This window comes from Shewanella sp. SP1S1-7, from assembly GCF_031932105.1.
In the GTDB taxonomy this organism is placed as follows: domain Bacteria; phylum Pseudomonadota; class Gammaproteobacteria; order Enterobacterales; family Shewanellaceae; genus Shewanella; species Shewanella baltica.
In genome coordinates this window covers 230686-281236 of the sequence record NZ_JAUOEU010000003.1, presented here as the reverse complement: position 1 = coordinate 281236, position 50551 = coordinate 230686, and the positions used below count along the sequence as shown (strand labels likewise).

General features: G+C 47.1%; 40 protein-coding genes and 1 pseudogene (1 of these 41 cut by a window edge). 17 read left to right on the top strand and 24 right to left on the bottom strand.

The genetic code is table 11. From position 1 onward, the window contains the following. Positions 1–324 (bottom strand): annotated as a pseudogene (locus tag Q4Q49_RS04530) (AraC family transcriptional regulator); the annotation flags it as partial. A gap of 84 nt (positions 325–408) precedes the next feature. Between Q4Q49_RS04530 and Q4Q49_RS04525 the strand changes: the two are divergent. Then, the gene (locus Q4Q49_RS04525) at positions 409–1125 is read left to right on the top strand and encodes a type 1 glutamine amidotransferase (protein WP_311998727.1); all 717 of its coding nucleotides are present in this window, start codon (positions 409–411) and stop codon (positions 1123–1125) included. Between the two features lie 97 nt (positions 1126–1222). Here Q4Q49_RS04525 and Q4Q49_RS04520 read toward each other — a convergent pair whose 3' ends face one another. The 6 genes from Q4Q49_RS04520 to prfB form a co-directional block, all read right to left on the bottom strand. After that, on the bottom strand, positions 1223–2911 hold the full coding sequence (locus tag Q4Q49_RS04520) for a glucan biosynthesis protein (RefSeq protein WP_259576061.1): 1689 nt from the start codon (positions 2909–2911) through the stop codon (positions 1223–1225). Positions 2912–3336: 425 nt separating this feature from the next. Then, positions 3337–3771: a PaaI family thioesterase gene (locus tag Q4Q49_RS04515; RefSeq protein ID WP_012090074.1), complete on the bottom strand. Its 435-nt coding sequence runs from the start codon at positions 3769–3771 to the stop codon at positions 3337–3339. Between the two features lie 184 nt (positions 3772–3955). Then, positions 3956–6121, bottom strand: coding sequence for a catalase/peroxidase HPI (gene katG / locus Q4Q49_RS04510; RefSeq protein ID WP_259515241.1), 2166 nt, complete (start codon positions 6119–6121; stop codon positions 3956–3958). A 310-nt stretch (positions 6122–6431) separates the two neighbouring features. After that, the gene (locus tag Q4Q49_RS04505) at positions 6432–7904 is read right to left on the bottom strand and encodes a carbon starvation protein A (protein WP_006080390.1); all 1473 of its coding nucleotides are present in this window, start codon (positions 7902–7904) and stop codon (positions 6432–6434) included. A 692-nt stretch (positions 7905–8596) separates the two neighbouring features. After that, positions 8597–10099, bottom strand: coding sequence for a lysine--tRNA ligase (gene lysS / locus Q4Q49_RS04500; protein WP_006080389.1), 1503 nt, complete (start codon positions 10097–10099; stop codon positions 8597–8599). 28 nt (positions 10100–10127) lie between these two features. After that, positions 10128–11226 (bottom strand): peptide chain release factor 2 gene (gene prfB / locus Q4Q49_RS04495; protein WP_006080387.1). Its coding sequence is split into 2 segments (ribosomal slippage): positions 10128–11150 and positions 11152–11226, totalling 1098 coding nucleotides; the frame shifts between segments, so codons are not numbered across the junction. A gap of 538 nt (positions 11227–11764) precedes the next feature. On the opposite strand from prfB, the gene fdhF reads away from it, so the two are divergent. Next, positions 11765–16042 carry a formate dehydrogenase subunit alpha gene (gene fdhF / locus Q4Q49_RS04490; protein ID WP_311998726.1) on the top strand — a complete coding sequence of 1426 codons (4278 nt, stop codon included), beginning with the start codon at positions 11765–11767 and terminating at the stop codon, positions 16040–16042. A gap of 106 nt (positions 16043–16148) precedes the next feature. On the opposite strand, the gene Q4Q49_RS04485 is transcribed toward fdhF, so the two are convergent. From Q4Q49_RS04485 to ohrR, 5 genes are all read right to left on the bottom strand, one after another. Further along, a complete protein-coding gene (locus Q4Q49_RS04485) occupies positions 16149–17813 on the bottom strand; it encodes a methyl-accepting chemotaxis protein (RefSeq protein WP_259524386.1) in 1665 nt (554 codons plus the stop codon). 126 nt (positions 17814–17939) lie between these two features. Then, complete coding sequence (chrA, locus tag Q4Q49_RS04480) at positions 17940–19088, bottom strand: chromate efflux transporter (RefSeq protein WP_311998725.1); 1149 nt, start codon at positions 19086–19088, stop codon at positions 17940–17942. 201 nt (positions 19089–19289) lie between these two features. Next, positions 19290–20462: a 23S rRNA (uracil(747)-C(5))-methyltransferase RlmC gene (gene rlmC, locus Q4Q49_RS04475; RefSeq protein WP_311998724.1), complete on the bottom strand. Its 1173-nt coding sequence runs from the start codon at positions 20460–20462 to the stop codon at positions 19290–19292. A 108-nt stretch (positions 20463–20570) separates the two neighbouring features. Continuing rightward, the gene (locus Q4Q49_RS04470; protein ID WP_311987230.1) at positions 20571–21746 is read right to left on the bottom strand and encodes an FAD-dependent oxidoreductase; all 1176 of its coding nucleotides are present in this window, start codon (positions 21744–21746) and stop codon (positions 20571–20573) included. A 133-nt stretch (positions 21747–21879) separates the two neighbouring features. Then, a complete protein-coding gene (gene ohrR / locus Q4Q49_RS04465) occupies positions 21880–22377 on the bottom strand; it encodes a hydroperoxide resistance transcriptional regulator OhrR (RefSeq protein ID WP_261272200.1) in 498 nt (165 codons plus the stop codon). Between the two features lie 138 nt (positions 22378–22515). Between ohrR and Q4Q49_RS04460 the strand changes: the two genes are divergently transcribed. The 3 genes from Q4Q49_RS04460 (at position 22516) to Q4Q49_RS04450 (ending at position 24970) form a co-directional block, all read left to right on the top strand. Further along, positions 22516–22941, top strand: coding sequence for an organic hydroperoxide resistance protein (locus Q4Q49_RS04460; protein WP_006080380.1), 426 nt, complete (start codon positions 22516–22518; stop codon positions 22939–22941). A gap of 275 nt (positions 22942–23216) precedes the next feature. Then, a complete protein-coding gene (locus Q4Q49_RS04455; protein WP_311998723.1) occupies positions 23217–24662 on the top strand; it encodes a cytochrome C biosynthesis protein in 1446 nt (481 codons plus the stop codon). A gap of 122 nt (positions 24663–24784) precedes the next feature. Then, positions 24785–24970: a cytoplasmic protein gene (locus Q4Q49_RS04450; protein ID WP_106651481.1), complete on the top strand. Its 186-nt coding sequence runs from the start codon at positions 24785–24787 to the stop codon at positions 24968–24970. An 85-nt stretch (positions 24971–25055) separates the two neighbouring features. Here the strand turns inward: Q4Q49_RS04450 and Q4Q49_RS04445 are convergent, their stop codons facing one another. Genes Q4Q49_RS04445 through Q4Q49_RS04435 form a run of 3 tightly spaced genes read right to left on the bottom strand, consistent with a single transcriptional unit; the run spans position 25056 to position 26339 of the window. After that, positions 25056–25346, bottom strand: a complete 291-nt coding sequence (locus Q4Q49_RS04445) for a hypothetical protein (protein ID WP_012090084.1) — start codon at positions 25344–25346, stop codon at positions 25056–25058. Between the two features lie 31 nt (positions 25347–25377). After that, complete coding sequence (locus Q4Q49_RS04440) at positions 25378–25923, bottom strand: methyltransferase domain-containing protein (protein ID WP_311998722.1); 546 nt, start codon at positions 25921–25923, stop codon at positions 25378–25380. A gap of 5 nt (positions 25924–25928) precedes the next feature. Next, positions 25929–26339, bottom strand: coding sequence for a hypothetical protein (locus Q4Q49_RS04435; protein WP_311991273.1), 411 nt, complete (start codon positions 26337–26339; stop codon positions 25929–25931). A 498-nt stretch (positions 26340–26837) separates the two neighbouring features. On the opposite strand from Q4Q49_RS04435, the gene fccA reads away from it, so the two are divergent. The 3 genes from fccA to Q4Q49_RS04420 all read left to right on the top strand — a co-directional run bounded on the left by fccA (position 26838) and on the right by Q4Q49_RS04420 (position 30691). Continuing rightward, entirely contained in the window at positions 26838–28628 is a 1791-nt protein-coding gene (gene fccA / locus Q4Q49_RS04430) for a fumarate reductase flavoprotein subunit FccA (protein WP_261272204.1), read from the top strand. Between the two features lie 266 nt (positions 28629–28894). Then, positions 28895–29884 (top strand): 2-hydroxyacid dehydrogenase, encoded by a 990-nt coding sequence (locus Q4Q49_RS04425; RefSeq protein ID WP_259483104.1) that lies wholly within the window; start codon positions 28895–28897, stop codon positions 29882–29884. Positions 29885–29953: 69 nt separating this feature from the next. Then, a complete protein-coding gene (locus Q4Q49_RS04420; protein ID WP_311991271.1) occupies positions 29954–30691 on the top strand; it encodes a dienelactone hydrolase family protein in 738 nt (245 codons plus the stop codon). Positions 30692–30909: 218 nt separating this feature from the next. Here the strand turns inward: Q4Q49_RS04420 and Q4Q49_RS04415 are convergent, their stop codons facing one another. Beyond that, a complete protein-coding gene (locus Q4Q49_RS04415) occupies positions 30910–31314 on the bottom strand; it encodes a DUF1801 domain-containing protein (RefSeq protein ID WP_311998721.1) in 405 nt (134 codons plus the stop codon). A 242-nt stretch (positions 31315–31556) separates the two neighbouring features. Between Q4Q49_RS04415 and Q4Q49_RS04410 the strand changes: the two genes are divergently transcribed. The 3 genes from Q4Q49_RS04410 to Q4Q49_RS04400 all read left to right on the top strand — a co-directional run bounded on the left by Q4Q49_RS04410 (position 31557) and on the right by Q4Q49_RS04400 (position 35842). Further along, positions 31557–34265 (top strand): TonB-dependent receptor, encoded by a 2709-nt coding sequence (locus Q4Q49_RS04410; protein ID WP_311998720.1) that lies wholly within the window; start codon positions 31557–31559, stop codon positions 34263–34265. A gap of 138 nt (positions 34266–34403) precedes the next feature. Beyond that, positions 34404–35069 carry a peptidase gene (locus tag Q4Q49_RS04405; RefSeq protein ID WP_311998732.1) on the top strand — a complete coding sequence of 222 codons (666 nt, stop codon included), beginning with the start codon at positions 34404–34406 and terminating at the stop codon, positions 35067–35069. Further along, positions 35066–35842 carry a PepSY domain-containing protein gene (locus Q4Q49_RS04400; protein ID WP_311998719.1) on the top strand — a complete coding sequence of 259 codons (777 nt, stop codon included), beginning with the start codon at positions 35066–35068 and terminating at the stop codon, positions 35840–35842. Before Q4Q49_RS04405 ends, Q4Q49_RS04400 begins: the two co-directional genes overlap by 4 nt. Positions 35843–35955: 113 nt before the next feature. Here Q4Q49_RS04400 and Q4Q49_RS04395 read toward each other — a convergent pair whose 3' ends face one another. Together Q4Q49_RS04395 and Q4Q49_RS04390 are read right to left on the bottom strand one after the other, a co-directional pair. After that, positions 35956–36504: a DUF3332 domain-containing protein gene (locus Q4Q49_RS04395; RefSeq protein WP_261272210.1), complete on the bottom strand. Its 549-nt coding sequence runs from the start codon at positions 36502–36504 to the stop codon at positions 35956–35958. 233 nt (positions 36505–36737) lie between these two features. Beyond that, entirely contained in the window at positions 36738–37283 is a 546-nt protein-coding gene (locus Q4Q49_RS04390) for a mechanosensitive ion channel family protein (protein ID WP_006080363.1), read from the bottom strand. 106 nt (positions 37284–37389) lie between these two features. Here Q4Q49_RS04390 and Q4Q49_RS04385 point away from each other — a divergent pair, with 106 nt between their 5' ends. From Q4Q49_RS04385 to ahpF, 4 genes are all read left to right on the top strand, one after another. Continuing rightward, positions 37390–38133 carry a spermidine synthase gene (locus Q4Q49_RS04385; RefSeq protein ID WP_107950309.1) on the top strand — a complete coding sequence of 248 codons (744 nt, stop codon included), beginning with the start codon at positions 37390–37392 and terminating at the stop codon, positions 38131–38133. Between the two features lie 89 nt (positions 38134–38222). Continuing rightward, entirely contained in the window at positions 38223–39755 is a 1533-nt protein-coding gene (locus Q4Q49_RS04380; RefSeq protein WP_220777448.1) for a leucyl aminopeptidase, read from the top strand. A gap of 596 nt (positions 39756–40351) precedes the next feature. Continuing rightward, entirely contained in the window at positions 40352–40921 is a 570-nt protein-coding gene (gene ahpC / locus Q4Q49_RS04375; protein WP_006080359.1) for an alkyl hydroperoxide reductase subunit C, read from the top strand. Between the two features lie 161 nt (positions 40922–41082). Next, positions 41083–42669, top strand: coding sequence for an alkyl hydroperoxide reductase subunit F (gene ahpF / locus Q4Q49_RS04370; protein ID WP_311998718.1), 1587 nt, complete (start codon positions 41083–41085; stop codon positions 42667–42669). A gap of 262 nt (positions 42670–42931) precedes the next feature. Here ahpF and Q4Q49_RS04365 read toward each other — a convergent pair whose 3' ends face one another. The 6 genes from Q4Q49_RS04365 to brnQ all read right to left on the bottom strand — a co-directional run bounded on the left by Q4Q49_RS04365 (position 42932) and on the right by brnQ (position 48851). After that, entirely contained in the window at positions 42932–43174 is a 243-nt protein-coding gene (locus tag Q4Q49_RS04365) for a DUF4287 domain-containing protein (RefSeq protein WP_126492665.1), read from the bottom strand. Positions 43175–43226: 52 nt separating this feature from the next. Next, positions 43227–43649: a GNAT family N-acetyltransferase gene (locus Q4Q49_RS04360; RefSeq protein ID WP_311998717.1), complete on the bottom strand. Its 423-nt coding sequence runs from the start codon at positions 43647–43649 to the stop codon at positions 43227–43229. Between the two features lie 84 nt (positions 43650–43733). Further along, positions 43734–45458 (bottom strand): single-stranded-DNA-specific exonuclease RecJ, encoded by a 1725-nt coding sequence (gene recJ, locus Q4Q49_RS04355; protein ID WP_311998716.1) that lies wholly within the window; start codon positions 45456–45458, stop codon positions 43734–43736. A 94-nt stretch (positions 45459–45552) separates the two neighbouring features. Then, complete coding sequence (gene dsbC, locus Q4Q49_RS04350) at positions 45553–46278, bottom strand: bifunctional protein-disulfide isomerase/oxidoreductase DsbC (protein WP_311998715.1); 726 nt, start codon at positions 46276–46278, stop codon at positions 45553–45555. A gap of 140 nt (positions 46279–46418) precedes the next feature. Continuing rightward, the gene (gene xerD / locus Q4Q49_RS04345) at positions 46419–47321 is read right to left on the bottom strand and encodes a site-specific tyrosine recombinase XerD (protein ID WP_311998714.1); all 903 of its coding nucleotides are present in this window, start codon (positions 47319–47321) and stop codon (positions 46419–46421) included. Positions 47322–47435: 114 nt separating this feature from the next. After that, positions 47436–48851 carry a branched-chain amino acid transport system II carrier protein gene (brnQ, locus tag Q4Q49_RS04340; protein ID WP_311998713.1) on the bottom strand — a complete coding sequence of 472 codons (1416 nt, stop codon included), beginning with the start codon at positions 48849–48851 and terminating at the stop codon, positions 47436–47438. 528 nt (positions 48852–49379) lie between these two features. On the opposite strand from brnQ, the gene Q4Q49_RS04335 reads away from it, so the two are divergent. Both Q4Q49_RS04335 and srmB read left to right on the top strand, forming a co-directional pair. After that, positions 49380–50096, top strand: coding sequence for a tRNA1(Val) (adenine(37)-N6)-methyltransferase (locus tag Q4Q49_RS04335; RefSeq protein WP_259585568.1), 717 nt, complete (start codon positions 49380–49382; stop codon positions 50094–50096). A 236-nt stretch (positions 50097–50332) separates the two neighbouring features. After that, positions 50333–50551, top strand: partial view of an ATP-dependent RNA helicase SrmB gene (srmB, locus tag Q4Q49_RS04330; protein WP_006080348.1) — the 5' end (the start) only. Its footprint extends 1041 nt past the window's final position; only the first 219 of its 1260 coding nucleotides appear in the window; its start codon is at positions 50333–50335; its stop codon lies beyond the right edge, outside the window.

Genomic DNA, 50551 nt, shown 5'->3' with positions numbered 1-50551 from the left:
AGTGACGGGTTTAATCATGGCACCATAATCTCGACCATACATAGGATTCAGATAGACGCCAATAAAGCAGGTATCTGTAATCGCAACAGACTCATGTATCACCCCTGCTGGCACAAAAAGCGCTGTGGTATGGGGAACTAAAAACAGTGCGCCATCTGCCTCTGTCTGTAACAGGCCTTGAAGTGGGAAAATAAGCTGATGCCAACAGTGCTGGTGTAAAACATCCACATAACCCTTCTGCATCTCAATCGTTTTTACAAAGGAAGGCATATTAGGCGCTTGCTCAATAATGGTGTTAATCGAATCGAGTTGGCGACTTAGCATTATTACTTGTCCATATGACGTTATTCAGCCAAATAAAAAGGATTGTAGCATAGCGTTATCCCATAAAAGACACAGGAAAACTCAATGCAGATTCATTGCATTATTCATGAAAGCTATGAAGGTCCAGGCTATTTTAGCGATTGGGCCGCAAGTAAAAACTACAAAATGAGCTTTAGTAGAGTCTATCTAGGTGAAGCTTTACCCGAAAATAGTGATGGTTTTGATCTGTTAATTATCCTCGGTGGCCCCCAGTCTCCCGCGACATGCCAAAGTGATTGTCCATATTTTGATAGCCAAGCAGAACAAAGACTTATCAGGCAAGCTATCCAGACAAATAAAGCCGTTGTGGGGGTTTGTCTTGGGGCACAGTTAATCGGCGAAGCATTAGGTGCCCGTTATCAAAAGAGTCCACATGCCGAGATTGGTTACTTCCCCATTGAACTAACTGCGGCAGGAAGAGGTGATATTAGCCTTAAGTCATTTTCGACAACTGAAGTGGTCGGCCACTGGCATAACGACATGCCAGGCCTCACTCCCGATTGCGAAGTGCTCGCCACAAGTGAAGCTTGCCCACGGCAAATTATACGTTACACACATTTAGTTTTTGGATTTCAATGCCATCTTGAATTTATCAGTAGCCAATTAACACCATTAATTGCCCAAGAAAGTGCTTTTTCTAGCACACAGAAAATACCCTATATTCAAAGCCCTGAGTTCATACTGGGGCAATCAACGACTCGAATGAATCAGTTGCTGGGGCATTTTTTAGATAATCTAGTCTTAGCCTATCAAGCCGTATAAACCCAAAAACCTGCAGAGGCAGGATTAAGTGAGCTAAGCCATAACAAAAACGCCAGCTAAGTTAGCTGGCGTTTTAGATTAATAACTCACAAATCGCTTATTGCAGATGACCCGCATTATGCAATTCACGATCATCCTTTGCAGGCGGATTCCACTGATACATCCAAGTTTCAGACAATGGCTGGCCATCGACTTCTAAATAGACTCTCAGGTTAATCGGCTCAGTGCCGTCTCCGGGTGGCACTACGTCAAACATAGCGCGGTAACCATTAATGGACGCTAGAGGACGGGCAGATTCAATTTCGACTTTGCCTTCAGATGCAGTGATCACAGCTTTTACTTGGGTGTCTTTGCCTATCATAGGCAAAGTGCCGCCCGCGAAATCCACCACAAAACGCTTACTGTAGTATTTGCGTTTCTGGCCAACTACGCCGCCAATCCCGGTGAAGGTATCAACAACGCGAGCACGGGGTGATTGAACCGGTGGAATGCCGCCCCAATACATGTTGTAGCTATACAGCAGCTCTTGACCCGGAACAATCGGCTCTGCAGGATTCCAGAAAGCCACTATGTTATCGAAGGTTTCATCCAGTGTTGGGATTTCAACTAACTGCACTGAACCTTTGCCCCAACTGCTTGTTGGTTCAATCCACAGGCTTGGGCGTTTATCGTAAAACACGCCGTCATCCTGATAGTGATCGAAGTTACGGTCACGTTGCAGTAAGCCAAAACCTTTTGGATTTTCATCGCTATAGGCGTTGAATCGTAGGTTTTCTGGGTTACCTAGTGGACGCCAAATCCATTCACCATTACCCGTGTGCATGGCTAAGCCATCGGTATCATGGATTTCTGGACGCCAGTCGTAACCGGTGCGGCGATCGTTCTCACCCACCATAAACATACTGGTCAGTGGCGCTACGCCTAAACGTTCAATCGCTTTACGTGGATAAACAGCCACATCCACTTTCATTTTTAAACGCTCACCCGGCTCGATATCGAAACGGTAAGCACCTGTCACACTCGGAGAGTCTAACAAGGCATACACAGTCGTGATGTTCGATCCTGGTTTAGGTTTTTCTAACCAGAAGTCGGTGAACATTGGAAACTCTTCAGGTTTTGGCAGCGCAGTATCCACCGCTAAACCACGAGCCGACAGGCCGTATTGCATCTCATGACCCACAGCGCGGAAATAACTGGCGCCAAGGAAAGCGACAACGTCACGTTCCCAATCGGTATTGAACTGCATACGGAAACCCGCAAAGCCAAGATCCTTAGGCAACTGACTGCCTTTCACCTTTGACTTGCCGTAATCGAACATAGAAGGCGAATAGTCGATTAACTTAGCCTTGCCTTCATTCAACTCATAGATGTGAATTGGCGTGTCGAAATACAGCCCTAGGTGGAACAGCTCGGCACGAAATTCCGAGTCCTGATCGCGCCACAGTGCGGCTTTCTTCTTGAAGTGGAATTGTTGGTAATCATCCCAGCTCATGCCCTGAAGGCTTTTAGGCAATTCGCCTTTATGGCTTTCATAGGGTTGTGCAGCCATAGTACGGGCGTAGCCCTTAAGCCAAGCGTAACTAAACTCTTCACCTTCTTGTGGTGACGCCTGCTTACCCGCTGCACACGCCGAAAGACTCAGCAATACGCTACAGGTTAACAATACGCTGCCAACCATGCGCTGCAAACGGCCGCGACGAGAGGAGGATTGGGCTTCAATCGAAGGTACTGTCACCATCGATTGTTGGTAAATGTTTCTTTGTTCGGGAAATAAATTGGGTTGCATAAGCAGACTCTGAATTGGTGTAACTTCCTGACACTTCCCTGCAAATCTAACCAAATTGCAGTGATGGCCCTGTGGAGAACTGTTGATGACAGAGGTAACAATACAGCGATCAGCAACAATTCGCCAGAATCTAGCATACTTTCTGTCGAATGGAATATCGCATGCTAGCTATTTTCAATCTTGAAGCCTATTTATGAAAATATGATGAAAAAATTCCGTTATTTACTGAATTAACATCTATATAAATCCTTACCGCTAACAAGGCAATTGTCGATTTGATTGCAGATGCTAGTGCTCAGATTCGGCATGAGTTAACTCATCAATCCATGGCTTAAACTCGAAGAGGCCGTATCGCCGCAGCACGCGATGGAAAAGCCAAGGCAAAGTGCAGCACAGATAAGATTGCATGAGCGCATTGAATCGGTTTACGGCCTTAAAATCATGCAAGTCGCCGTGGCGGTAGCCAGTAATTTTCCATCCTGCGTTTTTAGCGTGCCTTCCGAAATCCCTAAGGACTTAGACAGATTAATCACTCTGCCCTCGGCTACTAACACTTGGTGCTTAGGCACAGGTCGAATCATTTTAATATTCAAATCGATAGTACCGTAACCCACACCCGCTTCGAGCAAAGTGTGCACAGCGCAGCCAGTAACAGAATCCAGTACAGTGGCAGCGAAACCACCATGAACGCCGCCCAGCGGATTCAAATGCTTATCATCAGCTGTCGCATGAAACAGCACTGAACCTTCTTCGGCTTGAACCAAGGACATAGGCATAGTCTGGGTGATCGAAGGTGCGGGCAGTTCGCCCTTTGCCATTGCCTGTAAAATAGCTAAACCCGACATTTGCTGAATGTTCATATTCCTACCCTAAATTGATAAACACCATTACAGACTAATAAAAATGACCGCTTAACCACAGAGGATTAGGCGATCATTTGACTGACAATCCACTTAAGCGCTAAGCCAACCTTCAACACTACAAGGCTTAAATTGGATCCATTAACCACTAAAATAAGACTAATAATATCAGTTAAAGCTAGGCTCAGCGCAGATCAAACCTGTCTAAGTTCATCACCTTAGTCCAAGCCGCGATAAAGTCATCGATAAATCGCAGCTGCGCATCGCTGCTCGCGTACACTTCTGCAAGCGCACGCAGCTGCGAATTAGAACCAAAGATCAAATCAACCCGCGACGCCGTCCATTTTGGCTCTCCGCTAACGCGATCCACGCCCTCAAACCTATCTTCCGCTTTTGAGGTGGGTTTCCACGTCGTGCCCATATCCAGCAAGTTAACGAAAAAGTCATTAGTCAAAAACTCAGGACGCGCGGTCAATACACCCGTTTTAGATTGATCAGCGTTAGTATCTAACACCCGCAATCCACCGATGAGTACCGTCATTTCCGGTGCAGTTAAGGTCAGTAATTGTGCCCTATCGACCAATAACTCCTCCGCAGATACCGAAAATTGAGTGGGATGATAATTTCTAAAGCCATCGGCGACCGGTTCCAACACCGCAAAAGATTCCACATCCGTTTGCGCTTGCGTGGCATCCATACGACCCGGTGTAAATGGAATCGTCACTTCAACCCCCGCATTTCTGGCCGCTTGGTCAATACCGACACAACCTGCCAGCACAATCAAATCAGCAAGGGAGATTTTTTTACCGCTTTTGTTGAACTCAGACTGAATACTCTCAAGTACTTTCAGCACCTTAGCAAGTTGTTCAGGCTGGTTCACTGGCCAATCTTTTTGCGGCGCGAGACGAATTCGGGCACCGTTCGCACCACCGCGCATATCAGAACCACGGTAGGTCGAAGCAGAGGCCCAAGCGGTTGATACTACTTCTGAAATCGTTAATCCAGAGCCAATAATCTTAAGTTTAAGATCCGTTACATCCTGCTCATCAACCAAGGGATGATCAACCGCTGGGATGGGATCTTGCCAAAGAAACGCTTCTGCTGGCACTTCAGGACCCAAATAGCGTGTACATGGCCCCATATCCCTGTGCGTCAGCTTGTACCAAGCCTTTGCAAAGATCTCAGCAAACTCATCAGGATTTTCAAAAAGTCGACGCGATATTTTCTCGTAATCAGGGTCGAAGATCAGTGCAAGGTCAGTGGTTAACATGGCCGGCACATGGCGTTTTGAGGCGTCGTGCGCATCGGGAATCACCCCTTTACCCGCACCATTTTTAGGTATCCACTGATGGGCGCCCGCTGGGCTCTTAGTCAGTTCCCATTCATAACCGAATAGATTTTCAAAGAAATTATTACTCCATTGGGTTGGCGTTGAGGTCCAAGTCACTTCAAGACCACTGGAAATAGCATCGCCACCTTTACCGCTTTTGTAGCTACTCTTCCAGCCTAGCCCTTGCTGCTCAATACTAGCGGCTTCAGGCTCAGGCCCGACTAATGCAGCATCACCAGCCCCATGGGTTTTACCGAAAGTATGGCCACCGGCAATCAGCGCCACAGTTTCTTCATCATTCATCGCCATGCGGGCAAAGGTTTCGCGAATATCAACGGCGGCAGCGAAGGGATCGGGATCGCCATTGGGTCCTTCTGGATTGACGTAAATCAGCCCCATTTGCACTGCGGCGAGGGGATCTTCAAGATCCCGTTCACCAGAATAACGCTTATCGTCTAACCACTTATCTTCGGCTCCCCAGTAAATATCGGCTTCGGGTTCCCAAATATCCACCCGCCCACCGGCAAAACCTAAGGTTTTAAATCCCATAGATTCCAGCGCGACATTGCCCGTGAGGATTATCAAATCGGCCCAGGAGATTTTATTGCCATATTTTTGCTTTATCGGCCAGATAAGCCTGCGGGCTTTATCGAGGCTGACGTTGTCAGGCCAGCTATTTAACGGCGCGAAACGTTGATTACCACTGCCCGCTCCGCCGCGCCCATCACCAGTGCGATAGGTGCCAGCGCTGTGCCAAGCCATACGAATAAATAGTGGTCCATAGTGGCCAAAGTCCGCTGGCCACCAGTCCTGTGAATCAGTCATTAATGCGAGGAGGTCTTGCTTTACCGCGGCCAAATCGAGGGATTTAAAGGCTTCAGCATAATTGAAGTCATCACCCATAGGATTCGACAAGGAAGAGTGCTGGTGCAGAATATCGAGCCGCAGCTGTTTAGGCCACCAATCTCGATTCGTGGTGCCACCAGCAGAATGATGCATAGGACATTTGTTCTCAGACATAACGTGCTCTCCTTCTGTTCGCAAAAAATATTCAAGTAAATAAAAACTAAATGACTTTTGCTGCATGTTTGTACTGCATAACGTTCTCTATCACCGACTAATCGTTTCAATAGAGAAACAAAAACCAGTCTAACGACCTTACCTTACCTCTAGATGAAACGCGATGAATCATCCCATTAAATAATGTTCAGCAAACATTCCCCTTTATAAATTAAGATATTAAAGGATAGTCAAGTTACTGCTGATCATAAAAAACAAGGGCTGCAAAATGCAGCCCTTGTGTCTATACGGTCAAACTTTGCATAACGGACTATTTCACGTCTGCCACAGGTTTGCGGCGGTTGTGCGCAATGATCAGCGCAACTAAACAGATAACCCCGACTGCAATACCCACAGGCTGGCTCAAAGGTTGTGGTAAACCCAGACCAATACCCGCAGTCATAATGTAAGAAACCGTGACGCTGGTGCCACCAATGGCTGGCAGGCTGACAATCCAATGGAAGGTCCCGCGATCGAACAAATACTTAGTCGCTAACCACAATACACTGGTTGATAGCAGCATATTTGAGAAGGCAAAGTAGCGCCAAATCAAAGAGAAATCGATCTTCGTCATAAAGTACGCAATCGTAAGGATAGGTACCGCGACAAGTAAACGATTACGCATACTTTGCGGGATATGGAAGGCGTCGATAATCGTCAGTCGCAGCGAACGGAACGCGGTATCACCAGAGGTGATCGGGAAGATGGCCACGGCAACAATCGCCATAATGCCGCCCACCACACCGAGATAAGTCGTCGCCACTTGGTTCACCACTAAACCTGGGCCACCTTGGTCGAGCAGACTCTTAAGCTCAACATAACCACCAGGGAAAGCCGCAATACCGGCCGTTGCCCATACACAAGCAACAATACCTTCAGCAACCATAGCGCCATAGTACACGGGACGCACATACTTCTCGTTGGTCAAACAACGGGCCATGATAGGCGCTTGGGTCGAATGGAAACCACTAATCGCACCACAGGTAATAGTCACAAACAACAGTGGCCATACTGGTAATCCGTCTGGATTTGGCTCAAGTAACTCGTTGTTGTAGTGGCTGTGATCAAAATAAGCAAACACATCACCCATTTCAGGTAACTGCGGCGCATTGAGCATCAGGGCAACTGCGATAGAAACCGTCATCACTATCATCAACAAACCAAATGCGGGATACAGTTTAGTGATGATTTTATCAATCGGCAGCATAGTCGCCAAAAAGTAATAGGCTAAAATCACTAACACCCAGAAGGTGTTATTGCCAAAGATGGTGTCTTTGAAATAATCGAGATTACTCAGCAAACCTGCTGGGCTCATGATAAAGACCACGCCCACAAAAAACAGCAGCATGGCAGTAAACAGCAACATCACGCCTTTAAAGTAGATATTAAAGTAGTGACCAGCGATCTCAGGCAAACTCTTACCGTCTTCTTTAATGCTGAGCACGCCAGAAAAATAATCGTGCACCGCGCCGCCAATAATGTTCCCCAGCACAATCCACACTAAGGCAATGGGACCGTACAAGGCACCGAGGATCGGACCAAATATCGGTCCCACACCTGCGACATTGAGGAATTGGATCAGAAACGCTTTAGCCGGATGAACCGGAACATAATCGACGCCATCTTCGAATCTCGCCTGCGGCGTCTTAGCTTTAGGATCTATACCCGCTTGACGTTCCACAAAGGGGCTATAGAACTTGTACGCAAGCACTAAGAGTGCGATACAAATAAAGAAAATTAACATTATTTAATTATCCATACTTTAGTAGGAGGTGATTTAATGGAGAGTTTCATTGAGTTAGCTACTGAGGTCAAGCAACACACTATTAGACTAATGTCGGGTTGATTATCTGAAATTGCCACAGGAGTGGGTATAGGTGAATAAATGCGTTTAAAAATAGTTCATCGTACTGTTTATAACGTCAGTGATGCAGCCTGCTATTTTGGCGTTCACTGATTGCCGCGTCTTAACCCCTTCATCCTAGGTCTTCCCGTAAATATTCTCTACCAATAATGAAATGAACACAGCCAATATCGTGTGTAACTGGCGACGGGATGCCTGCAACGTGGCTGAGTATTTCCTGACATACAATATGAAACCCCAAGTTAAAGCCACAATCGACACTCACAAACTAAACCCGCAATCTACACTACAATCGATAGCAACACCTGAAACTCACATGCCACTTGATGATGTTCATCTAACCTATTTTTAGGTCGCTAATAGCTCGACTCTAGCACGCATCATTTTTAGCTATTTTAGAAAACAAAAAACCAGCCAAATGGCTGGTTCTTTTAGAGGGCATTCATCACTGTGATGGTTTGGTTATACCTAAATCAATCACTGCAAACTTAACCAAAAGCGACTCACTAGCAGTCGCGTGGCTAAGCTAATACAACAAAATGTACAACGACGAAATGCCTTGTTCGACTGCATTACGCCTGTGGGCGCATCGCTGGGAACAGGATCACGTCACGGATAGTATGAGTGTTAGTGAACAACATCACTAAACGGTCGATACCAATACCTTGACCTGCCGTTGGTGGCAAACCGTGCTCTAGTGCAGTGATATAGTCTGCATCGTAAAACATAGCTTCATCGTCGCCAGCATCTTTCGCGTCAACCTGCGCTTTAAAGCGGTTGTCTTGATCTTCAGCATCGTTCAGCTCGCTAAAGCCGTTAGCCACTTCGCGGCCACCGATGAAGAATTCGAAACGGTCAGTGATGAAATGGTTGTCATCGTTACGACGTGCCAGAGGTGAAATGTCCGCTGGGTAGCCAGTGATGAACGTCGGTTGCATCAATTGCCATTCAGCAGTTTCACCGAAGATTTCTTCAAGCAGCTGACCACAAGTCCAGAACTTCTCAATCTTCATGCCTAAGCTTTTCGCTAGATCGCGCATGAATTCAACATCTTTCACTTGCTCATAGGTCATAGCTTGGATAGTGGCGTTATCAGGATTGTACTTCTGAATCGCTTCTAACATGCTTAAACGTGCGTATGGGCCACCGAAATCAACAGTGTGCTCGCCGTATGGCATTTGCGCACTGCCAAGCAGTTCGATAGCAATCGAGCTGAGCATTTCTTCGGTTAAGTCCATCAGATCTTTGTAGTCTGCATAAGCCATATAGAATTCCATCATAGTGAATTCTGGGTTATGACGTGGCGACAGACCTTCGTTACGGAAGTTACGGTTGATTTCGAACACACGCTCAAAACCACCAACCACTAAACGCTTCAGATATAATTCTGGCGCGATACGCAGGTACATTGGCATGTCTAAGGCGTTGTGATGAGTGATGAAAGGACGGGCCGAAGCACCACCTGGGATCACGTGCATCATAGGGGTTTCAACTTCCATGAACTCTTTTTTGATCATAAAGTTACGGATTGCAGAAACCACTTTAGAACGCATGATGAAGGCATTGCGCGAATCTTCGTTAACGATCAGATCCACGTAACGTTGACGGTAGCGCATTTCTTGATCGGCGAGACCATAATAGTCCGCAGGCAATGGACGCAGCGCCTTGGTCAGTAGCTCATACTGTTCCATGTTGACGTATAAGTCGCCTTTGCCAGACAAGTGCAGTTGACCGGTTACACCGATAATGTCACCGATATCCAGACCTTGAAAACGCTCTTTCAAATCAGCTTGTACGCTTTTTTCAGCATAGGCTTGAATACGGCCAGACACGTCTTGGATCACTAAGAAAGGACCACGTTTTGCCATGATGCGGCCAGCAATGCTGGTCTTAAAACCTAAGGCTTCGAGTTCTTCTTTAGTGTTTTGACCATACTGTGCTTGCAGTTCAGCCGCTTTATGGGTGCGACGGAAGGTATTTGGATGCGCATTAGCACTACAGTTTGGGCGAATGCTTTCTAGCTTGGCACGGCGCTCGGCGATCAGTTTGTTCTCATCAATTACTTGTTCAGTCATCTTATTTCTCGTCTATACCTTGAATTAATTACAGCCCAGATTTCAAACTGGCTTCGATAAACTTATCCAGATCGCCATCGAGTACCGCTTGAGTGCTACGGTTTTCAACGCCTGTGCGTAAGTCTTTAATGCGGGCATCGTCTAATACATAAGAGCGAATTTGACTGCCCCAGCCGATATCAGACTTAGCGTCTTCAGCGGCCTGTTTGTCGGCATTTTGCTTGAGCATTTCTAACTCAAACAGTTTTGCTTTCAGCTGCTTCATCGCAGCGTCTTTGTTCTTGTGCTGTGAACGGTCGTTCTGACACTGCACGACTGTGTTAGTCGGTAAGTGGGTAATACGAATCGCCGATTCTGTTTTGTTAACGTGCTGACCACCCGCGCCCGATGCGCGGTAAGTGTCGATACGCAGATCCGATGGGTTGATATCGATAGTGATATCGTCGTCGATTTCTGGATAAACGAACACAGAGCAGAATGACGTATGGCGACGACCCGATGAGTCGAATGGCGACTTACGCACTAAGCGGTGCACGCCCGTTTCGGTACGTAACCAACCAAACGCATATTCGCCAGTGAACTTAATGGTCGCGCCTTTAATACCGGCCACGTCACCATCGGTCACTTCCATCAACTCTGGGCTAAAACCATGGGCTTCGCCCCAACGCAGGTACATACGCAGCACCATGTTGGCCCAATCTTGGGCTTCGGTACCACCACTGCCAGACTGAATGTCTAAATAACAGTTTGACGCATCTTGCGGGCCGGAGAACATACGGCGGAATTCGAGATCGGCAAGGCGGCTTTCGAGATAATCCAGCTCTTTACTGGTTTCGTTGAACGTGTCTTCGTCTTCCTCTTCAATAGCCAGCTCGAGTAAGCCTTCAACATCTTCAAGACCTGAGTCCATATCGTCTATGGTTTTGACCACAGCTTCTAGGCTGGCGCGCTCTTTGCCTAAGGCTTGGGCGCGCTCTGGGTCATTCCACACTTCTGAACTTTCAAGCTCACGGGTAACTTCTTCTAGACGCTCATTTTTGGCATCGTAGTCAAAGATACCCCCTAAGAAGCTGCGTGCGTTCGGCAAGCTCCTTAATTTTGAATTTTACTGGATTAACTTCAAACATGAATTTTCAACTTTCTTTATTTGGCCGCTTTAATTGATCTTCCACTAAAAGAGGCGATGATTAACAGTATTTGCAACCGCGCATTTTAACCTAACCAGGCTGGTAAACCTAGGGGGGCACTGTTCATTAAATGGGATAACAAGGATTATTTTCCGGCCAAAAAGACCACATTGCCACAGCCGAGACTAACAAAAAGCGCTGAGTTAAGACTGTGATCTTATTTAAATTTAGCCAAGCTAAGTGATTCAGTAGGCCAAACGCGCCCCAAAGTACCACTTACCTGCCAAGAAAACATTCGTAATATCAATGAAATTACCGCTAAAAAGCCCAAATACCGCCAATCTAATCACAGCTCGATTCGAACAAACATTCATCAGCGCACAGTCTGCACTAGGTTTGTGATTCAAGCTGCAATTCTGCTGCAAACTTCCCTCGCCCATAAGCGTCTTCTAAAGCTGTCTAGGTATACTCGAGACAACCTAAGCCGCAGCCCCGCGCTATAGCAGCTAAGCACCCTACATATAAAAAAGGCCATGGGATGATAGAACTTCGAATTGATGACCAAGTGTTGTCGGTTAACCCGACCGATAACCTACTGCAAGTGGCACATGCCGCGGGCATAGCCATACCCAGCTTATGTGATCCCAGCGCGGCCTCGCAGCAATTAGGCACTCATGCACACACTCACGCACAAGCAGACAAGCAAGCCTGCAATTTGTGTGTCGTCCAAATTGAAAATGCCGATGCCAGTTTGCGCTGCGTACGCGCCTGCGAAACGCCTATCACAGCGGGCATGCGGGTGATAACTCAGTCCGAATGGTTAAGTCAACAGCGCAAACAAGCACTGACAGCGATCTTGAGTGATCATTTCGCCGATTGCGAAGCCCCCTGCCAACAGGCATGCCCTGCGGGCGTCGATGTGCAGAGTTACCTTTATCACATCGCCCAAGGCAACCATACTGAAGCCGTTAAAGTCATTAAACAAACCTTGCCACTGCCGCTATCTATTGGCCGAGTTTGCCCCGCTTTTTGTGAGGCACAATGTCGCCGTGGGCTAGTCGATGAGCCCATCGCTATTCGTCAATTAAAACGCCACGCCGCTGATCTCGATCTCGCCGATGGCGAAAAGGGCGGCACGAGTTATGTGCCGCCACGCCAAGCCGACACGGGCAAAAAAGTCGCGATTATTGGAGCGGGCCCAGCAGGATTAAGTGCAGGATATTACTTATCAAACCAAGGCCATAGTGTTGAGATATTCGAATCTATGCCACAGGCTGGTGGCTGGCTGCGCTATGGCATTCCTGAATATCGTTTACCTAAGGCGATACTCAATAAAGAAATCGAACTCTTGTGCCATAACGGCTTAACCATACACACAGAAATGCGCCTCGGCCATGAGGTGCATTTAAATCAATTAGTTGAAGATTTCGATGCCGTCTGTCTTGCGATCGGCGCCCAAAAAGCCGTGCCTATGGATTATCCCGGCAGCACACTCAAAGGTTGCTACTTAGGTGTCGATTACTTGAAAGATCATTGCCTCGACCAGACACTCGTACTGGGCAAAAAAGTCGCCGTCATTGGTGGCGGCAATACAGCTATCGATTGCGCCCGCACTGCGGTGCGTGAAGGTTGCGATGTCACCTTAATTTACCGCCGCACCCGCGCAGAAATGCCCGCCGAAGCTTACGAAGTACATGAGGCCGAAGTCGAAGGGGTGAAATTTCATTTCTTAACCAATCCGCTTGAAAACCATAGCGATGCGCAAGGCAGAGTCAATTCAGTCACCTTCGCAAAGATGGCGCTCGGCGAAGCCGATGCCTCGGGCAGACGCGCTCCCGTTGATACCGGTGAAACCTTTACCCAAGATTTTGATACTGTGATAGCCGCAGTATCACAAACTCCCGACCTGAGTTTCATGCACGATCCCGCCAGTCCTTTAAGCCAAGGCACACTTGCCCTTAGCCGCTGGAATACCTTTATTGGCTGCGAGCACACTATGTCATCTGGGGTTGAAAAACTCTTTGTGATGGGTGATGCGCGCCGCGGCCCTGCCACCGCAGTTGCCGCCATAGGTGATGGCCATAAAGCCGCCATCGCCATAGATAAATTACTCAAACAAGGCCTAAGTTGCGAGCTGCATGCCAATGCATTTAATTCCGCTAAAGCCATCAGCAAAGCGGTAACACAAGACTTGCCCGCAACCAATCTTTATCCCGCCGTACCGCGTAAAGCCCGTTTAACCATGCCCGAACTGAGTGCGGTGCAGCGTTTACTGAACTACGGCGAAGTCGAGCTAGGCTTTGTCCCCGATGCCGCGATGCAAGAAGCGGCGCGTTGCCTCGAATGCGCCTGCCAAGCCAATACGGATTGTAAGTTAAGGGACTATGCGACCGACTACCATGTCGAGCCTAAGTCACTCAGCACTCAAAGCGCGCGTAAGTTTTCGGTCGATAAATCGAGTCCTTTCATTCAATTTGATGCGAATCGCTGTATTAGCTGCGGTAAGTGCGTTGATGTGTGCCAGCTACAAAGTGGCCATTGTGCGATTCAATTTGCCCATGATTCCTATCAAGCACTGCCGCAGGACCTAAGCGAAACCATCGAACGCCGCGCACCGAGAGTCGGCTTTAGCGCCAGCATGGCCGATAGCAAATGTGTGCAATGCGGTAACTGTGTGCAGGTTTGCCCAACAGGCGCACTCGTCGATGCGCGGGATAAACGCCAAGGCGATGAAACGCCACTCAAAACCGCCTCAACGATTTGTACTTATTGCGGTGTTGGCTGTCGGCTCGACCTTAAAATCGATGCCAGCACTAATCAGATCCGTCATATCGAAGGCAACAAAGAGTCTGTGGTTAACCAAGGCATGCTCTGTGTCAAAGGGCGATTTGGCTTCGATTTTATTCACAGTGAAAAACGCCTCACCACGCCACTCATTCGTAAAAATGGCCAGCTCACGCCAAGTAGTTGGCCTGAAGCCATCACCTATGTGGCCGAACATTTACAGCAAATAAAACAGCAATATGGCAGTAATGCACTGGCAAGCTTGGCCTCGGCAAAAGCCACCAATGAAGAAAACTTCCTGCTGCAAAAATTTGTCAGAAGCATACTCGGCACCAATAACATCGACCACTGCGCTCGTCTGTGTCATTCATCCACTGTCACAGGCCTGCAGCAGAGTATTGGTAGTGGCGCTATGACCAATGACATTCCGAGCATTCAAGCATCGGATGTGATTTTTATCATAGGCTCAGACACCAGCAGCGCCCACCCGATCATCGCCTCGAAAATTAAGCAAGCCGTGGCTTTGCATGGCGCGAGACTAATGGTGGCCGACCCTAAACGTGTCGCCATTGCCGACAGTGCACAGCTCTATGTCGCCCACAGACCCGGCACTGACGTCATGCTACTCAATGCGATTATGGCGGAAATCATCCGCAACGACTGGCAGGATAAAAGCTACATTGCCGCACGCACCGAAGGCGTGGATGCCCTCTACGCTGAACTCGCAAAAGCAGATTACAGTCTAAAAAACGCGGCCTTGATAACTGGCGTTACAGCCGAAGATATAGCCTGTATCGCCCGCACCATAGGCACGGCCGATAAAACCGCAATCTACTATGCCATGGGCATTACTCAGCACACGACGGGACACGATAATGTCACCGCCATATCCAATCTACAACTTCTGTGCGGCAATATTGGGGTTGAGGGTGCGGGGATTAACCCACTTCGTGGACAAAGTAATGTGCAAGGTGCCTGCGACATGGGCGCTCTGCCCAACTTCTTTAGTGGTTACCAAAAAGTCACCGACATTCATGCAAGAATGCGTTTCGAGGCACATTGGCAAACGCCGTTATCGGGGGAGATTGGCGTAACTGCAACCCACATGATGCATGATATTTCCAAAGGGAAAATCAAAGCTTTGTATGTGATGGGCGAAAACCCCGTATTAAGCGATCCTGACCAAGCCCATGTGCTTAGGGCCCTTAACGCTATCGACTTTTTAGTGGTGCAGGACATCTTCCTCACCGAAACTGCCGAGCTTGCCGATGTGGTTCTGCCCGCCGCCGCGTTTGTCGAAAAACGCGGTCATTTCACTAACACAGAACGGCGAGTGCAGCGACTCGAACAGGCCCTGTTACCGCCAGGCGAAGCCCTGCCCGATTGGCAAATTGTCCAAGCCATTGCCAATGCGATGGGCGCCGCTTGGGATTACCCCAATGAAGAAGCGATTTGGCAGGAAATCAATGAGCTGACACCACAATATCGTGGCATTACTTGGCAGCGATTAAACACTGGAGATGACGGCAAAATTCCCCAAGGCATTCAATGGCCTTGTCCAGATGCAACCCATCCGGGAACGCCTATCATGCACCAAAATCAATTCACCCGCGGCTTAGGTAAGTTCACGCCTGTGAGTTATCGCTTACCCGCAGAAATGCCCTGCAGTGAGTACCCGCTCACCCTCTCAACCGGACGTTTACTGGAACAGTTCCACACAGGCACCTTAACCCGTAAAACAGCGGGGCTCGACTTACTCGGCTCGCCTAAAGTGATGATTTCAGTCTATGACGCTGAGCAACTCGGGATAGGCAATGGCGATAAAATCAAACTCACTACCCGTCGCGGCGAAATTGAAATCGACGCCTTTGTGACGAAAAGAGCCCAAGCAGGCGTGCTATTCCTGCCCTTCCATTTTGTTGAGGCTGCTGCGAATAAACTCACCATCAATGCGCTCGATCCTGTGGCCTTTATCCCAGAATATAAGGTCTGCTCTGTGAGGGTAGAACGGGTTGCCGAGAAGATTGATTAAGGCGAAAGAGCTAAGCTGAATTAACGATTAACGCTTTAAAAAATAAACGAGCCAAATAAAAACGGGAGACCTTAAGTCTCCCGTTTTTTTATTTAGATTGATGTAATTAAATCCTAAACTGTCCCACTAATTTACCTAAGTTAATACCTTCCTCTGATACCGTCAGACTCACTCTGGCCGCATCTTCACTGGAGTGCAGTAGCTCATTCACAATCTCTTGGATGGCATACACGTTACGGTTAATTTCTTCGGTCACTGAGCTTTGCTCTGTCGCCGCTGCCGCAATTTGGGTACTCATGTCGTTAATCGCAGTCACAGCCGAAGTCACTGAACCCAGACTGTCGGAAATCGTGCGAGAAGAATCCACCGAACGCACGCAGCTTTGTTGACTCTCTTCCATCGCTTTCACGGCTTGGGTCACTAGCTTATGTAATGCCGATAACATCTCATTGATTTCTAACGTACTGGCTTGAGTGCGGCTGGCTAAGTTACGCACCTCATCGGCGACCACAGCAAAACCTCGGCCCTGTTCACCGGCACGGGCCGCTTCGATGGCGGCGTTTAATGCCAATAGGTTGGTCTGCTCGGCAATACCACCAATCACTGACAGTACGCTGTTGATTTTCTGGGATTGCTCGCTGAGTGATTTGATACTGCCCGCCGCATTATTGATTTGCGACATTAAAGAGGCAATTTCTTCAAGCGAAGCATCAACACAGCGCTGGGCATTAGCCACATCGCCCGTTGCTGCGTGGGTCGCCTCAGCCACTTGAGTGGTATTTTTTGCCACTTCGTTAGCGGTGGACGACATCTCAGTAATCGCCGTCACCACCTGATCGGTTTCATTGTTATGACTGACTAACTGACTCGACATGACTTTAGTTTGCGCATGAATCGCATTGGCCGCGGTTTTCACTTTAGCGGTCGCCGTCGCCACATCGCCGATGATATTTTGCAGCTTATCGACAAAGAGGTTAAAGGAACGTCCAAGTTGAGCAATTTCGTCCTCCCCTTTTACGGCGAGTCGTTTGGTTAAATCCCCTTCACCCTTAGCGATATCATTCAAGTTATCGGCCATATTCTTGATTGGCACGACCATACGGTGGGCGGCGATCATGATGATAAAGCCAGTAATACCCGTAAGGAACAGTGCTATTAGTAAAATGGCGAAGGATTTATCTGCCATTTGTTCTGTCACTGTGGCGCGGTATTCCTCAACAACGGCATCGATATCATCAATATAGGCGCCCGTACCTAACATCCAGTCTGTACCCGGGATCATCATGGCGTAGCTGATCTTCTCAATCTGCTCATTGGTATTAGGTTTTTGATAGTAGTAGGAGAAACTACCATCGCCACGTTTAGCGGCGTCGAGCAGGCCGACGATAATTTTAGTGCCGCGGGGATCTGTCATATCAATCTTATTTTGCCCTTCTAAACTTGGGATTAGGGCATGAAAGATATTTTTACCTTGAGAGTCATACATGAAAAAGTAACCTGCGCTACCGAAACGTATGTCTCTGAGTGCTTGATTCACATTGCCTTGCTCTTTTAGCGATAATTGATAATTCACTATGCCTGCGGCAATTTCGGTGGCTTCTTTAATTTGTTGTTTACGCTCACCGACGAGCTTAGTTTTAAAAGTGACCACTTCAGCGGCAAGTGCATCTTGTTCGACATAATAGGAAACCGACATCAATATGAGTAATGCGAGGATCAAAGGGAACAGCGATAGCAATAGTAATTTATTGCGTAAACTCAACTTAGACATGCTTGAATGCTCCAAAGGAATACAACTTGTATCTTTGGAGTATAGCTAACATTGTTATTTCTCTATGCGCTTAAAGTAACAAAATCTTAATCTTGCTCAAGAAACCTGCAATTAATCGCCCTCAGTTCAAAATACATTTAGCAAGATCCCACACAAGCTAAAGCCTAAAACCAGCACCAGCATGGGTGGTTTAAATAACTTCAATGCACCAAAACCGAGCAATACCAAGGCCATATCTGTGCCCGAGAATACCGCCTGAGAAAAAACCGGTTGGTAAAGCGCTGCCGCGAGTAAGCCAACAACGCAGGCATTGACGCCCGCTATCGCACCAGCAATTTTCGGTCTTGCCGCAATCGCATGCCAACTCTTCATCCCCACCAGCATAAGGAGAAATCCGGGTAAAAAAATGGCCGCAGTCGCGATGCAAGCCCCCATGAAGGGCTTATCTAGCATAACTTCGGCGCCTAAAAAGGTCGCGAATGTGAACATAGGCCCAGGCACAGCTTGGGCAAAGGCATAACCCGTCAGAAAACGATCGCCGCCTATGGTATCGCCCACTGCTGTTTCTAGCAGAGGTAGCACCACATGACCGCCACCGAACACTAAACTCCCTACGCGGTAAAACTCGCTGAAAATCCAAGCCTCAGGTCCGAAATCCACCATAAAAAAACTGCCGATGAGCAGCACGAAAAAGAGCAGTAAATAGAGATAATTCAAGCGGATCGGTGCAAGCGGCACAGTGTCATCTTGCGTCGCACTCAATTTATAAATACCGATAGTCGCAGCGCCGAGTAACAGGATGATTTGCGTCCACATAAATGGCGCAATCAAAATCGCCGCAGCACTGACTAACATCAGCAAACGGGCGGATTTGCGTTGGCAGAATTGTTTAAACATAGCAAGAACGGTATCGGCAACCACAACGACGGCCATTAACTTAAGCCCATAAATCATCCCTTGAACATAATGATTAGCGAGCCACGCCGACGTTGTTACCGCCAGTAAGTACATCAAAATAAAGGAAGGTAGCGTAAAACCGGCAAAGGCAGCAAGCGCACCCACCAGCCCGCCTCTTTGGTAACCAATGGCAAAGCCCACTTGGCTCGACCCTGGCCCCGGCATAAATTGGCTTAAGGCGACGAGACTGGCGTAACGCTTATCATCGAGCCAACCGAGTTCATTAACAAAGGTCTGGCGAAAATAACCAATGTGCGCCGCAGGTCCGCCAAAACTCATCAAGCCTAAGGTAAAAAAGCGTAGGAAAATCTGTAGCATAAATCGCCGCCCATCAATGCATAAAGTGCTGAAGATTATGCCACTAAAAAGACATTTTGATGAAGTTTCACGCGAGCAACGCAGATAAAAGCATAACAAGGGCCCCACACAGCAGAGCCCTTAAGATAGTTTGAGCGGATTTGCAAGAATCATAAAGCGAGTGAGTACAGATGCTTAGAGATACATTGATGAGCTAAAAGATTAATCCTTCACCAACATAGCTAAGACTTCAAAATGATCCGTATGGGGGAATAAATCAAATAGCTGCACCTTGGTTAAGTGATAACCTTGAATATGCTCAAGATCTTTCGCTAAGGTTTTGGGATTACAGCTGGAATAAAGAATCGCCTTAGGCGCAAACTCGCTTAATGACTGGCATAAAGCCTCGCCAATACCACGCCTCGGTGGATTAACAATGATCAAATCCGGCTTATCGGCAGCGCTTTTACCCTTAGCAAAGTCGGTGGAATCGAGCGCCATAAAGCTCACATTCTCAAGCCCCATAATTTGCGCAGACATTTGCGCGCAGGCAATCGCCTCGGTTTCAATTTCAATCCCTGTGAGTGCAATGTCTTTGGATGCGCAGTGCAGTCCGAAACCGCCGACGCCACAAAACAGATCCCATAACGAGCGAGGAGAAAACTCGGCAACCCACTCACGGGCGGTTTGATATAACTGAGCCGCAACCTGTGGATTGGTCTGGAAAAAACTCTTAGGCCGAATGAACAAAGGCACATGATTAAAACGTTCTTCAAGCCTAGTATTCTCAGTTAAGAAAATCTCCTCATCGCCCTCAAGGATTGCCATATGAACTGGTTGGATATTGACTGACACTACTTTTATCTGCGGATATTCCGCCAATAATGCTGGTAATTCGCGTTCGATACGTTCAATGCCATTGTGGGATCGCAGCACAAAACGCAGTAGATACTCGCCGCGCACTTGGCTGCGGGTCAGCAGAATAAACTTAAGCTCGCCCTTGGCTTTATCAACCCGATAGGGAGGAAGCCCCGCCTGCTGCACAAAGCGGGTTAAACGGTGCAACAAGGCTTGCATATCAGCGGGATATAACAGGCAGTCGCAAAGATCCACCGCCTCGCCACTTGGGCTCACAATCCCCAAAATGGGTTCATGGGCGGCACCGAGCACCACCATTTTGGCTTTATTACGAAAGCCGCTGTCATCGCCAGTGATGGGTGGCAGAAAAAGTTCTGCCGAATTTGCGGGAATAAAAGGCGCGAGTAATTGCTGTAACGTTTGGGTTTTAACCGCTACTTGCTGCACTAGAGGCTGCTGAATATGCCGGCAAGAAAGGCACTGACCTTGATTAAAATAACCACATTGCTTGACGGCATTCACAATAGCAGCACTCACGACAGATCCTAGATTCAGTAAAAAAGCGCCACACTGTAGCGGTTTTACGGGTAAAAATCATCTCGAAACACACTCAAACCAGTATCAAGGGCGCAATTTTAGGTTTATTCAAGACAAGCTGAGTTTATCAACATCGGCAATCGCCTCGCGCTTACCAAGGGCCTTTTCAATCCATTCAAGTACTTCTGCCGAGGTGCTGCGAAACGTCGTTAACTTACCGCCGTATAAACTGAGGATGCGCGGATGGGAAATCGATGTTTTCATCAAGGTATCCCGCGGCCGCTCAAAGGCTTGGCTATTTTGCTTAGGTAAAACCCGAATGCCGCAGAAGGTCTGGGTTATCTTTGTCTTAAGCTCATCAATCTCCGGCGTTAGCGGGAAGTAATGCTTATAAATTCCAAGCAGATAATTAATTTCAGATTCGGTCGCTTGGGGTGGTTTATCTAAAGACGCCAGTTCCGTTTCTGTGGTGCCAACCAAGGTTTGCCCATACCAAGGCATCACAAATATGACCCGCTTATCGAAGCAAGACTCTAAATACAAGATGCCATCGGGCGCAGGAATATCCAGTAGCACATGGGCGCCTTGCACCCAATCGAGTTCAACACACGCAAGTGGAGGCAAGACTTTGCTTAAAACCGCATTCACCCATGGGCCGGCAGCATTGATCACTAGACTCGCTTCGGCTTTATGGATTTCGCCCCTGTGGCTAAAACTCAGCTCACAAGTTTCGCGCCTATGTTCCAGCTCAAGAAATTCAGCCTCGGCATAGACTTCAGCGCCCAGTGCCTGCGCGCTGCGCGCCACCGCTTGAGTTAACAACTTATCGTCGGTCTGCGCATCCCAATACTGAAACACCGCCTTTAATCCATTGAGTTTCAATCCTTTAAAACGATGCCAATGCACGGCAGGCACAGACACAAATTGGCCCAAGGGATCAAACTCACTCAGCAGCGCATACATGCTTAAGCCCGCGCGAATAGTCCAGGGACTGCGCTGACTGTTGTCATACACTGGAATATAAAAAGGCACAGCTTTAACCAGAGTGGGCGCAAGATTGAGTAAATGGCGCCGTTCAAGCAAGGACTTACGGACTAAATTGATTTGCCCCGTTTCTAAATAGCGCAAGCCGCCATGGATAAGCTTGCTGGAATTAGCCGAGGTTTGGCCGCCAATTTCGCCCTTTTCAATCAGCAAGGTGGAATAGCCCGCCGCTACCGCATATTGGGCAATGCCGACACCGCTGATCCCACCGCCAATAATGGCTATATCGAAACTGGCCATAACTCACTCTCGCTAACGTTCCATAGACGACCGACCTACTGAGCCTCATGCATTCAATCAAGCTCAGTCGAACAGCTAATAAGCGTTAATATGTCAATAAGTTAGTCTTAGATCAAATCTCGACGATAAGAGTTTAATCAATACTGGCATGTAATTGTTTAAGTGCTTGATCGCACATGGCCTTTAAGGCTTTTAACTCGCTCGCCTCGCCGCCGACTTTGCAACGCATTAAATGGGGGATTTCACTTGCCTGCGTTTTGAGGGCAATTCCTGCGGCCGTTAAGGCGAGCACTCTCACGCGCTCATCCTGTTCGCTGCGACCGCGAGTCACTAATCCCTTAGATTCTAACCGCTTTAGCAATGGCGTTAACGTGCCTGAATCAAGGAAGAGTTTATCCCCTAAGGTTTTGACACTAATGCCCTGCTCTTCCCATAACACTAGCATGACCAAGTATTGCGGATAGGTGAGATCCAATTTATCTAACAAAGGGCGATAGGCTCGCACCATAGCATTCGCGGCGCTATAAAGTGAGAAGCACACTTGGTTTTCAAGGCATAAAGCATTATCTACGCTGGTATTTTCGGCCATATCGACAGGATTAACACGGGTGTTGGGTTGAGTTGTTGCCATAGGAAGATCCGACAAATTAAATATATTGCGCACAATATACTTGCATTCACACCAAAGATCGAATTATAGTTTATCACAATTTAATTGCGCGCAATTCAAATCAATTTACTTAATCCTTAATCTAAGAAGGTCAATATTATGAAAACACTTTATGAAACACGTGCCACAGCAAAAGCGGGTCGTCAGGGTCAAGTTAGCACTGATGATGGTTTACTGGATGTGGCGTTAGCCTATCCAAAAGCCATGGGCGGTAGCGGACTTGCCACTAACCCAGAACAACTGTTTGCCGCAGGTTATGCTGCCTGTTTCTCAAACGCCGTTCTGCATGTCGCTAAAATCGGCAAAGTCGATATTACCGAAGCGCCAGTCAGTGCGGTTGTCGGCATAGGTGCCAATGATGCCGGCGGTTTTGCATTAGCGGTTGCTTTAGAAGTTAGCTTAGATTTACCGCAAGAAGCTGCTGAAGCATTAGTGCGTCACGCGCATCAAGTTTGTCCATACTCGAACGCTACACGTAATAATATCGACGTGAAACTGAGCGTAAATGGTGTTGCGTTAGGCTAACCATAATCCATCATAGACACTTGTTGATAACGTCAGAAATAGAGCACCCTCGAGTGCTTTATTCTTTATTAGCCAATAACGACTCAAGCTGAGAGTGAATGTGCATCACACCATTTCACAGGGAGATAAACTGGTTTCAGTTCCCAAAAAATGGTTATTCGCGAGTTAACTAACACTTCTTAATATCTAATTTAATCAAAATGATTGATTTAAGTAGAGTAAGAGCTAATCGAACCGTTTGACGATACTTAAACCCACTCTCAGTGGGAGGCGCTATGACAAAATATCTATCGAAATTATCTCTGTTTTGCTCGCTATTATTCCTTTTTGCCTTTTCCATCCCGAGCTGGGCCGAGACAACACCAGCAAGCTCAGCGGATCGAACGTGGCATTATATAAATGGTCAGGGTGAGCTCAAAATTAAGCTGTATTTCTTCTGGTCTAAAACTTGCCCACACTGTGCAGAGGCCCATCCTTTCATCGATTCATTGCCGCAAAAATACCCTTGGATAGAACTCGAATCTCATATGGTGTCCGCACCAGGTGTGCAAGATATTTGGCAAAATATCGCCGCAAAAACTAATACAGAAGCACGTTCTGTACCCTATATGGCCAGCTGCGAAAAAGCCGTGGTGGGCTATTCGAGCGAAGCAGTCACCGGCGAGTTTCTCGTCAATCGACTGAAGAATTGCTATTTATCCCTTGGCGGTAAACTCAGCGAAGCAGATTTGCCCACCAAAGGCGTTGTCAGTACGAGCGCGAGTACAGAAACCGATGCGCCGCTATTTGGCACCTGCGGCACAGATACTGGCGAAGGCACCTGCGATGCCACCAGCTTGGGTGACGCTACAAAAGCATCACCAGCGCAATCTGAAGTGCAGCCTGTAGAATTGCCCTTAGTGGGCGTAGTGACTCCTGAGACTATGTCTTTGCCGCTGCTCACCTTAGTGCTCGCAGGCGTGGATGCCTTTAACCCCTGCGCTTTCTTCGTTTTACTGTTTTTATTGTCGATCATGGTTAATGCTAAGAGTCGCAGCCGCATGTTACTCGTCGGCGGGATTTTCGTGTTCTTCTCAGGCTTTATCTATTTCTTGTTTATGACCGCATGGCTGAACATCTTCCAGCTGTTGGGCGCTGGCAGTGATGGCGGCATGATCATCTTAGCGGCGGGTTGTTTGGCCTTAATCGCTGGTGTCATCAACATCAAAGATTACTTCTTTACTAAGGGGGAAGTGACGCTGTCGATGTCGGCAGAAAACCGGACGAGTTTGATAAAGCGCATGGGGAAACTGTCAAATTCGAGTAGCTTAGGCGCCTTACTTATTGGCTCTACCGTACTAGCTGTTCTCGCCAACGCCTATGAACTGCTCTGCACCGCGGGCTTCCCTATGATCTACACCAGCGTGCTCTCTATGCACAATCTGCCAGATATTGAACGCTATATGTATCTGGTTTTATATAACATTGTGTATGTGATCCCGCTGGCGATTATCGTTATCGTCTTCAGCGCGACCTTAGGTAAACGTAAACTGACTGAAAAAGAAGGCCAAGCCCTAAAACTCATGTCAGGGGTGATGATGTTGGGTATGGGTATCGCGCTGGTTATCGACCCTACTGCCCTGCAAAATGTAGTGCTGGCACTGGGGCTGATCTTAGGTTCATTAGGGATCACAGCCATTATTATTATCGGCCGCAAACTGTTTTCGGCTAAGGCCAAGTAATTGACGAAACAATCGACTAAATAATTAACAAAATAATGGATGATTGGCAAATTCATGGCTAACGGCTAAAGTTAACCTTGGGTTTGCCGATAAAGGGATCCAGCTTACAATCGAGGTTAGTTATGTCAATTTCACTGAATACCCAAGCTATCGCACCTAATCTAGAAAATGGTGCAATTGGCGTTAAGGTTGCTCAGTTAGCCAAAGAGCAGCAAAAAGCCGAAGGTCAAATCGCGGTAGATTTAATTGCAGCTGCGGCGCCAAAACCAGTAGGTAATGCAGGCCACAACATCAACACTACGGCCTAATTGTTAGCAATACAGCATTTAAAAAAGCGCCTCTGATTATCAGGGCGCTTTTTTTTGTTATTTTTCTATAAAACGTCAGGCGAATTTAAGAAAAAGCGTTGCCATTCACATGCATAATTGTAAATGTCCACACCACGAACGCCAGTGGGATATGCACTAAGGCATAGAAAAACTGATCGAGTCGTCCCATTCCTTTTGCTAACCAAATCAAATACAAGTGTAATCCAATTACCAGCGGGAACAGGGCTAATAGCGGATACAGAGCGACAGGGCTGGCATCGGAAAACAGGCTATGACTTAATAAAGCCCAAGCCACCATGACAGCGGTCGTTAGCGGTGGTGTTGCAATGCGATATTGCTCTGGATAGGGAAACATCCTACAACCTCTTGAGTCTCAATCGGTAAACTTACGTTTTAGGTTTTCGCGCAATCAACTGTGCTTTATAACTGCTATGAGTGGACTGCGGATCACATAATCGACCTTCAAAGTAATGTAAAGGTTGCCAGTTAGCAAACACTGATTTGAGTTCATTTTCAGTGAGTAAGAAATCGGGGTTACGTGGCCGCCCACTCTCAGCTTGTTGTGTGGTAAAGGTTTCATAGACGATAAGGCCTGTAGTCTTAACCGCCTTGGCAATTTGCGGTAATAATGGCCGATGCAGATAATTGAATACTAACACTATGTCGTACTCTTCAATCGGTAGCGATGGCGCAGCCTCGGCTTCTAAATCCCATTGATATTTGCGGGCGTTCACATGCTCAATGTGCGACATGGCAGACAAATCCCTGTCGATAAACGTCACTTCTGCACCTTGCGCTAGAAACCACAAACCATTACGTCCAGAGCTGCAGGCAAGATCGAGTACTTTAAGTCCATCAAAGCGAGAAACAGGCCAAGTAAACTCAGTGATTAAGGCTGCGGGAGTCACGATTGGCGCATGGATTACAGACATTGCAATTAGCCCTTAATTTCTTTTTTCGAGTCGATTTGCCGACGATGCACAATAGAATAATGCCTGAGCCCTGCTGGACCATGGGACACAATCACGGACAAAAAGAGGATCGCGATTAACAACTCAGGCTTGAAATTAGCCAAAGGGACAAACAAACCAAGTAAGCCTACTTTTACTAAGGTTAACAAACCCTTAAGCTGAATTAACCAACGCCAATCACGCACAATGTCCCACAACATTAATATGCAGCCCGTCGTCATAGCGAGATACCAATAATTCAGCCATTGCGTTTTATCTACGCTTAATAAAATGCCACCACCGACACCGACGATCCCTAAAATATGCAATGCCCTTAAACTGGTTTTACTCAAACGTTGAACCCAAAAACGTTTTTCTGATATGCCTTGTTTGCGCATTACATCCCCTTAATAATCAACTGCGTAACATCTGGTTAAACTAATAATGCAACTCTATACAATAATGGCTGGATAATTAACATTATTTATAGAATACTCAAAAATAATTAAGTGACATACTCAAAGTGCTAAGTCACATTATAATATCTATTAAATACAAATAGATAAATCACATCACAAAACCAATAATTAATATCATTTTTATTTTTAAAAGTTAAAACCAATCCATTCAACATGTTAACTCGCGCAAGTTATACCGTATTCAATCAGTGACCAGTCTCAACTTCATTAATATTTCCCATCCGATTGCACATTTTAAATATGTTATTTTCGCTGCAACAAAGGTTATGTGATCTGAACACACATATACCTCTTTAGATAGTGCTAAATTTGCAAATGGAGAATGCTCTAACAGTGCGTGAGCTGCGTAAAAAATAAATATCACGCCACGATGAATAACCCTTATTAAGTAGATGAATGTACGGCGGAGGAACTACCATGTTCACAAGAAAGATTCAAAAAACAGCACTAGCCATGCTGATCTCTGGCGCAATGGCAGGAACTGCCTATGCTGCACCAGAAGTGCTAGCCGATTTTCACGGTGAAATGGGCAGTTGCGACAGTTGCCACGTCTCAGACAAAGGTGGCGTCAGCGATGACAACCTTAGCCATGAAAATGCCCAATGCGTTAGCTGCCACGGCGATTTAAAAGAACTGGCCGCCGCCGCACCTAAAGACAAAGTCTCACCCCATAAATCTCACTTGATTGGCGAAATTGCTTGTACAAGCTGCCATAAAGGCCATGAGAAATCAGTCACTTATTGCGATGCTTGCCACAGCTTCGGCTTCGATATGCCTTACGGCGGTAAATGGGAACGTAAGTTTGTTCCTGTTGATGCAGACAAAGCGGCACAGGATAAAGCCATTGCTGCTGGCGTAAAAGAAACCACTGATGTGGTTGTTATCGGTTCAGGTGGTGCAGGCCTTGCTGCTGCCGTCTCTGCCCGTGATGCTGGCGCGAAAGTGATTCTGCTCGAAAAAGAACCTGTCCCAGGTGGTAACACTAAGTTGGCCGCTGGCGGTATGAACGCTGCCGAAACGAAGGCGCAAACTAAGTTAGGTATTGAAGATAAGAAACAAATCATGATCGACGACACCATGAAAGGTGGCCGTAACATTAACGATCCTGAATTAGTGAAAGTGCTTGCAAATAACTCATCTGACTCTATCGATTGGTTAACCTCTATGGGTGCCGACATGACTGACGTGGGCCGTATGGGTGGTGCAAGTGTTAACCGTAGTCACCGCCCAACCGGTGGTGCTGGCGTAGGTGCACACGTAGCGCAAGTACTATGGGACAACGCAGTAAAACGTGGTACTGACATCCGCTTAAACAGCCGTGTTGTCCGTATTCTTGAAGATACGAAAGGCAATGTGACTGGCGTACTCGTTAAAGGCGAATACACTGGTTATTACATTATTAAAGCCGATGCTGTGGTTATTGCTGCCGGTGGTTTTGCGAAAAACAACGACCGCGTAGCTAAGTACGATCCTAAGTTAAAAGGCTTTAAAGCCACTAACCACCCAGGTGCAACCGGTGACGGCTTAGACGTGGCACTGCAAGCAGGCGCAGCAACTCGCGATTTAGAGTTCATTCAAGCTCACCCAACATACTCACCAGCGGGTGGTGTAATGATCACCGAAGCGGTACGTGGCAACGGTGCTATCGTGGTAAACCGTGAAGGTAACCGCTTTATGAACGAAATCACTACCCGTGATAAAGCGTCTGCCGCGATTCTGCAACAAAAAGGCGAAAGCGCTTATTTGGTATTCGATGACTCAATCCGTAAGAGCTTAAAAGCGATTGAAGGTTATGTGCATCTGAACATTGTTAAAGAAGGCAAAACCGTCGAAGAGTTAGCAAAACAAATCGATGTGCCCGCCGCTGAACTGGCGAAAACCATCACGGCATACAACGGTTTCGTGAAATCAGGTAAAGATGCGCAATTTGAACGTCCAAACCTACCACGCGAATTAGCAGTAGCACCTTTCTACGCATTAGAAATCGCACCTGCTGTTCACCACACTATGGGTGGCGTTGTGATTGATACTAAAGCCGAAGTGAAGAGCGAGAAAACCGGGAAACCAATCCAAGGCTTATATGCTGCAGGTGAAGTGACTGGCGGTGTTCACGGTGCTAACCGTCTAGGCGGTAACGCAGTATCTGACATTGTGACCTACGGCCGTATCGCCGGTGCTGAAGCGGCTAAATTCGCTAAAGATCACTAGTCACAAACCGTATAAGGGTTAACGGACTAACCCTTGGCTCTCAAAGCACGGTTTTAAATATGAGAGCCCTAGCTTGAATAACTCAAGCACTGCTAGTCAATCCATAAGCGAGCCATCAGGGCTCGCTTTTTTTATCAAGCGTTTTAGCTAATTGATGACAAAGCTCACTCTTTTAATAGTCAATTTTCTAAGGCTAAGGACAAAAAGCCCTAACTCACTTACACTCTTTGGCTGATAACTACATCACAATCCGTTAGGTGACTGAAATGAGAATTGGATTCTTTAGCGCAAAACATTACGACATGCAGCATTTTAACCGCACAAATGCCGCGTTTGGTGCACAAATTGAGTATTTCGATTATCGCCTCTGCATGCAAACGGTGAAACTTGCTGAAGGGTTTGAAATCGTCTGCGCCTTCGTTAACGATTCACTCTGCGAAGAAGTCCTCGTTGAACTCGCCAATGGCGGTACGAAAATCATCGCCATGCGCTGCGCAGGTTTTAACAATGTCGACTTAGTCGCCGCTAAACGCTTAGGCATGCAAGTCGTTAACGTACCAGCTTATTCTCCTGAATCCGTGGCCGAACATACAGTCGCACTGATGTTGACACTGAATCGAAAAATCCACAAAGCTTACCAACGCACCCGCGATGCCAATTTCTCCCTCGAAGGTTTAGTCGGTTTTAACATGTTCGGCAAAACCGTCGGCGTGATTGGTACAGGTAAAATCGGCGTAGCCACCATTAAAGTCTTGCTCGGTTTTGGCTGTAAAGTCATCGCCTACGATCCCTTTATCAATCCAGCGGTTGTTGCGCTAGATGTTGAATATCAAGATCTCGATGCGATTTATGCCAACAGCGATATCATCAGTTTGCATTGCCCGCTCACGGCCGATAACCGCCATTTGCTCAACCAAGCCAGCTTCGCCAAGATGAAACCCGGTGTCATGGTGATCAACACCAGTCGCGGTGGCTTACTCAATGCCTTCGATGCGATGGAAGCCTTAAAACTCGGCCAAATCGGTTCACTCGGTCTCGATGTGTATGAAAACGAGAAGGGCTTATTCTTTGAAGATAAATCGAATGAGATCATTCAAGACGATGTATTCCGTCGATTATCTGCCTGCCATAACGTGATCTTTACTGGCCACCAAGCCTTCCTCACTGAAGAAGCCTTAGGCGCCATCGCCCAAACAACCTTGAACAACGTAAAAGCGTTATGTGCAGGGGAACTCTCAGGTAACGAATTGTTTTAACTGACAGATAAAATCCTGACTGCTACAGTGAGGCTTCAACGTTTGAAGCCTCACAGAGAGAACCTCAATATGCTAGTCACTCAGGAAACTCAGGATATCTCCACGCCTTCAGGGCTAATGCGCACTTATATCTACCGCCCAGAAGCACAGGGGCAATTCCCAAGCATCATCTTTTATTCCGAAATTTTTCAGCAAACGGCACCTATTGCACGCGCTGCAACAATTCTTGCTGGCCACGGTTTTGTGGTATTTGTGCCGGAAGTATTCCATGAACTCAATCCTTTAGGCACAGTGCTCGCCTACGATGAACCGGGTAAAGACAAAGGCAACGCCGATAAGTTTGCTAAACCTTTAGAACACCACGACAGCGACACCCAAGCATTAGTCGACTTTGCCCATCAACAAGCTTACTGCAATGGCAAAGTGGGCAGTATGGGCGTGTGTATCGGCGGCCACTTGGCCTACCGCGCCGCACTCAACCCCGCTATTTTAGGTGCATTTTGCCTCTATCCAACCGACATTCACTCCAACACCCTGCCCTGCGCCTACGGCAATGACTCTCTGAGCCGCAGCGGTGATATTCAAGGGGAATTAGTGTTAGTGTTCGGCAAGCAAGATCCCCATGTATCAGCTGAAGGTCGAGTGTTAATCCACCAGCAATTAATGGCGCTGAACCGTAATTTCACTTGGCTTGAAGTTAACGCCCAACACGCCTTTATGCGTGATGAAGGCGAACGCTACGATCCCGCACTCGCACTGCAAATGTACCTGCAAGCGGTAGCGTTTTTTCACAGGGTGCTGCGATAATTAGCTTTGAAACGGCTTACCACAAAAAGTCAGCAATCTTTAATTACATCGTTAAACCTTTATTGTATCGCTCAAATAGTGTGGCGGGTTGTCCAAAAAGACTTAACTCGCCGCACTATTTACGTTTAATAAACCACTAAAACACGCTCACTGAAACAAGCTATAACCTTAACAAACATTATGGCTTTAGTGATTCATCATCTTTTTATTTAATGAAACTAAGCACCTAGTAAAGGTAGATGTTTGATACTTTTGTATTTCAACGATAATTCAATACATTGGGAAATCGCGGATTCTGGCAAGGGATCATGGATACTTAACACTATGGCTCGATTCCCTTCAAACTGCAGCGCATGGGAATGTAGCTCTCGAAATGTATCAACCAGCTTAGTTTTACAATTAAAGAATAGGTAGTATTGTTCGGGATATTTTGGCTTCCAGTCAAATCTTACTGTACTGCCATTTTTAACTGAATAACTCGGCTCGCCCCATTTTAAGCTCTCTTCCACCGCACCTAAATCCTGCGCTTCGGCAATCGCAAAAACCAAGGTTCGGATCCGTAATAGCAAGGGCGTTATATGCTCAGGATAGCGTTCAAACTTGTTCTGCACTTGCGCTTGCATGCTCTTATCCTCCCATTTACACCATGCCGAATCATCATATCTGTAAAACAAAAAACCACGCTGCGGGCCCACATGGTTGAACTTCCAAACCTTTAGTGAGCGGCGATTATATCAGCACTTTATTATAAACCGCGCATTAGGGGTGTGACACAGTGTCGCAGGTCGTTGAGTTTTTATTGAGATACCCACTTAATCCTATATAAAACATACCATTATTTAAACAAACCTTTCATAGGCTTATTATGACCCGCTCCGCAGTAATGACTTCAATGGCGATATCCCTAGCAAGCATGGCCATTTTTTCAGGGATAGCAGCCGAAACTGAAGCAATGTTTCCAGCATCTGCAATTAAACCTCAAGTATCGACTCCCACTACTATCGAAAGAATAGCCATTACAGGGAGCCGAATTCAAAGGGAAGAGATGGCTTCCACCGCGCCTATGACCGTTTTTACCGCGCAAGATATCGAGAAAACCGGTGCCACCTCAGTTGAGATATTACTGCAAAGAATGACAGCCTCTGCGGGGTTTGCGGGTAATCAAACGAATGCCTATTGGACTGAAGGTGGCTATGGTTCAACCCAAGTTAATCTGCGTGGATTAGGGGTAAATCGCACACTCGTACTGCTCAATGGTCGACGTATGCTGAACAGTGGCACTGGGGCAAACTCCTCCGTAGATCTTAATACCATTCCCATTAGCGTGGTTGAACGAATCGAGGTATTAAAAGATGGTGCATCCGCCATTTATGGTGCCGACGCGGTTGCTGGCGTGGTCAATATCATCACTCGGCAGCAAATCGAAGGGGTTGAGTTTCAAGCACGAACTGGCATAACCGAGCAAAATGATGGTGAACAGTACAAGCTCGACCTTGCCCTCGGTCATGTCGGTGAGCGGGGCAGTGCATATGTGGCGATGAGTTACGATAAAACCCAAGCCGTCGATATGCTGAGTCGCGCGTCTTGTCCGCTTGAGGAAGTGAATGGTGAGCTAGTGTGTGGCGGTAGCTCGGCGCTTCCAGGAGGCAGAGGCCATTTCATTGATACCAATGGTAATCCAATCGGCGATCCGTTAATGCTTTTACCAACGGGAAGCACGCCATACACAAGTAGCCATAAAGACAATACTTATCAGTATTTTAATGCGGTTCAACCTAACGAGCGAGTCAATCTTTTTGCCTACGGTGAATATGACTTAACGGCAAGCAGCCAAGTGTTTGCTGAAGCTATGTACACTCGCCGTAGCTCACAATTACCCGCTTCCCCGCAATCGGTGTCAGGAATAGTCATTCCTGCATGGCATGAGTCAAACCCGACCGATGCAGACTTTCTGCTCCAGAGTCGTAGACTGGCAGAAGCTCCCCGACAATTTAATATTCAAGCGGATACTTGGCGCTTAGTGGCAGGTTTTAGAGGGGATTTAGACAACGGTTGGCAATGGGATGCTGCAGTTAACTTCGGCAGTAACCGTGGTTCCTATGAAGTGACCAATGTCATTAATAAGGCTCGTCTTGCCGAGGCGACTGACTATAGCAGTTGTAATCTTGATCCCAATGCCCCCTGTGCAGACTTTTGGGGAGTTGGCTCACTCACACCTGAAATGCTGGACTATTTTCTGTTTAACATGCGAGATAGCGGCGGCAATGAGCAGTTTAGCCTCACAACGAATATCACAGGCGATCTATGGCAGTTACCCGCGGGCATGATGAGTTTTGCTGCAGGACTAGAGCACAGAAACGAGAAAGGATGGAATGATCCCGACCCACTTAAAATCAGTGGTGAAGCGAACACTGCCCAGCAAGATCCGATTGATGGTCGTTACACTGCCGACGAAATCTATCTTGAAACCTTGGTACCAATATTAAGCGACCAGCCATTTGCTAAGTCAGTCGAATTAACTGCGGCGTTGCGATATTCCTATTTTGATACCTTCGGTGGCGATACCAATTATAAAATGGGGCTGCTGTGGGTCGTCAATGACGCAGTGACGCTGCGGGCCACGCAATCCACGGCATTCAGAGTACCGAATATTCCTGAGTTGTTTGGCGGCATAGATCAAGGGTCCATGAATACCACAGATCCTTGTAGCGAGTGGGCTAAGCTCGACCCTAGCTCGAATCGATACGCTAATTGTATGGCATCAAACGTGCCAACGAATTATAAGCAAGAAGGCACAATATTAACCGACCGTGGTGGCAATGCTGAACTTGAACCAGAAGAAGCTAATACCTTTACTGCGGGTATTGTTTGGGATCTGGGGTTTATTGAAGGGCTCAATATCACGCTCGATTACTACAAGATAGAGATTAATAACGCCATTAACTCAGTCAATGGTTCGAGCAAATTAGCCGCCTGTTACGACAGCAAAGGGATGACGCATCCTTTCTGTAGCGACGAGCACTTTGTGCGAGACGCAATGACAGGCAACATCACCTATTTACAAACACAACTGGGCAACGCCGCTAACGAAGTGGTTTCAGGTGTTGATATGGCGATGTTTTACCAGAAAGAAATGGGCAGCGTTGTGACTAATACGACTTGGGAGCTGAGCTATTTAGATCAATACGATCTGCAAACCTACGCCGGCGCCCCCGTTGAATCTCGAGCAGGCACCATTGGTTATGATGGTAGCTACACCAAATGGCGCTCAAACCTCTATTTTGATGTCACTAATGACAATTGGCGCTTTAGCTACAACATTCAGTATATTGGCGCGGCGGATGATCAATATGCCAATGCCGGAGAGATAGGCGACTCAGTTGATGCAATCACTTACCATAACGCACAGGTTTATTATCAAATGGACAACAATATCGCCTTAACGGCAGGTATCGATAATCTGTTCGACAAGCAAGCGCCATATCATCAAAGCTATACCGACGGTAATACCAACACTATGACGTACGACCTAATGGGACGTCGTTACTATGTCGGGATGAAATGGGCTCTGTAGTGCTTTGGGCTTAAGGGGGCAGCCCCCCTTAAGCAAGCTGGCTAAATTAGTTCTCAAAATAAAAGGTGAGTCATCAACTTGAAGCGGGTTAACACACTTAAACGAGTCTCATCGGCGCACTTTCTGCACAGATGGTTGATGCTATTGCTGGTACTGCCGATTGGGATCTGGTCAGTTACCGGCAGCTATTTCGTCTTAATGGATCTTGGGTTTATCCGTGGCGATCATATTAAAGTGCAAGACATCCAGCATATCGATCCCAGCCAGCTCCATTACTCAATGGCAGCGGTTTATGAACGTTTCCCCAAGGCTCAAGCAATCACGTTAACCTCAGTCACAGATACCCTCTACTACCGGATTAAACTGAGTGATAAATCCATTCTCGTGAACGCAGATTCGGGTGAGTTATTGCCTTCAATAACGGAGAAACAAGCCCGAATGATAGCTTCAAACTATCAGCATCACGGGTCTTTAGCCGTCGAGGCTAAGCTTGTTAGTGCAACCCTGCTCACCGATATCGCCCCTGCAGAATTAGCGCCGCGATACTTGCCAGTTTGGAGAATGGATTTTAACGATAGCGCTGCTACAAGCCTTTACCTATCAGCGACAACGGGAGAGTTAGTCACGCGCAGACATGACTATTGGCGTTTGTTCGATCTCTTTTGGAAATGGCACATTATGGATTACGACGAAGGTGAAGCCATCGACAATCTTCTACTGCTGAGTTCGGCTCTAGTCTCTATTGTGGCTGTATTAGCTGGCTTCGTTTTACTTTGGCAGCGCAGAAGGAGGTATCTGAGATGATGCCGAATCTTAAACTTAAGCCTAAGCCTCAAAGTAAACGCTTCAAACGTTGGGTCAAAATCGCTCACTATTGGCTCGGTGCCATAGTTAGCATTCAACTGCTACTTTGGCTTGTTACTGGGGTCTATTTCAATTTAACGCCCCATGATGAACTCAAGGGAATGGAGTACCAACAGAGCCATCATCCTAAGCCACAAAGGCAAGCGTTTGAGCCACAAAAGCTTGTGGATATCGCTCCCTTGCTGGCTAAGCATACTCAAGTAGAAAGCCTGACATTAGTGGCGCTCGCGGGTAAGCCCGTTTATGTACTCGATGCCAAGGTGCAGCGCTATGCACACCAGTGCCAACAGCAAACCTTGATTGATGCTTATACTGGCAATGTTTTACTTATTGATAAACAAAGCGCCCAACAACTGGCGCTTGAAAGTTATGCCGGGCCAGGAAAAATTACCCAAGTTAAGCAAATCTCAGTCCCCATTAGCGAATGGCCAACCCAGTGCAATTCACTGTGGCAAATAGGTATGGATGATGACCTGTCGACGCGGATTTACATCAATGCGATTAATGGCGAATTAGTTGGCCATAAAAATGATCACACAGACATCGCCGACTTGATGTTTAAATTGCACTTTATGGATTACCTCAATCAAGGCAGCTTCAACAACCCCTTTAGCTGGCTGCTGGGCATACTGACCTTGTTGCTATCCCTATCTGGCCTGTATTGGGTTGTTGAGAATCTGGTACTCAAGCGCTATCGAATTAGTATTGGTTAAATGGCTAAATACGGTCTTACATCGGCCTATGGAGAATAAAGCCCCTATTGAGGGGCTGGAATAAATTCGCTAATTTTGATACCCAATAACAAATTGGGCTTCAGCTAATCGCCTTATGCTGCAGGGTTTACCTCAGCATCCAGCAAACGACTTTCGCTATAGGCAACTAATTCTTGATTGCTAACACGGGTAATAAAAATATTATCAAGAAAAAAATCTACATCATCACCGGATTTACGGCCCGCTAATAACTGAGTGCTGCCGTCTTCATAGGCTAAGGTCATAGCGACGGTTTGTTCATCAGGATAGGTAATTTGTGCCTGTGTGAGTTTTACAGGGGCTGACTTTAGCTCATCACTTACATGGGGGTTAAGCTTGAAAATAGCATCGACGGGCATATCTACCACAGCAGGAGATTTATCGGTAATGGGATTTTTACCCGTCCAAAACTCGATAGTATTCACGATAAACAAATCGCCTGTAGCCGCAATGCCATAAATCGGGCTCAATAGAATAAACAGCCCAGCACGACCATAACGGTTATCCACTGCACTTAAATTTCCCTTAGTCACCATTTGGCTTAAACCCATTTGCCCCATACAGGCCGTTAATTGAGTCGTTAACACCGCCGCGATAGTCACAGCTAGAAGTTTAGATTTCATTGAATTCTCCCTTAAAAACAAAAGGGCGAAGTCTAAGCAGAGTGAATAACTAAACCGTGCGTTCAAGCACAGTATGAGGTAAAAAAACAGCGTGGCATGTAATAAAACCCCCTGTATTTGTTAGTAAACACTCAGTAAGCAAGCAAACATAATGAGAAGATAATAGGATTAAGAGCCCCGGCAATCACTCACAACAGTTTGATAATCAATGTAGCACTGCGCAGCTAGCCAAACTACTCAGGATCAAACTTCTTCTTGCCTTCGAGTAAAGCCTGACGTTCGGCTAAGGGAGTCTGATCGGCGAGCTTTAACACTGCCTTTTGCAGCATTAAGTTATTGGGATAAGTAATGGTATCGCCGTTATCGCGGTGGATTAGCACATGGAATAACGCGATTTCGATAATCACACCGCTAATATCTTCATCCTTATCCACGACTCGAATGCGCTCGCCGATACGATAAGGAAACACGAAAAAGATCAGCACGCCTGCAGTTAAGTTACTCAATATCGACCACTGAGCCACTAATGCTACACCCATCACAGCGAAGGCGGATGACACAAATAGCGACACATCCTGATAGCCCAGCCCGAGCGAGACCGCCATCAATGACAGAGTAATAAAAAACATCACATAAGAGATAAAACGAGTGACTAAACTGGTCCGCGCCACACTCACTTGCTTCATTTGCGCCAGTTTTCTCACCCAATGGGTTAAGGCGCGCTGTAAAAAGAGAAACACTGCAAGATAAATACAGGCAAGCAGGATTTGATTTGTCATAATAGCGGCTCAATTAACTAAAACTGTCTGAATTCTAACTTTTTTGCGCGAGCAGTTATAGCCTGTGCAAGCGAGCCAAGCAGCGAAACCGAGTAATAAACCCAATATGGCCGATTCTACCCTCTTACATGAAACCCAAGACGCACTAGGCCCAATCCGCGTAATCGATTACGACGACTCACGGATCCTGTCCTTTGGGGACAACGACGAGCAGAGTAAAATCCTCAAGGCGGCACCCCATATTCCCCAGCACACTTATGTGCAAGCCATGTTGTTGGTTTTACTGTTTTGTAAGCCAAAGAGCGCCATAGTCTTAGGCTTAGGTGGCGGCTCGATTATTCACTCTCTACGTAATTTCGACGCGGCAATAAAGTTAACGGCAGTGGAATTACGCCCCGCGGTGATTGAGTTAGCTAAGCGCTATTTTCAGCTGCCGATAGGTAAAAAGCTCAATCTTATCAATGATGATGCCATCGCCTTTTTGGCCGCAGGCGATCATAAAAAAGTCGATGTAATTTTTGCCGATATCTACACAGCCAAAGGCGTTGAAACGGGACAGCTTTCACCAGTATTCCTTGAGCAATGCACTAACCTTATCAAACCCAATGGGTATTTAGTGCTGAACTGCTGGAAAGAACATAGCCAAAATCGCGAGTTGTTGGCTGACTTACAACAGCACTTTGCCCATGTGAATGCTTGCCTCACTGGTGGCGGTAATTGGGTGATATTTGCCAGCCAATCGCCACAACTTTTAGGCACCTCAGCCCTGAAAAGTCAGGCTCAAACTTTGTCGCAACAATTGGATTTTGCCCTTGAGCGATCACTGACACGCTTTGGGCCTTGGATTTAATATTAATATCAGCAAAATAGCTTAAATTAGTTAACCCTAAGGCTGAGCTTTGATATTCTTCTCACACTCCCATGATATGAGCTGTCACCATGAAAAATAAGCACAAATTTATGTTAAGCGTTATGGCTCTGGCGTGCCTTAACTCTCTCAATGCTAACGCCGAGATTTTTAGTTTTGACACTCGTAGCTCACTGAATTCAGATACATTAGTGCTATTCCAAAGCGCTGATGCTACTACCTATGGGATCGACTATTTACCTCAGTCGACCCAAGACCAATTAAACCTAGCGACGGCAGATAACAGCTTTTCTGGTAAGCAAGGTGAAATCCTTGAGATTTTAGTACCGAGCGAAATCGATGCTAAGCGAGTTTTATTGGTCGGTATTGGCGATGCTAAAACTTTAACACCCGGCGACATTAATACAATCGGCGGTAATGTTGCTGCCAAACTCGATACGGTTCCCCAAGCTACAGTACGCGTACTCACCCAAGGTTTAACGGCCGCGCCGTTATTTGCCTCAGAGCTGGCCCACGGTATTGAACTGCGCAGTTATCGCTACACTCAGTTCAAGGCGAGTACCCATGCCGAGAAGAACTACCAAATCGCCGTCGATGATTTAAGTGGCAACCAGAAACACCATAAAAACCTGCAAGCGGTTGAAGCTGGCGTGTTTTTAGCACGCGATCTCACCAATGCGCCCGCGGGCATTATGTATCCCGACAGCTTTGCCAATGAGGCGAGAAAACTAAAATCCCTCGGCGTTAAAGTCACAGTATTAGAAGCCAAAGATATCGAACGCCTACAACTGGGCGCCTTGGCGGCAGTAGGTAAAGGCAGCGAACGCCCACCTAAGTTAGTGGTCGCCCATTGGCCGGGCAGCAAAGATGCGCCAATCGCACTGGTCGGTAAAGGTATCACCTTCGACTCTGGCGGTTACAACATTAAGGCGACGGGCACTTCTATCGCACGGATGAAGTCAGACATGGCGGGCGCAGCCACTGTGCTTGGCACCATCAAAGCCATGGCACTCCAAAAGGCGCCAGTCAACGTAGTCGCGATTATGCCGATGGCGGAGAACATGATCTCTGGCCACGCGATGATCCCAGGGGACGTGATTAAAACTGCCCAAGGGCTCACCGTTGAAGTGCTCAATACCGATGCAGAAGGTCGCTTAGTGCTGGCCGATGGCCTCTGGTATGCCAGAGAAAACTATAAGCCTTCCATCATAGTCGATGTCGCGACCTTAACGGGCTCCAAAGTCGGCGCACTTGGTAGCGTGTATGCGGGATTGTTTACCGACTCAGAAACCTTGGTTCAGCAGTTAACCTATGCGGGACAACAGGTTGGCGAGAAAGTGTGGCGTCTACCCTTAGATCAAGCCTACGATGATGAGCTTAAATCCACTATCGCGGATCTGAAAAACACCGGAAAAGAAGGCAGCGCAGGCGCTTCCTCTGCGGCCATGTTCTTAAAACGCTTTGCGGGCGAACAGCCTTGGGCACATCTCGATATCGCGGGTAATGCCTTAACCGCCACCGATACCGCCGTTGTTCCTGCGGGCGCCACAGGTTACGGCGTGCGTTTGCTCAGCACTTGGTTAACTCAACCTAAAGCTAAGTAACCTGAGCTCGGGATAAGCAGAGCCGCTGAATAGGCATCTTTTCGGGCCTCTCTGCGTTGCTCTGTCTAACCATAGCTCGCTATGGCGTACGATAGAGCGCCTTGATATGCGCAAAAATCTGCGCATTCAGTCAGGAAATAGATTTTTCTTTTCAAACTAATCATTTATAGCATTGATTTAGTTTTGTTAAATTTAGATTTTTCGACACTCGTTATCCCGAGTTCAGGTTAAGTAATCACGGCTAGCTTGCCGAACACCTCGGCATTCGCAACGCGGCCTTGTTTTAATTGAATTTATATTTAAGGGATATCATTGATATCCCTTTTTTATACCTGAGATTTAGCTCAACCTATCCACTGAAAAGTCATCGCATACAATCCAGATCCAACCCCAATCACACCAAGTCCGCAGCAGCTGTGGAAAAACCGATTGAGTCCGACCGAATCGCATTAGCATTCGATTTAATCGATTAGGATGATAGTTTTTATCCGTTATCTTAATTTTAAGCGAGTCGGTAATATGCTTCACATCGACAGGACGCAAGCAAATGTCCTCGTTATGAACTTAAGCAATCATCAACTAAATGGAAGCATAAAATGACTCAATCAATTATCAACAGCACAATCAAACCATTCAAAGCCACTGCGTATCACAATGGTGAGTTCGTTCCAGTAACGGAACAAGACCTGTTAGGTAAATGGTCAGTTGTATTCTTCTACCCTGCTGACTTCACCTTTGTTTGCCCAACTGAATTAGGCGACATGGCTGATTACTACGAGCAGCTGAAAGGCATGGGCGTTGAAGTTTACTCGGTATCAACTGACACTCATTTCACTCACAAAGCGTGGCATGACACGTCAGACACCATCAAGAAGATCAACTTCCCAATGCTGGCTGACCCTACAGGCACCATCAGCCGTAACTTCGGCGTGATGATTGAAGAAGACGGTTTAGCACTGCGTGGTACTTTCGTGATTAACCCAGAAGGCCAAATCAAGGTCAGCGAAGTTCACGATTTAGGCATCGGCCGTAGCGCTCAAGAGCTAGTTCGTAAAATTCAAGCAGCTCAATATGTTGCGACTCACGATGGCGAAGTTTGCCCTGCTAAATGGCAACCAGGTGACGACACATTAGCACCGTCTTTAGACCTAGTTGGCAAAATCTAATTTAGCCCAAAGCGTCAACCCCGCCAGTCTAGCGTCCCAAGCTGATTGGCGTTACAGCCAACACAGTTGTAGCGCCACGCAGCAAAGGATTAAGCCCGCCCCTGCAAGGGCCTAGACTGGCCCCCTTATCTCTCCCTTTTAAGCGATTTTGGAGTCATCACATGTTAGATGCGAATTTAAAAAATCAACTGCAAACCTATCTGCAAAACCTCAAGAGACCAGTTGAACTTGTCGTGTCTGCAGATGAGAGCAAAAAGTCTCAAGAATTAAAAAGCTTAGCGCAAGACATTGTCAGCCTATCTTCTCTGGTGAGCCTGAAAGAAACTCAGGGCGAACGCACCCCGGCGATGACAGTGATAAACCCACAACTTAATACGCAAATCAGCTTTGCTGGTCTGCCTATGGGTCACGAATTTACCTCACTTGTGTTGGCCTTACTGCACACGGGTGGGCACCCAATCAAACTCAGCGATGACATTATCGAGCAGATCCGCAATCTGCCGGGCAAATATGCCTTTGAAACTTACGTCTCACTGACCTGCCAAAACTGCCCAGACGTAGTACAGGCACTGAACATGATGGCGGCGATTAACCCGAATATCACCAACGTGATGATCGACGGCGCCCTGTTCCAAGACGAAGTGGCGAACCGTAACATTATGGCCGTGCCTTCTGTCTACTTAAATGGCGAAGTGTTTGCAGCCGGTCGTATCAGCATTGGCGAGATCCTCAATAAACTGGACACCAATGCCGCAAGCCGCAAGGCCGATGAAATTAATGAAAAAGCGCCATTCGAAGTCTTAGTGGTAGGCGGCGGCCCAGCGGGCGCAGCGGCAGCCATTTATGCGGCACGTAAAGGACTTCGCACCGGTATTGTTGCCGATAAGTTTGGCGGACAAGTGGCTGAAACTGTTGGTATCGAGAACTTTATTTCGGTCAAAGCGACCGAAGGTCCAAAGCTAGTGGCAAACCTTGAAGCCCATGTACGAGACTACGAAGTCGACATCATGGACAACCAAAAGGCAGTGTCGTTATCAACAGATGGCTTATTAGAGCTTGAACTGGCAAGTGGCGCTAAATTACGCAGCCGTACCGTATTGTTAGCCACAGGGGCGCGCTGGCGGGAAATGAACGTCCCCGGCGAAAAAGAATACCGCGGCAAAGGCGTTGCTTACTGCCCACATTGCGATGGCCCGTTATTTAAAGGCAAACGTGTGGCGGTAATTGGCGGCGGTAACTCAGGTATCGAAGCAGCTATCGATCTCGCCAACATAGTAGAACATGTCACTGTGCTAGAGTTTGATAAAACCCTACGCGCCGACGATGTGCTGCAACGTAAAGCAGCGTCTATGGGTAACATCAAAATTATTACCCAAGCCATGACCACAGAAGTGACTGGCGATGGTACTCGGGTTAATGGCCTGAACTACACAGACAGAGCAACGGGCGAGAGTCACCATGTCGCACTTGCAGGTATCTTCGTACAGATTGGGCTAGTGCCGAATACCGAGTGGCTAAAAGGTGTGGTTGAACTGACGCCACGTGGGGAAATCATTGTCGATGCCCGCGGTCAAACATCCATCCCTGGAGTATTTGCGGCAGGCGATGTCACTGACACGCCGTTTAAGCAAATTATAATTGCCATGGGCAGCGGCGCGACCGCATCACTGGGTGCATTTGATTACCTCATTCGCCACAGCGATGAAGAAACCGCCGAAACGAAAACCACAGATATAAAAGCGGCTTAATCTTTAAACATTAACCGCATAAGCTAAGAAGCCAGCGCAAGCTGGCTTCTTGTTTTTAAGAGAATTTATTTCGAGTCTTGTGAGTTTATCGAACGCTTTAAACTATGGAATAAACTGGCAAATACGAAGGTTGAAAACAACAAGATTAAGCAAAGTAGTCTCACCCAAAGCACTTGCCCATCAAGTAACCAATTAAGAAAGGCAGACGAAACAGAAAAACTGGCAAGATAGGCATATTGTAATTGTGTCATGTTAGGTACCGCTATCGACTTTTTTCGTTAATAAAATACGCCACCAGCGCATTGGCATGCCCATGACCGAGTTGATGCTCACTCTTAAGCCAAGCCACCATTTCCATATGCTTTTTGCCTTCGAGACCTTGCAAAAGCGTTAGCCAGTGGGCGATCGGCTGACCATAGGTTTTCTCGATAGAAGGGAAATAAGATGCGGGGCCTTTCACTTTTACGCTATCGGCTACTGTCGTTGGCTGAGTTTTTCCTGTCATAACAGATGTCCTTATCTTGATATTTTTAGAGTTTACTTCAATAAAATCTAGCCTAAAGGTAGGGGTTCTCAAGCCGAATTTGCATTAAGGTTTCAGGCGTATCGACTGCGTTGAAACCAAACTGGGCGTAGAGTCCATGGGCATCGCGGGTAGCGAGCATTATGCGCCTTAATCTCTGTAAATCAGGATGTTCCATAATTGATGTCATCATCAACTTACTTAAGCCTAAGCCACGGTGCGACTCAAGTACAAACACATCGGCAAGGTAAGCAAAGGTGGCTTTATCTGTGATTAAGCGGCCAAAGGCCACTTGTTTAGCTTCACTATCAAGCACAGCAAAACACAGGCTATTGGCTAACGCTTTACGCAACAATGCCTTTGGCATGCCCTGAGCCCAATAGCTATTACTGATAAAACCATGAATAACCTCAAAATCCATTTCCGCTTGATCACAACTCACACTATATGTCGGCATGACTCAACTCCCTTTTTATCCCCAATTAAGTGCAGCATTTGGCATTCAATACCTAGGCTATAACCACGTTATCCATTACAGCAACTACATAGCTTCGATCTGCTCAACCATGAGTTGCAGCGAGAAATTACCGCGATACTCATTCACATCAAGCTTATAAACAATACGGGCATGGCGAATGGTCGCATCTGGCCAAGTGTGCAAATCCACATTAAAAGCAATCGCATCGAGCATCACAGTGCCGCACTGGGTTTCGAGTACAAGCTTAAGATGGCGCTCGCCGACGAGGCGTTGCTGCACTATCGTAAAATAGCCATCAAACAGTGGCTCTTCAAAGGCTTGTCCCCAAGGCCCGGCATTGCGCAGTAACTGGGCCATCTCAAGATTCAGTTCCGTGGGAGTGAGTTCACCATCGGACCACAGCTCGCCAGTTAGCAGTTCAGGTTTGAGCAGTTCGCGCACCGCATCATCATAGGCTTTGGCAAACGTAGCAAAACTGCCAGCTTTGAGTGATAAGCCCGCCGCCATCGCATGGCCGCCAAATTTGATAATCAGTCCTGGGTGGCGCGTGTTGACCAGCTCCAGCAAGTCGCGCATGTGCAAGCCTTTGATTGAACGCGCCGAGCCTTTAATTTGACCATTGCCGGCATCGGCAAAGGCGATCACGGGTCTGTGGTATTTGTCTTTAATGCGCGAGGCCAGAATACCAATGACGCCTTGGTGCCAATCTTCTTGAAATAGCGCGATACCCCAAGGTAACTCGTCTTCGTTGAGCTTTAAGTGCTCAAGGCTTTTTAAGGCTTCCTGCTGCATGCCGACTTCCAGCTCACGACGCTCTTGGTTTAACCCATCGAGCTCGGCCGCCATACGCCGCGCGTACATCATGTCTTCACAGAGTAAGGTTTCGACCCCTAGCGCCATTTCATCGAGCCGGCCTGCGGCATTAAGCCTCGGACCCACGGCAAAACCAAAATCAGATGCAACAATGCGCGCAGGATTTCGCTTCGCCACTTCAAGCAGTGCGGTAATCCCCACACGGCAGCGGCCCGCTCGCACGCGCTGCAAACCCGCTTCGACTAAAATGCGATTATTGGCATCCAGCGATACCACATCGGCAACGGTGCCAAGGGCTACGATATCGAGCAGCGTGCCGAGATTAGGCTCAGCAATACCGCGCGTTTGATACCAGTTTCGCGTTCGCAGTTCAGCCCTTAATGCTGTCATCAAATAAAAGGCGACACCGACACCGGCAATCGATTTACTCGCAAAGGGGCAATCGGGTTGATTCGGATTCACTATCGCATCGGCAGCAGGTAACTCATGGCCGGGTAAATGATGGTCGGTAATCACCACTTGCATACCAAAGGCTTTGGCCGCAGCAACGCCATCAATCGATGAAATACCGTTATCGACAGTGATCAGCATTTCAGCCTGTTTAGACGCCGCAACCGCAACAATTTCAGGGCTTAAACCGTAGCCGTAATCGAAGCGATTGGGGATCAAATAATCCACTTTCACCGCGCCCATCATCCGTAGCGCCAACATACATACGCTGGTTGAGGTCGCGCCATCGGCATCAAAATCACCGACGATCAGAATCGACTTATTCGCCAGCATGGCATCGGCAATTAGCGCCGCAGCTTCGGGTAAGCCTTTCATGGTTTCAGGTCTTAATAGACCCTTAAGGACAAGTTCGCATTCGTGGGTGAGCGCACCGCGGCGAGCGTAAAGCTGCTTCAATAGCGGCGAAAGATGAGCGGGTAAATGGCTATCATCAACGGTTGGGCGACGGACTATCTTATGGATCAAGGGACTCAAACTCTCATGAAATCGTGGCGATAAGATAACAAAAAGGTGAGCCTTAAGCTCACCTTTAGTGGGATAAATTTTACTATTTTGACTGTTACTGACGCGCTTCTAAGGTGCTTAATAAGTCCGCAGGGGGTTGATAACCTGGGATCATATTGCCATCTTCTAACACGATTGCAGGCGTACCATTCACACCAAATGTGGTGCCTAAAGCATATTGCTCGGCAATTTTAGCATCGCATGTTGCTGCGGCAACTTTGCTGCCCGCTTTAGCGTCTGTCATGGCTTTTAATGGATCTTTAGCACACCAGATGGCTTGCATTTCGTCGGCATTGGCTGACGGCACGCCCGCACGCGGGAAGGCTAAGTAACGTACGGTAATGCCAAGCTTGTTGTAATCGGCCATTTGGCTGTGCAATTTACGGCAATAACCACAGCTGACGTCGGTAAATACAGTGACCACGTGTTTTTCATTTTTGGCTTTGTAAACCAACATATTGTCTTCAAGCGGCTTCATCATTTCTAAACGTGGGCCAGCTAATGCCGCTTCCGTTAAGTTTTTCATGCCTTTATCTAGGTCATACAAACTGCCGTGGAACAGTTTTGAACCATCACGACTAATATAGAGCACGCCGCGGTTGGTCATGGCTTGATACAAACCCTCAATCGGCGAATCCTGCATAGAAATGACTTCAACATCCAACATCTCAGTCAGTTTTTGCTTAATAGCAGCGGTATCTGGCGAGGTCGCTGTTGCGGCGTGAGCAAGAGGAGCTACAACAAGGGCAAAAATTAAAGATAATGCTCGGGTTAACTTCATGGGACATCCTATAAATTGGGTCTCGACGAGGAGATTTTGAGGTCGTTCAAACGCGATATACTTAATAGACCCCGTATGGTGGCAAAAAGTTACAGACAAGCCGCGCGGAAAGCAAATTTATGCTGTAACTAAATCCTTTTTCAGCCTCTTGGATGATGCTGTTGATGCAATTCCTGCAACCTTGCCCGCGCCACATGGGTATAAATCTGCGTGGTCGACAGGTCGCTATGGCCTAACAGCAATTGCACCACCCGCAGATCGGCACCGTGATTCAGCAAATGGGTAGCAAAAGCATGGCGCAATGTGTGCGGTGATAATGCGGTTTCAATCCCTGCACGCAGGGCATACAACTTAATCCGATGCCAAAAGGTTTGCCGCGTCATCATCTGCCCGCGTTTTGACGGAAACACCACATCGGACTGTTTATTGCCGAGCAACTCTTGCCGCGCAAACTTCATGTAGCTCTCGACCTCGGTAATCGCTAATTCACCCAGTGGCACGAGACGCTCTTTGCCGCCCTTACCCACAATGCGCACTAAGCCTTGGCGCAGGCTCATCTGCTCCATCGTCAAGCCAACGAGCTCGCTCACCCTCAAGCCTGTCGCATACAACAGCTCTAGCATGGCTTTGTCGCGACATTCGACGGCATCTTCCACATTGGGTTCAGACAACAAGCGATCGACCTGTGATTCACTCAATGAATCGGGTAAATGGCGGGTTAATTTAGGCGACTCCACTAGGGCCATAGGATCGGCTGAAATCTGCTTGGTCTGCACTAAATAGGTATAGAAACGCCGTAAACTACTGAGCAGCCGAGCGCTACTGGTGCGCGCAAAATCCTGCTCAACTCTAAAGGCTAAGTACGCCCTGACATCCGCCTGAGAAACCGCGAGCAGCGTTACCCCTTGCTGAGCTTGATAACGATCAAAATGGCGCAAATCGGTGCGATAGGCCGATAAAGTGTTGTCACTCAGTCCCTTGCTCGACCAAAGATCATCAAGAAAAATATCAATGAGCGGATCGGGCTGGTATGTCTTAGGCACAAAAACTCCATAAAAAAACGGCGTCATCAAATGATACGCCGTTGATATTAACTTAACTAGATTTAAGCCTACATCAGCTTAACTGAGTCCCGCGTAAAAACGCGAGTACAAGGCTTAAGCAGCAGCAGCCGTTTGATCACGACCACGACCAAACACTAAACACAGTACTATGGTTGCAATCGTTGGCAGTAACCAAGCCATGCCTTCTTCATAGAGTGGCAGCTTAGATAACACGGGAGACATCACATCTACGACATGGATAAAGCCCTGCGCTAAGCCATTCACCGCTTGACCATCAGCGCCAGTCAAACTGCTCGCCGCCACTTTAAGACCATCGAAGATACCGAAAAACAGTGCCACACTCAGTACTGCACGGTGTGCAAACTGCGGATTCGCAAAATAAGCGGTCAAGAAAGTGATGACTACTAAAGCGATTGCCACAGGATAAATTGTCATCAACACAGGAATACTGATGGCGATAAGCTGCGTAAGGCCCACGTTCGCAATCACAGCGCATATCAAGCTTAAAAAGATCACCAGGAAACGGTAAGACAGTTTAGGCATCAGCTCATTAAAGAACTCAGAACATGCACTTACAAGGCCTACCGCAGTGGTTAAACAAGCTAAGGTCACGACCGATGACAGTAAGACAGAGCCTAAATCACCAAATTCACGGGTCACATAGTTCGTTAAGATCTCGCCGCCATTTTTAGCACCGATAGCGATATCGCCTGCGGTCGCACCTAAAAAGAACAGCGACACATACACAAAGGCTAAACCAGCGGCAGCAATAAAGGCGGCGCGGATCAGATATTTAGTTTGAGCACTGGGTTGATCAATCCCCTTTTTGCGCAGGATATCGATAATCAGCATACCAAACATCAAGGACGCTAACGTATCCATAGTGTTGTAGCCTTCCAAAATACCTTTGGTCAGCGGATGGTTTTGATAATCGCCTACGGCTTGGCCCACTTCGGATGCGGGTAAAAACATCACAGATGCAGCCAATCCAACTAACAAGATCAATAAAATAGGCGTTAATACTTTACCTACGCTATCGAGCAGCTTGCCAGGGAAAAGCGCCAATAACATAGTGACAGTGAAGAAACACATGGTGTATAGCAGTTGCGACAGGTTCAGTTCTAAACTGCCCAGTAAAAATGTGGCCGTGGTGTCATCGATAAAGGGCTTAGCGCCAATCTCGTAAGCCACTAAACCGGTACGCGGCGCAGCAAATGCAGGGCCGATAATGATATAAATCGCGATAGCCAATGTCGTTGCTGCAAATACTGGCAGCATAGCCATAACCTTACCTTGAGCCTTAGCGACAGCAATCAGTCCAACTAAAGGTAAACCTACGGCGGTAATCAAAAAACCCAACATGGCGAGGGGCATATTACCGCCCGCTAACATTCCCGCGAACGGTGGAAAAATTAGGTTACCTGCCCCTAAAAAGAATGCGAAGGTCATAAAACCTAAGCCCAATGTATCTGCGATACTCATCTGATTGTCTTGCACTGGAAGCCCCATCTTGTCTTATTGTTTTTTTACAAACTTAAGTGATTATGTGTCGATTAGCCATAGCTAAAACAAAGCCCATCCGGAGTGCAAATCTTTGTTTACACAATTCCGTGGTAAATATGTTCGATATCTGTCGAGTTTATAATCTATGACAAACTTTTGCGCAGCCGTACTGACTACTAATTCACCACTAAACTCGTTTACCTATCCGTTAATCATAAAAGTGATTAAAAATGGGGGCGAAACTAATACCAGACTTAAAGCACCAATACAAGACAACAAGACCGTTAGGATAAAAAAAGCGAAATAATGCTAATTAACTGCTAAGAAAAGGTTTCTAAGGCAATAAAATAAAGCGTTAATTAAGTAAAATCTGTATTGCGCCGTAAAAAATAAAATCTTATGCCGACACAAATTCATACATCTAGCGCAACATCTTCTGTTTAAAAGCATTGGCTAAAAACGAGGGCTAGAATTAGAATACTGCCCGCCCAATATTGGGCCTAACCACCTTAGAACGGCAAAAATTAACTCTCCATGGCATTCACTTTTAAACAATTTCATATCGATGATATGAATTGCGGCATGGCCGTAGGCACAGACAGTGTAGTCCTAGGCGCGTGGGCTCAACTGACCGCAGCGAAAACCGTTTTAGATATTGGTGCTGGCAGCGGCTTACTCAGTTTAATGGCAGCGCAGCGCAGCCAAGCACACATTACCAGTGTCGAGTTAGACACCAGTGCAGCCGAGGCTTGCCAGCATAACTTCCACAATAGTCCGTGGGCGAATCGACTCACCTTAGTCAACAGCAGCATCCAAGACTTTTGCCAACAGATTGAGTATCAAGAGTATTTTGATCACATCATTTGTAATCCGCCCTATTTTGAGCAAGGCACACAAGCGATACAATCCCAACGCGCTATGGCCCGTCACACAGATAGCTTAAGTTTTACCGCGCTACTCGATGCCATTCATGTGTGCCTAGCACCGCAAGGAAACGCAAGTCTCATATTACCAATGCAAAGCATGGCGCGTTTCAATGAGATTTTGGCGCACTCACAGCTCAGTCTGATTGAAATAACTAACCTTATTAGCATCGTAGGGAAAAGCGCTAATAGAGTACTCTGCGTACTCGCACACAAGACTCACCCTCAAATTGCCCCTAAGATCAGTGATATCACTATTCGAGAACTTTCAGGCCAATACACCCAAACCATGGTGCAATTGATCCGAGATTTTTACCTTAAATACTGATATCGAGTCCAGCCCTGACACGTTAAGTAAAGGCCGCTAAGTTTGGCAAAGGTAACGAAGGGGCTAATTCTCCCCAAATTAAATGCTAATACATTGAGCTTAAAGTAATTAACTTATGCCTATTACCATAAAACTTTACCGACTAAGAAGATAAACACCGGAGATCTAGATAAGTTATTTAAGTTAACCGCCATAACCTTTATAATGCTTCGCTATTATCCGTCGAGACGCTGCGCATGCAATTTGAAGATTTCCAGCTTGACCCTAGCTTATTAGAGTCGCTTAATGCCATGGGGCATCATTCACCCACCACTATTCAGCAAGAAACGATCCCTTATGCCCTAGAGCAAAGAGATATTCTCGCGCGCGCCCCGACAGGAACAGGTAAAACAGCGAGCTTTTTACTGCCATCGCTGCAACATTTAATCGACTTCCCCCGCCGTTTCGCAGGGCAA

Coding starts and splice junctions, on each gene's coding strand:
- Q4Q49_RS04525 (WP_311998727.1), top strand. CDS start 409: ATGCAGATTCATTGCATTATTCATGAAAGCTATGAAGGTCCAGGCTAT.
- Q4Q49_RS04520 (WP_259576061.1), bottom strand. CDS start 2,911: ATGCAACCCAATTTATTTCCCGAACAAAGAAACATTTACCAACAATCG.
- Q4Q49_RS04515 (WP_012090074.1), bottom strand. CDS start 3,771: ATGAACATTCAGCAAATGTCGGGTTTAGCTATTTTACAGGCAATGGCA.
- katG (WP_259515241.1), bottom strand. CDS start 6,121: ATGTCTGAGAACAAATGTCCTATGCATCATTCTGCTGGTGGCACCACG.
- Q4Q49_RS04505 (WP_006080390.1), bottom strand. CDS start 7,904: ATGTTAATTTTCTTTATTTGTATCGCACTCTTAGTGCTTGCGTACAAG.
- lysS (WP_006080389.1), bottom strand. CDS start 10,099: ATGACTGAACAAGTAATTGATGAGAACAAACTGATCGCCGAGCGCCGT.
- fdhF (WP_311998726.1), top strand. CDS start 11,765: ATGATAGAACTTCGAATTGATGACCAAGTGTTGTCGGTTAACCCGACC.
- Q4Q49_RS04485 (WP_259524386.1), bottom strand. CDS start 17,813: ATGTCTAAGTTGAGTTTACGCAATAAATTACTATTGCTATCGCTGTTC.
- chrA (WP_311998725.1), bottom strand. CDS start 19,088: ATGCTACAGATTTTCCTACGCTTTTTTACCTTAGGCTTGATGAGTTTT.
- Q4Q49_RS04470 (WP_311987230.1), bottom strand. CDS start 21,746: ATGGCCAGTTTCGATATAGCCATTATTGGCGGTGGGATCAGCGGTGTC.
- ohrR (WP_261272200.1), bottom strand. CDS start 22,377: ATGGCAACAACTCAACCCAACACCCGTGTTAATCCTGTCGATATGGCC.
- Q4Q49_RS04460 (WP_006080380.1), top strand. CDS start 22,516: ATGAAAACACTTTATGAAACACGTGCCACAGCAAAAGCGGGTCGTCAG.
- Q4Q49_RS04455 (WP_311998723.1), top strand. CDS start 23,217: ATGACAAAATATCTATCGAAATTATCTCTGTTTTGCTCGCTATTATTC.
- Q4Q49_RS04450 (WP_106651481.1), top strand. CDS start 24,785: ATGTCAATTTCACTGAATACCCAAGCTATCGCACCTAATCTAGAAAAT.
- Q4Q49_RS04445 (WP_012090084.1), bottom strand. CDS start 25,346: ATGTTTCCCTATCCAGAGCAATATCGCATTGCAACACCACCGCTAACG.
- Q4Q49_RS04440 (WP_311998722.1), bottom strand. CDS start 25,923: ATGTCTGTAATCCATGCGCCAATCGTGACTCCCGCAGCCTTAATCACT.
- Q4Q49_RS04435 (WP_311991273.1), bottom strand. CDS start 26,339: ATGCGCAAACAAGGCATATCAGAAAAACGTTTTTGGGTTCAACGTTTG.
- fccA (WP_261272204.1), top strand. CDS start 26,838: ATGTTCACAAGAAAGATTCAAAAAACAGCACTAGCCATGCTGATCTCT.
- Q4Q49_RS04425 (WP_259483104.1), top strand. CDS start 28,895: ATGAGAATTGGATTCTTTAGCGCAAAACATTACGACATGCAGCATTTT.
- Q4Q49_RS04420 (WP_311991271.1), top strand. CDS start 29,954: ATGCTAGTCACTCAGGAAACTCAGGATATCTCCACGCCTTCAGGGCTA.
- Q4Q49_RS04415 (WP_311998721.1), bottom strand. CDS start 31,314: ATGCAAGCGCAAGTGCAGAACAAGTTTGAACGCTATCCTGAGCATATA.
- Q4Q49_RS04410 (WP_311998720.1), top strand. CDS start 31,557: ATGACCCGCTCCGCAGTAATGACTTCAATGGCGATATCCCTAGCAAGC.
- Q4Q49_RS04405 (WP_311998732.1), top strand. CDS start 34,404: ATGCTATTGCTGGTACTGCCGATTGGGATCTGGTCAGTTACCGGCAGC.
- Q4Q49_RS04400 (WP_311998719.1), top strand. CDS start 35,066: ATGATGCCGAATCTTAAACTTAAGCCTAAGCCTCAAAGTAAACGCTTC.
- Q4Q49_RS04395 (WP_261272210.1), bottom strand. CDS start 36,504: ATGAAATCTAAACTTCTAGCTGTGACTATCGCGGCGGTGTTAACGACT.
- Q4Q49_RS04390 (WP_006080363.1), bottom strand. CDS start 37,283: ATGACAAATCAAATCCTGCTTGCCTGTATTTATCTTGCAGTGTTTCTC.
- Q4Q49_RS04385 (WP_107950309.1), top strand. CDS start 37,390: ATGGCCGATTCTACCCTCTTACATGAAACCCAAGACGCACTAGGCCCA.
- Q4Q49_RS04380 (WP_220777448.1), top strand. CDS start 38,223: ATGAAAAATAAGCACAAATTTATGTTAAGCGTTATGGCTCTGGCGTGC.
- ahpC (WP_006080359.1), top strand. CDS start 40,352: ATGACTCAATCAATTATCAACAGCACAATCAAACCATTCAAAGCCACT.
- ahpF (WP_311998718.1), top strand. CDS start 41,083: ATGTTAGATGCGAATTTAAAAAATCAACTGCAAACCTATCTGCAAAAC.
- Q4Q49_RS04365 (WP_126492665.1), bottom strand. CDS start 43,174: ATGACAGGAAAAACTCAGCCAACGACAGTAGCCGATAGCGTAAAAGTG.
- Q4Q49_RS04360 (WP_311998717.1), bottom strand. CDS start 43,649: ATGCCGACATATAGTGTGAGTTGTGATCAAGCGGAAATGGATTTTGAG.
- dsbC (WP_311998715.1), bottom strand. CDS start 46,278: ATGAAGTTAACCCGAGCATTATCTTTAATTTTTGCCCTTGTTGTAGCT.
- brnQ (WP_311998713.1), bottom strand. CDS start 48,851: ATGGGGCTTCCAGTGCAAGACAATCAGATGAGTATCGCAGATACATTG.
- Q4Q49_RS04335 (WP_259585568.1), top strand. CDS start 49,380: ATGGCATTCACTTTTAAACAATTTCATATCGATGATATGAATTGCGGC.